Here is a 57,671-nt window from a genome sequence, read left to right as displayed (position 1 = left end):
TAGATATATTGAACATTGTTCGTATTACCAGTTTGACCAACTACCGCCTTATCATTCACAATACCGCTATATTTTACAACTGGATTTTGTGATGCTAGTTGATCATAGATAAACGCAATATTAAAGCCATTTCCAACTTCTACTGCTTTACCGATTATTTGTCCAGCTTTATTCGTGAATGTTTTTGTTGCATCAACAGCAATTTTTTCGCCATTCCACTCTACAACTAAACTATTAAAATCAAATGTCAAACCTTCAGACATAGTATCGGATACAAATACTGTCTTATTCAATGCATTGGCAGGATAACTTGGTAAAGCAACTGTCACACTGTAATCAACTTTAGATCCAAGACCAACAGTATCTTTATCTTCATCTTTAACCGTACCAGCTGTAATCTCTTTTGTAACACTTGGAGTTGATTTTTTAGCAACTGACGTTTCACCATAAAGATAATTGGTTGTTGCATCAACTAACCCACCTTTAAATACACCTTTATCATTATATGAAGCAGCTAATAAAATTGGATTATAGGTTGAACCATCTGTTGCACCAGTTAGAACTGCAACGTATACACCCGCACCTGAAACTTCTTTACTAGCAGTTGTACCTGCAATATTCATTGTTTCTTTTGAAAGTGGATTAAGTGTACCTGCAATCAACTTTGCTGCAATCGCATTGATTTCTTGAGAAGTTGGCCCCGTTTCAGTCAGAGTCAAGTCTCCTCCATTATTGATCCCATCTGCATACTTAAATTTTACAAATGATGAACCTGAGTATTCTCCCTCACCAATTTTATAAAGAGTAACGGTTGGATTCCCCGTTACATTTTCAATAGTCAACGTAGCAGTATCAGCCGATGAAACAGCCGAGACTGGCGTTGAATAAAATCCAAAAACAGTTGCAATAACTGTTAAAAGGGCAAAAATCTTTTTCATTTTTCCTCCAAAATAAATATTAAAAATAATGATTTTTTCTTCTAAAATACAGCAGTGCTACTGTAGAAAAAATCGTTGAGCCGATAAAAATAAACGGATATGAGCCAGTTCCACCTGTAGCAGGAAGTTGATAAGTATGGTGGTTTACTAACTCAAATGCCTCTGTATCCCCTAATTGAGAAAGGGTAACCTGCTGACCTACTTGGTCCGTAATCGTGATTGTCCAATCGTTAGCAACTGTAATCGTCCAAGGTCTCTCCGGCAAAGTATAACCTGGTAAAGCTTGGGTTTCATACAAATAATAGGTTTGATTCCGGAGTAGACCTTTAAATGTTAACAGTCCATCCTTTGTTGTTCCAGTAGCCATGACACTATTGTCTTGATGGCGCAGTTCAAACTGTACACCAGATAATCGAGCAAGACGATTGTTTGCATCTACTTTTACAAGTGGTAACTCTAATTTTTTCTCATTAGTCACTGTAAATGCTCCAGTAGCATCTGGTCGAAGAATTTCTGTTCCATTTTGATCATAAAGTCGAATGACTCCAGTTTCTTCAATAGTCACTCGCCATGGTGCTGCTGGTGCGATATAATCTTCGAGGCTACTTACCTCATGCAATTCGTATGACTGCCCTTTTACCAAATGTTCCAAAACCAGTTGACCATCTACATTGGTTTTTCCTGATGACACTACTGTCCCATCCTGCTTACGCAATTCAAAACCAACTTCAGCTAATGGTGTTTGATGCCGCAAATCAATTTTTCGAATCGGTACCGTTGTTTCATGAACCTGAACAACTGGGTGAGGGTAATAACTCGAATTAGTAACCCCTTTTCGTGTGTAAGAAAGCGAGGCTTCTTTATTCGAACGAAAACCTAGTTGATTCGAACTAGTTCTATTATCTGCGAAATCTGTATTGGCATCACCTGTTGCATCATACTGATTCCTAGCATTTGCATACTGTGTATAGGCTGTCTGGTTAACTTTTATATTGTACGACAAGGTATACGTATACTGATCATCAATGTAAACACCCGGTTTAAAGTTCAAATCGACCTTTCCAGTCGAATCTGCCCTGTTAATCGGTGTATGCGTAACAGACTCAATGACATTAGCACCTACTTGTGTTACGCCTCCATTTTCATAGAGAGTCTCGATTGCTTGCGTTTTGCGATTGGTTCTAGTCACCTTTACATCTGGCTTTTCTTGGTAATAATCCACATACTGACTCAATTCATCATTTATTGAAACCAAAGATAGCTTTGTCGCATTCACAATTTCTTGCAGCGTCTGCTCAAGATTCGCAGTATCCTTTGCAGGAAAATACTTTCCATCCGTAGCACTAGACAAGTATTTTAAATTTTGTATACCATATGTTTCACCAGCAGTTGCAAACTCTTCTGATAATCCAATGGTATACATCGGAATATCATTGGTGACGAAATAATTTTTAAAATAAGTATCAAATAAGGCATTTGTTCCTTCTCTAGAAACATCCCCATTTGAATGACTGTTATAAGTATTACTATTCGGATTATAAATATAACCGGTTTCTAAGGTCCCGTCCCCTAGCCGATAAAAATTTCCGTTGGATTTAAAATTACTAACAGGAACAGCATTCCAGGACTCAAAAAGAGTGGAAGAAGTTTTGACATATGCAATGTTACTTCTATCATAGTAATACGTTGGAGTGCCATCGGAAATAAAAATGATAATTTTCTTATGTCCGCTTCTATTTGCTTCAAGCATCTCCTTTGCCCTTACAAAGGCCGCAGAATAGTTAGTACCGTTGTCATTTTCATATCTAACCGAATTGTAAGAAATATAGGTATTTCTTCCCCAGTCTTGAATGATTGTAGAATCTGGAGCAGCATCTCTTGGATTGTTACGAATCGAATATCCCTTCAAATCAATTATGGCAAACTGATTATCCGGATGAATTTCTGCCAATTTAGATAATAACCCATTTGTACCAGAAAGAGTATTGAAAACTGCCTGCGAACGGTTTCTTGTGTCTGTTCTACTCATCACTTTATTCATACTGGTCGATCTATCCACCACTATCAATGTATCAAAAGGTTCCTGGGTTCCTGTCATATCTAAATACAATCGATACAAATCTTTTGTATCAGTTCCATTAGTATCGACATCCGTATCAGGATTATCTACACCATCTCCAAGATAATCAATTTGTTTATTCTGAGCAAAACTAGGAGGGCCTTCTGCAAACACAGTCCCTACATTTCCTAATATTAAACTGACAAGAAATAATAATAAAAGCACCAATGATGATAGATGTTTTATTTTAGACATATTTCCTCCTTTCATAAAAAATACATAAATATTCTAAGTATGCTTATTTAAGTAAAATTTTAAAACAAAACTAAGAATAATGCTAGTTAGGCCTTCAAGCGAGTATATACTACTGTATTTTCCTTGCTCTGTCAAGGAAAATCACAACCTAATTTTAAAAATCAAAGTTTTTTAAGGAGCACCTTTTATAGCATGCATAGTTCTATATACATTTTTAGAAATATTTAAAAAACTTTTATTTGTTTGCACTTTTATTTGTTTTCGTTCAAATTATATGTAAAAACAAGAAATTTTTCCTTATATCTGCCCATATTATTTTTAGGTATATAAAATGCAAAAATAAAAATATAAGCATTTTACACATTTTTAAGATTGCATTTTTAAATTGACAATCCTAATTATTTATGAATTTTTTCCCAAAAATATTTTTTCTTCAATCCCTCGAAATGAAAACGTTTCTCTTTATAATCCTAGATTTTTCTAGGATGAAATAAGTAAAGAAAGATAACCAGTTTATGTATTTAAATTCAAAAAACAACTCTATTTTTTGCATAAATAAAACAAAAGACCGCCTCGTAGGCGGTGTGTTTTGCAATCAAGCGTTCTTATTTTTTAAGCCCAACCAGACACTCCGTACAAACGAAGTTGTCCTTGGATCTGTTCATAATAAAAAGCGTCAAAGGCTCTCCAGGCCTTCTCAGCATCCCCCTGAAATCTAAAATGGGACAGGCCACAGAGAACACAGGTTCTCTTATGGAATTTTTCAAGGGAAATCAAAAAGGTATTGTCAACTTTTTCCTTTTTTACAATATCCGAAAGTGTATCTTCTAATCCTTGGTAAAAACGACGATTGTCAGCATTATCTTGATACTGCTTGACAAAGGCATCTTTTAGATTTCTTAACAAACCAATAGCTTCGTGACGAAATAAGGTATCTTCCATCTCTTTTCCTCCAAAACTGTAAAATGACATGCACACTTGATTGGTCATAGCCACGCGATAACAAAACATTATCCTGTTAGGGGTGAATCCACATATAGTATACTACTTCTATTTCCCCTGTCAAGTTAAATCTGTCTTTTCCTCTCTCTTAACCAGGGTAAAGGCTCTACAAGCCACCTCTTCAACTGCTTTGAATCCCATTGATTCATAAAAGGAAGCTGTTTTTTCGGACTGGTCGGTTAGTAGGTGCAACTGATAAACCTTTGGAAAGTGGACTAGGGCTCGTTTCATCAACTGAGTTCCAATCCCTCTTCTTTGGTAAGTGGGTTTGACCAAGATGTCTTGTACAAAGACAATGGAGTGGCCATCTCCCACTAGACGAATCAGGCCAACTAATTCTGATTGATCATAGACGGATAGTACAAAGAGGCTATTTTCCAAACTGTGTCTCAACATGGTCGCAGAATTGGTATAATTGGTCCATTCGACACTGGCATACAAGTCCAAGATTTCTTCAAAGGAAAAAGAACTGTTTTGGCTATACCTTATCATGGTTTTCTCCTTTTTTGTTTTTCTTAGGATAACAAAAACAAGCACCTCGGTCAAGAGGTGCTTGTTTGCATGTTTATCTTTCGCCCTTGTTACGGATGACAAAACCTGTTTTCTTCTCGCTGGAAGTATTTTTGTGTGGTTTTTTGTTTTCCTGACGGCGGTTGTCTTTTTTGAATTTATCGTCACGGCGTTTAAAGTCACGCTTGCGGTCTTCGCGGTCATCTCTACGGCGATCGCCTCTGCGGTCTCCACGACGATCTCCACGGTAACCACCACGGCGGTCACGATCTCCATCACGGCGATTGCGGTCATTGCGGCCACGTCCACCTTTTCCTTTGCCTCCAAAACCATTTCCAGTTGGCTTGAACGGCAATGGTTTCTCACGAGCAATTTCAACTTCTGGCAAGTTTTCTGGATCTTGAACGGTTAAACTCAAAATATAGAGTGCCAATTCTTCTGGGGTAAATTCTGCTGCCAATTTCACAGCGTCAGCCTTGAACTTATCAAAACGAGCTCGCAGTTCTTCATCTGCAAAGTCACGTTCAATGCGTTTCAAAGCGATTTTTTTCTTGGCTTCAAAAGCTTCTTGGGCAGTTGCTGGCTTCATACCTGTCATGCGTTTCTTGGTCAAGTTTTCAATAATTGAAAGGTAGCCCATCTCGTTTGGTGAGACAAAGGTAATGGATTGACCTGATTTACCAGCACGACCGGTCCGACCGATACGGTGAACATAGCTTTCTGGATCTTGTGGGATATCGTAGTTGTAGACGTGGGTGACACCTGAAATATCCAATCCACGCGCTGCTACATCTGTTGCGACCAAGATATCGATATGGTCATTTTTAAAATCACGAATGACACGAAGACGTTTGTTTTGGTCCAAGTCACCATGGATTCCTTCGGCACGGAAACCACGCAGTTTCAAACCACGCGTCAACTCATCCACACGGCGTTTGGTCCGACCAAAAACGATTGACAATTCTGGTTGGTCCACGTCCATGAGACGGGTCATGGTATCAAATTTTTCATTTTCTTTCACACGGATATAAAACTGTTCGACATTGACGTTTGTCAATTCCGTTGCTTTGATTTTCACGTGTTCTGGCTCTTTCATAAACTTGACACCAATTTGTTTGATTGGATCAGGCATGGTTGCTGAAAAGAGCAAGGTTTGGCGTTCTTCTGGAACGCGGCTAATGATGGCTTCGATGTCTTCAAGGAAGCCCATGTTGAGCATTTCATCTGCTTCATCGAGGATAAGGGTTTCGACTTGTTCTAAGCGAAGCGCCTTGCGTTTGATTAAGTCCAACAAACGACCCGGTGTTCCAACTACAATGTGGGCACCAGAACGAAGGGCTTTGATTTGTTTTTCAATGCTTGATCCGCCATAAACTGAGCGAACTTTTACGCCTTTGTCCCGTCCAAAACGGAACAATTCTTCTTGGCTTTGTACCGCCAATTCACGGGTTGGTGCAACGACCAAAGCTTGGACAACATTGTTATCCGTATTAATTTTTTCAAGTGTTGGCAATCCAAAGGCAGCCGTTTTTCCAGTCCCTGTCTGGGCTTGTCCAATCACATCCTTGCCTTCCAAGGCCAAGGGAATTGTCATTTCCTGAATCGGCGATGGCGTTTCAAATCCAGCAGTTACAACTGCTGCAAGGATATCTTCTGATAAATTAAATTCTGTAAATTTCAAATGGTTCTCTTTTCTAAGAAGACAGTGCGAAGCTGTCTTATCACGCTTATTTTTTTGTTGTTTCTACAACTTAACCATTATAACACAATGAGATGAAATAGATAGGATAAGCCCTTATTCTTTGAAATAATACGTTTTCACTGCTTTTTCTTTGTGAAAAAAAGCTGCGCAAAGAGACCTGTACCTAGCAGAGACAAGAATATTGTCACCAAAATACCCATTAACTGGGCCAAAAGATGGTCTGGGTAAAGGAGTAAGATAGTCACACTACCCAAGAAACCACCAATCCCATTGATGGCAAAAGAATCAACCACATCATCAATATACCAGTGTTTTTGACACCAACGATAAGCCAGATAGGTCAGACTACTGGTCAAGGCTACGGTAATCAGCATTTGAAGAGGTGTGACAAAACCGACCCCTGCAGTACTGGTCACCAGACCGACAACCATGCCATTCAACAAGGCAGACAGGTCTTGTTTTTTCTCCATCAGATAGGCCAGCGTGCCCCAGGAAATACCCCCAATTAACAGCGCCAGCAGCGTATTGATCAGAATGACCATACTATCCTGATTCCACTCTCCAACTGGCCCAGCATTAAAGCCGAACCAACCAACTGTTACCAGTAGCATGCCCAGATAAAGCCATTCTGTCCGAATCGGGTCGTGAGAAAAAGCTGTTTTCCCTATTTTTTTAGCAAGGACCAAGGCCGATAGGCCTGCTGAAAGATGGACCACCAGTCCGCCCGAAAAATCGAGCACTCCAAATTGAGCCAAGAAACCAGATTCATTCCAAATCAGATAGGCCAAGGGGATGTAGACTCCCATCACCCATGCCGCTACGATGGCAACTAAGGGCCAGATAGGAATACGGTCAATGACGGAGCCAATCAGCATGACTACCGCATAAAGCAAGAAACAGAGTTGAAAAAAACAATCCAACAAAGTCTCACCTGCTACTTTTTCCAGTTCCCAAAAGAAAGGAGGCATTTCACCAAAGGCTAAAAAGTGGCCTCCCCCCAGCCAAACAAGACTGGCTACCATGAGAGCTAGGGTGAATCGAAAGAGAACAGCCGATTGGCAGGACGGATGCAGAAATCCGATGTAGAAAAAGCCAACCCCAAAAATCATCAGCCACATGACCAATATACAAATCAATTGAAACATTCAGTTTTTCCTTTACAAATTCAGTTTGTCGTGTTACACTCTATTTTATTAACTGGTTAATCATTTTAACCTACTATATTTGATTTGTCAAGGAGAAAAAAATGGAACAGCACAAGATTATCATCATTGGAGCGGGAGCCGCTGGCATTGGCTTTGGATCTGCCCTTCGCCGATTTGGGATTGAAGATTTCCTCATCATCGAAAAAGGGGAAATCGGCGATAGCTTTTTGAAGTGGCCGAAAACCACCCGCTTTATCACCCCTTCTTTTACCACCAATGGTTTTGGATTTCCAGACATCAATGCGGTGATTCCCGACACATCGCCTGCCTTTACCTTTTCAAAAGAACACCTATCTGGTCAAGAATACGCTGAATACCTGCACCTTGTCGCTAAAACCTATGATTTACCGATTCGGAAAAACACGACTGTTTTGAGCATTGAAAAAGAGAACCAATCCTACATTCTGAACACTGACAAGGGTGAGTTTCAAGCGACCTATCTCATTATGGCCACTGGCGAATTCCAAAATCCTTGGCATGCAGACATCGAAGGGGCAGAACTGGCCATGCATTATGGAGAGATTGACAGTTTCCATGTCTCTGCTAAGTCAGACGATCCATTTCTCATTATCGGTGGCAATGAAAGTGCCTGCGATGCCCTGACCAATTTAGCTTATATGGGAAATCCTGTTCAGCTCTATACATCACGTTTTGGTAAAAGTGAAACAGCACCCGATCCAAGTATTTCCCTATCTCCTATTACCCAAGAGCGGGTTGAGCACATCACTAAAAAACCCAACTTTAAAGTGAGTATTGAAGAGGGCAAAAAAGCCCTGCGTATCCAACAAGTTGACGGCAACTATATCGTGACCTTTTCTGATGGAACAACTGCAACCTCTTCCCATAAACCCATTCTCACAACTGGTTTCCGATCATGTGCTGCCCTGATTGGCGGAAAAGAGCTCTTTGAGTGGCAAGATGGGATTCCACAAGTCACCGAAGACGATGAATCTACTACTGCTGACAATGTCTTTCTAATTGGGCCAAGCGTCCGCCAAAAAGAGGTCATCTTCTGCTATATCTACAAATTCCGGCAACGTTTTGCCCCCATCATTGCCCACATTGCTGAGCGGGAAAACTGGGAATTAGACCCAGAAGAACTGGACTTTTTCAAGCAAAATCAGATGTACCTTGACGACCTCTCTTGCTGTGCTGTCTCCTGCGATTGTTAACATGACAAAAAAAGCTAGTTGTTACTAGCTTTTTTATAAACCTTTCTTGAAGGCGATAAATTCTTCTGGTGTTGAAAAAACTTGGTCATATCCCAGAGCTTGACAGAGCTGGGTCGTGGTTGGTTGTGCCAGGTAAGCTGTTTCAAGAGCCGCTTTTTGGGCAAAGACTTCTTTAACAGGTCCGTCTAAGAGAACCTCTCCTTTTGCAAAAACAATGGCTCTCTCAAAGGTTTCTGCCACAAAGTCCATATCATGCAGGATTGAGATGACAATTTTTCCCTGACGTCGCAATTCCTGAATGACCTGGCGAATTTTTTCCTTACCTGCGTCATCTTGGGCAATGGTCGGTTCATCAAAAATGACGACTTGTGTATCCATGGCAACGATTGCCGCAATTGAGACCATCTTGCGGTCTGATAGACCTAAGTCGTAAGGATTGGTTGCTTCTAAATCCTTCAAATCCAACATAGCCAGAGCTTTGCGAGCAGCTGCCTGAGCTGCTTCCTTATTCAATCCCATTTGCAAGGGACCAAACATGACCTCATCCAAAACAGTATGTTTGAAAATCTGGTCATCAGGATTCTGGAAAATCAAACCAATGGATTTTGCGATTTGGGCAACCGTTTGTTGGCTTAAGGACTGCTCATTCAAGAGAATCTCTCCTTGGTCTGGACGAAGCAAGCCTTTTAACAATTTGACAAAGGTCGTTTTTCCAGCACCATTTTGTCCGATAATGGCTGTTGATTGTTCATCAAGGACAAGATCGATGCCTTTTAAAATCGGATTGTCCTTCTGGTAGGCAAAATGAAGGTTTTTAATCTCAATTTGATTCATTCTTTTCTCCTTCTTGGTTGGCCAAAAGCTGACGCGCTTCTTCAAGCGTAACAGGATAGGTATCACTGCCTGGTAATTTCAGATCCAAGGCCTTGCAGATTTGGGTAAAGGTCGGAGCCACTACACCGTAGTCTGCCAAATCTGAACGAGAGAAAATCTTCTGTGGTGTATCCATAGCAATCAATTTTCCTTCATCCAATAGCATAACCCGATCGCTATAAGCTGCGATTTTTTCAATCTTGTGCTCGACCATGATAACCGTAATCCCTTGCTCACTCAAGGTTTGGATGGCTTGGAAGACCGCTTCACTTCCCTGAGGATCTAGTTGGGATGTCGGCTCATCTAAGACGATGACTTCCGGTTTCATGGCAATGATGCTGGCAATGGCCATCCTCTGCATCTGCCCACCTGACAAATCAAAAGGAGCTCTGTCCTTGTATTCTAAGATGCCAAGAAGAGACAAGCTCTCTTCAATTCGTTCCTTCATTTCGTCATAAGGAACTCCAAAGTTTTCCAATCCGAAGGCAATTTCTTCATAGACTGTCGATTTGGAACCGGTAACCTGATTAAAGGGATTTTGGAAGACACTTCCGACTTTTTGGCACAAGTCATCTACCTCAACCGTTTTGACTTCCGTCTCATCGATTAAGACTTTTCCACCATAGGCTCCACGATAGAAATTGGGAACAAGACCGGTCAAGGCCTGGCAAAAGGTACTTTTCCCAGCACCATTTTTTCCAATAACACCGATAAATTCACCAGGTACAATCTCACAAGAAATACCATCCAGAGCCAATGTTTCAGCAAAGGGGTATTTGTATTTTAAATTGTCAATTTTGATACGTGCCATTAAATAAACCTCCATACGAGTGCCGCAACCATTCCGACTAGACAAAGGACTTTGATCCAACCATCCTGTTTTGAGCGGACTGGTGGATTGATAAAGGTCTTTTTATTTTTCGCATTAAAACCACGCACTTCTAGTGCAATGGCCCGTTCTTTGGTATCGATAAAGGCCCCCATGATAACCGGGGAAATCAAGGGAAGAAAGGCTTTTATACGTGTCATCAAGGAACCTTCTGTTTCCATACCACGACTGCGTTGGGCATCCGTAATGGTGGCCATCCGACTGGTCATTTGTGGAATCAATTGAAAGAGTGAAATAAAGACATAGCCCATGCGAGGTGAGAAACCTTTGCGGACCAAATCTTCAATCATATCAGAAGACTTAGTAGTTAAAATCAAGACGCAGAAGGCCAAGATGATGTTAACAATATTAAGCGCAATCCCAAGGGCAAATAGGAGGCCTTCCTTGTAAAACACCACAGGGCCTAAGGCCAAAATAGGAGTGGCATTCCCTTGTCGAAAGAGCCCCTGGATGATAGCTACTGTCAAAATAACAAAGGAGGAAACACTTAGAATTGGAAGGGTCTTTTGCAAGACTTTTGAGTGAGCTAAAAGAACTGCACTCAATCCAATCGTTGCTGCATAGAGCCACAATTCATTGGCTAGAATAGGCATCAGGATAACAGCCACTACATAGACCATCTTGGTAATCGGCGAGAGGCTGTTTAAGAAGGACTGCTTGTCCTCGTATAAACTCATACTTTTCATACTGTTCTCCTTTTAATCCAAACTTTCAATGGCCGTATTGCTTTGATAGAGTGACAAGAGGCTCTTTGGAAGGCTCTTGTACAAGCTGAGCACCAACAGAATAACGACTAACTTATCAGGAATATCAACTACAACCTCATCCATAAAAGAGGCAAACCAGACTGGAAAATCATGGGATACCAACCAAGCATAAAGCAAATCGCCCCATAAGTTTCCGGTTGTACCACCCCAGAAAATCATATTGAGAGGAGTTGAGACGATGACCGCCGCAAATCCTGCCGCAATTCCTGTCACAATCGCCCCAGTGACTTTTCGCATCATACCGTAATAAGCCATGAGGCCAACCGTAATGCCCAAAGCGGCATTGGTTAGAGCATAGACTGTTGAAACAGGATCAACGGTTAGGCCATAAATAATATTGTTCATGATCCCAACAATGGCACCAACAATAGGACCTGCCAAACAGGCAGCCAAACACGTTCCGATGGAATCGAGCCACAAGGGCAACTTTAATACGCCCGCAAACAATTTTCCGATGTAGTTAATCCCAACACCAGCTGGAATCAAGACCAGAGCTGCCGTATTTAGCTTCAGACTCCAGGGATTATTATTTTTCCATTTCATTTTTCTTCTCCTTTGTTTCCATTCGATAAATCGCTTCTAAAGCCGTGAGGATTTCATGCTTTTCACCAAGAGCAACTCGGCTTTCTAAATCAACGTATCCATTGATATCCTCCGCCAATTGCCCCTCATATAAGGCAACCGTATTTAAGATGGAGGCTGTTTTAATGCCCCGTAATTGTCCGATGGTAAAAAGCGCTGCAGTTTCCATATCCGAACCTAGGACGCCTTTTTGAGACCAATAGCGGTCAATATCTTCTTCTTGGTCCGTGTAAAAACTATCGTGACTCCGCCCAATGCCAATATGGTAGGAAACGTCCAAATCCTTAGCAGCAGCAAGAGTCGCCATTAACAATTCCGTATCCGGAACAGCAGGGAAAATGGCATCAATATAAGCCTTTGAAGTCCCCTCATCTCGAACAGCTCCATTTAAGAGAATCAAATCCCCTAACTCAATTCCCGGTTGAAGGGCACCACAAGAGCCGATGCGAATCATATTTTTTACTCCGATTCGGTGCAATTCTTCAATGGCAATACCTGCTGAAGCGCCACCCATTCCAGTTGAAACCACCAATATAGGAATGCCCTTATAAAGTCCACGAACGCTTTTGTGTTCCCGATTAAAAGCCAAGTTCTCTACTTGGTCTAGATAAGCTGCCACTCTCTCCACCCGCATGGGATCCCCAGGTAAAATGGCATAGCGGGCACTCTCTGTTTCGCTAATACGAATATGGGGTTGTAAGCTCATGTTTTCTCCTTTTCATTTGCCAAACGACGCAATCCCTCCTCATTCAAAACTTGGACTCTCCCCCTAGACAAAGCTAGTAAACCAGCTTCTTTGAATTCTTTAAAAATACGATTGACACTCCGTCTGGTAACAGCCATTTTTTGAGCCAAGTCATCTGAGTGAAGTTCCAATTCACCACCTTGGTGCAAAAGATGTTGTTCCAGCAAGTACTGCCCAATCCGTTGTTTCAAACTGTATAAATTATTGTTTCCCATGCGGGTAAACATTTGGTAAGAGGTCTCACACAACTTTTGAATAAAGATTCGATTGAATTCTTGATCTAATGCAATCCATTCTAAAAACACATCTCGTGCTATTTCCAAAACCGTAATGTCTTTCGGAGCTTGAACGTAACTAATGTAGGGAATCTGTTGGAACATCTCCATCTCTCCAATCACATCACCACTGCGGTAGGTCGTTTGAAAATACTTTTTCCCATGTTCAGAAACGGTAAAGATATCTGCCTCTCCTGACGCAATGATATAAAAATCAGGATAGATCTCGCCTTGTTTTAACTCAAATTCCCAAGGTCGATACGTTTTGACACGGATTTTTCTCAAGATAGCATAAGGACAATAACGCAGTAGACGGTATATCTCAGGCTCTTTTTCAATTTTGTCAATCAAACATAGCAAGGAATCTGCCATAGAATCTCTCTCCTTTTATGATAACGCTTTCCGAAAGAATGGTACAGGATTTCTGTCTTTTTTCTTTCGGTTTTTTTATCTAAATGTCATTTATATTGTCTTTTTTTGAGACATTTGTCCTATTCCATTGTAATCTATCTTTTTCTAGAAAGCTAGAGGAAATTGAAAAAAAGTTGAAAATAAGGTGGAATCCCCACTGGTAAACAAAGAAAAAACGAACAACCAATCATGGTTATTCGTTCCTAGATAAAGGTTTACATCTTTTCTTCTAATACGACATCTGGGTACTTGTCTGCAAACCAACGCAGGGCAAAATCATTTTCAAAAAGAAAGACAGGTTGGTCAAAACGGTCCTTGGCCAAGATATTTCGGCTGGAACTCATGCGCTCATCCAAATCTTCTGGCTTGATCCAACGAACGGTTTTCTTACCCATCGGGGTCATGACCACCTCAGCATTGTACTCGCCTTCCATGCGGTGTTTGAAGACCTCAAACTGGAGTTGTCCGACGGCTCCCAGCATATACTCACCGGTCTGGTAATTCTTATAGAGCTGGATAGCTCCTTCTTGGACCAGTTGCTCAATTCCTTTGTGGAAGGATTTTTGCTTCATCACATTTTTGGCAGCAACCTTCATAAAAATCTCAGGCGTAAAGGTTGGTAGAGGCTCAAATTCAAACTTGTTCTTGCCAACGGTTAGGGTATCCCCAACTTGATAGGTTCCTGTATCGTAGACACCAATAATATCTCCTGCCACCGCATTTTCAACATTTTCACGACTTTCAGCCATAAATTGGGTCACATTAGATAACTTCGCTCCCTTACCGGTACGTGGCAAATTGACACTCATTCCACGTTCAAATTCACCAGAAACCACGCGCACAAAGGCAATGCGGTCACGGTGACGTGGGTCCATATTGGCTTGGATTTTAAAGACAAAACCTGAGAAATCTTTGTTTAAAGGATCAATCAGATCACCTTCTGTCGTCTTGTGCCCATGTGGTTCTGGCGCAAATTCCAAGAAGGTATCAAGGAAAGTCTGTACCCCAAAATTGGTCAAGGCGGAGCCAAAGAAGACGGGTGTCAACTCCCCATTAAAAATAGCCTCTTGTGAAAATTCATTTCCTGCTTCTTGCAAGAGTTCGATGTCTTCCAATACTTGAGCATAAAAAGGATTGTTACCAAAGAGGGTGTTGCCTTCTTCAATGCTGGCAAAACGCTCATCACCACGGTAGAGTTCCAAGCGGTTATTATGGAGGTCATATAATCCTTCAAAGGATTTCCCCATACCGATCGGCCAGTTCATAGGGTAGCTGGCAATGCCCAATACTTCTTCTAACTCTTCCAATAGGTCCAGAGGCTGACGTCCATCACGGTCCAACTTGTTGATAAAGGTAAAGACTGGGATATTGCGGTGTTTAACAACTTCAAAGAGTTTCTTGGTTTGGGCCTCAATACCCTTGGCTGAATCGACCACCATAACGGCCGCATCCACCGCCATCAAGGTACGGTAGGTATCTTCAGAGAAGTCCTCGTGCCCTGGCGTATCAAGGATATTGACGCGTTTTCCAGCATAATCAAACTGCATGACAGAAGAGGTAACAGAGATACCACGCTGTTTCTCAATATCCATCCAGTCAGACTTGGCAAAGTTCCCTGTCTTTTTCCCTTTGACAGTTCCTGCCTCACGGATTTCTCCCCCAAAATAGAGCAATTGTTCTGTAATCGTGGTTTTACCAGCATCCGGGTGGGAGATAATGGCAAAGGTTCGGCGTTTTTTTATTTCTTCTTGTAAAATCATGTTCATCTCATTTCTATTCATGTCATTGTCGTTTTCAAAGTGATCTTTACTATTGTTACATCGGATTTCCCTTCTAGCAACAATGGCGGTCTTCATCCTTTCTATTATAACCAAATCACTCCCTTTTTTCAACGCATGTCGTTTATTCCCATACAAAAAGCGATGAGAAACCTCATCGCTAATCTATTTGTCACTTGTTTCTAACGCTTCAACAATCTTGGAAAGGTTCATAGAATTGGATCCTTTTAAGAGGATTTGGTCCTCTGGAGCCAGTAAATCCTTGATTTTTTTCAACATCTCTTCAAACTGGTCTTCTGTTTCATTTTTTTGATAGAAATAAACTTGGTTTGGTGGAAATTGCTGAGAAGCTAATTGAGACAAGCTTTCAATGTCCTGTCCATAAAAGAACAAGGTATCAATGGTTTCTGGTTGTAAGCTCTCTAGTACACTATTGTGCAAGGAAACAGAGGTCTCTCCCAGCTCTTTCATATCAGCTAAAACAGCTATTTTTTTACCTCCCTGATTGGCAGGGATGGCTGAGAATGTCTCTAAAATCAATTTCATGGCCGTTGGATTGGCATTGTAGACATCTGATAGAATGTCCGCACCATTGGCAGCTTTTTTCCACTCTGTCCGATTGCGGGTTAACTCAATCGTTGCCAAGGCCTCTAGAATATCTTCATCTTCAACTGCTAAGACTTTTCCCACACACGCTGCCAAAACAGCATTCATGGCATTGTATTTTCCTGGAACTGGCAGGTGTACCCGTTTGGACAAGATATCTGTTTGGAAGCTGAGCGAATCCTTTTCTTCTTGCAGGTCCTTAACCGAGACTTCTTCTCCATCACCAAAGCGAATAACCATCATATTATCCGGTAAATAGTCTTCTACAATCGGATCAGTTGGTGCCAAGAGAATCCCTTCTGCATCCATACCATCTGTGATTTGCATCTTTCCTTCTGCAATCTTTTCCCGGCTTCCAAAGAATTCCAAGTGGGCCTCACCAATCATGGTAACAACCGAAATGCGTGGTTTGGCAATCTGGGATAAGAGGTGAATGTCCCCAAGGTGGTCCTGCCCCATCTCCAAGACAATCTTCTCCGTATCATCCGGCATGTGAAGAGCCGTATAAGGCAGCCCAATTTCATTGTTGTAATTGCCTTGGGTCTTATAGGTAGCAAAAGTAGTTGATAAAACAGCCGCAATCATATCCTTGGTAGTGGTTTTCCCATTTGAACCTGTCACTGCAATGACATCAACACCTGTCTTGGTCAAATAGTATTGAGCCAACAACTGCAAGGCCGTTAGACAGTCGTCCACTAACAAGTAGGGATAGTCCTCTAACTCTTTTTCTGATAAGGTTAGGATTGCACCATTTTCAAAAGCTGTCGCGATAAACTCATGGCCATCTCGTGCCCCTTTTAAGGGAACAAAGAGGTCGCCAGCTTGGATCTTACGACTATCAAACTCAACCGAACGCAGGGGAACGTCATCTAAATCCGCCAGCGTATTTTTGGCCCCAACTGCTTTGGCCACTTCCTGTACTGTTAATTTCATCATTTCTTCCTTAAATTCGATTGCTTTTTCTAATCTTTTTCAATCAGAATCCCCTCTATTATAGCATATTTCCTATTATTTAGACTATTTTTCTGAGATTTTTTATGATACAATGGAAAAGTAGATTTTCTTCTACAACAGAGTAAGTGATTCGCGTTAAGTGTGTGTGAATGGGATGTCGTCACACAACGAAGCCTTGTGCGCGGTGAATCATTGCATCCGCTGTTTTTCAAGGAAACTTGAACCAACAGCTCCAAATTCTTTTTAAGGAGCCTTTTATGAAAAAATTTTTTTCTACCCCTAAAATGACCACCCAGCGTTTGGTCACGGTTGCCATGTTAATTGGTTTAGCATTTATCATTGATAAATTCAAGCTGACCATTATTCCAAATCAGTTGGTCGTTAGTTTTGGATTTATCGTAAACGCGATTATGGGATCGATTACTGGTCCTTTATACGCCTTTTTGATTGGCGCTGTTGAAGATGTGGTAACCATGTTATTATCTTCAAACGCTGCGAATTTCATCCCACTTTGGACCGTGATGGATGCCTTCATCTCTGGTCTCTATGGCTTGTTTTTCTACGGAAAAGAAATTTCCTATAACAAGAAAAAAGACTGGGTTTACGTTTCCATTACAGTCAGCATCATCACGATTCTAGGGTCACTGATTTTGACACCGCTCTTGATTCAAATCTACTTTAAAACACCATTTGTTGCCCAGTACATTGCTGGACGTTGGATTAAAATATTTGAAATCCCAGTCCGTATCTTTGTCTTGATGGCCATTCTTCCGCAATTGCAACGCATTCCTGAATTGCGTAAACTGATGGGACTAAAAAAATAAAAAAGAAAACTAGAGTAACATCCCACTCTAGTTTTTTTATATTACATTAGATGACTTTCTCGTTGCTCAAACATCTCTTTGGCCAGCTTCACCAATTCTTCAATTAAATCAGGATAAGCCAAGCCCATGTTTTCCCACAAGAGTGGATACATAGACCACTGGGTAAAACCTGGCATCGTATTCAGCTCATTTAAATAAAGATTGCCATCTTCTGTCAAGAAGAAATCACAGCGTGACAAACCACAGCCTCCCAATGCTCGAAAAGCTTTTGCTGCATAGTCGCGCATGGAAATCATCGTCTCTGGATCAATCTTGGCAGGAATGTCCATGGTGATTTTGTTGTCAATGTATTTGGCCTTGTAATCATAGAAATCTACATCTTTGACAACTTCACCTGCTTCTGTGGTTCGCACATCGTGATTGCCCAAGAGACCGACTTCTATCTCACGAGCCACAACCCCTTGCTCAATTAAGATACGACTGTCGTATTGCAAGGCTAAGATGATGGCTGTACGCAGACTAGCTTCATCTGTCGCTTTTGAAATTCCCACAGATGATCCCATATTGGCCGGTTTGACAAAGACTGGGAAACGCAATTTTTCCATGGTCTCTGCAATCGCCACTTCCAAATCAGATCCCTCGATATAGACAGTAAAATCCACTTGAGGCACACCAGCAGAAGCTAGCACATGCTTGGTTGTAATCTTATCCATGGCCACGCTCGAAGACAAAATATTGGTTCCAACATAGGGCATTTTTAAAACTTCAAGAAAACCTTGGATCGAACCATCTTCTCCCATTGGGCCGTGAAGAACTGGGAAAACGACTGCTCCTTCTTCATAAATCGCACTCGGCTGGATTTTTTGAGCAGCCATCACTGTCTCATTGGTCATCAATTTTTCATCTGTTGCAGGCGTAGTTGTAAATTCCTGAGTTTTAATAAAGTCACCTGCCTGTGTAATAAAATAGGTCTTTACGGCAAATCGTTCATAATTGATGGCCCGCATGATACTTTCTGCAGACAAGACAGATACTTCACGCTCTGCGGAACGCCCACCATATAGAAGAATTAAGATTTGTTTTGACATATTTTCTCTTTCCTAGTTTTTCTTTCTACTTACTTGCTTAATCATATCATAATTTATGGGAAGATTCAAAGCTCAATTATGAAAAATGATAACCAGACAGGGATTTCCTATCTGGTTATTGGTCTATAATTCTGTTCGGTTTTGAATGGCCCGAAGTAGCGTTACTTCATCAGCGTATTCAATGTCTGCACCAACGGCCAAGCCCCTAGCGAGACGAGTAACTTTGATCCCTGCTGGTTTTAGGACGCGAGAGATATACATGGAAGTTGCCTCCCCATCTGCGGTTGCATTGGTCGCTACAATCACTTCTTCCACCTCGCTGTCCATTAAACGGGTGATGAGGGTCTTCAAATTGATGTCATCTGGTCCCACTCCATTCATCGGAGAAATAAGGCCATGTAAGACATGATAGAGACCGTGGTATTCTTGAATGTTTTCCATCGCTGATACATCGCGGCTATCTTCGACCACCAAAACAGTCTGTTTATCCCGGGTCTCATCTTGACAAATGCCACACGGATCTTGGTCTGTCAAATTGCCACAAATGCTACAATAAGACAGTTCCCGTTTGGCTGACAACAAATTTTTGGCAAATTCATTGACCACTTCATCTTCCATACCAATGGTATAAAAAGCTAGTCGAGTAGCTGTTTTTACCCCAATTCCGGGTAATTTGGAGTAGGATTCAATAAGTTTTGCAATGGGTGTTGGGTAAAGCAATAGGTATCTCCTTAATTCATAGGATAGAGGGAATGGTAAAGGTTGATAATTTCGGTCGTAATGGTTTTACTAGTCGAAGACTGCAAATCCGTCAAATTCGGCAAAACGACTGCTACTGCCACTTGAGGATTCTGACTTGGTGCATAAGCAACAATATTGGTATTAACAGCATTTAAGACTTGACCAGAATTCGTAGTTACGAAGGTTTCCGCCGTACCTGTCTTTGCACTAATTGGGACACTGGCTCCGTAGGAAATCGCTGTCCCTGTTGTAAGGCCAGTCCCGCCATTAACCACTCGATAAAAACCTTCTTGGAGCAGTGACGCTTGTTCAGCAGAAATGCCAACTTGATTCATGGTTTTTCCAGTTACGGCTTGGATCTGATTGCCAAGTGTACCGTCTTCTTTGTTATCATAGATCCCCTCTACCAAATGAGGAGAGACACGGGTACCACCATTGGCAACAGTCGCAGCATACTGAGCCATTTGCATTGGGGTATAGTTATCAAATTGCCCAAATGAATTGGTCAGGTAATTCGAGATTGAAAATTCTTTGGGAATGAATCCAGTTGATTCGCTCGGAAGGTCAATACCTGTTGCAACACCCAGACCAAATTCTCCAAAGGTAGCACGCAGTTTTTCCATAGAGGTGCTCAGCTGCTCTGTTTCACTTAGAAGCATATTAGGGGTGTAAGGTTGACCCAACATGCTGAGTGCCGTTTGTACCATATAAGTATTGGAAGAATACTGAAGAGCCTCTACGGCACTGATTTGACGATTGCCAAATGCAGTAAACCAAGATGTGATAGGAACTGATCCTGCAAACTGAATCGGCTGATCGACCAAGACTTGGTTTCCAGTTAAGACACCTGTTTCCCAGCCAGCAGCAATGGTGGCGCCTTTGACAATCGATCCTGGAACAAAAACGTCGGTAATCGTTCCAAGGGCATTTTCAGTGACGTCATATGTTCCTTTTTCATGCTTATAGCCCGCCATTGCCAGAACAGCCCCTGTTTTCGGGTTTAAAACTACTGCATACAGACCGTCTGAATACAGGGCACTCCCCGTAGCTAGTTCACGTTCAAAATGGCGTTTTAAAATCGCATTGACCTGATTTTGAAAGGCTAAATCAATGGTTAACTTGATGTTGTTTCCTTTTTTACCTTCTTGAATCGTTTCAATTTGCTCGACACGACCATTTCGGTCTAAGTGAATGTCCTTAATTTCATGCTGACCTTGAAGGAATTCTTCGTATTGTTTTTCTAAGTAGGCTGTCCCTACCCGATCATTTAAAGAATAACCTTTTTTCAAATAATCAGCAGCATCTTCTCTTGGCAATCCAGCCTGCTCTGTCGTAACTGTTCCAATAATGGAAGCAAGTGATGTTGGCAAAACAGTTCGTTTCCAGTTACTGGTGGTGGAAATGCCTGGCAACTCTTTCTCACTGGCTGCAATAATCGCAATCTGTTCAGCAGATAAGGGTTCTGTTACCAACCGTACCGTCTCAAAATAGCCTGCACCGTTCATCTGGGTGAACAAATTGATGATTTTCAGCTCCTCTTCTGAGTAGCGTAATTGTTCCTCTGTTAGACTGGCTGTCGCATTTCCATAAAGGACAGATTCCGTAAAGAGATTCCCATCCTTATCATAGCGTTTTTCCCGAGGCAAATTCTTTACAACTTCTGCATAAACACTTGGATCAGCTAGGTAGTAATCTGCTTTTGATCGTTGGGTCAATTTACTGCTATCACCGACTTGAACATAAGGACTTAATTTTTGAGCGACTTGCCTCATCTCCAAAGCCGTTGCAGTATTGGAACGTGTAAATGCTACGACTTGTTCCACTTTGTTTTCAACCAAAGGAACTCCCTTTGCATCGTAAATTTGCCCACGGACAGAGCCGTTTTTGATGGTTTTTTGACTAGCTTTGGCTAGCTTGTTGGTATAAAATTCACGGTCAATAATTTGCATAAAAGCGAGTCTTGCAATCAAGATTGAAAACAAGAAGAGTACAATGGAAAACAAAATATTGAGCCGTCTTGGAATCATATTGTCTTCTCTTCCAACACGGGAATGGACTTTCTTTGCCACTTCTGAACCTCATTCTAGAAAATTTCTTATCCATTATACCATACAATGACCAATTTCTAAGTAAGCAAAATCAAAATAGTCTGGTGAATCCCATCTGCTCCCCTATAAAATGAATGCTTAACTTTGACTTTACTGATGGAAAACAAACAATAAGATGTCGTTCAATGAACGACATCTTATTGTTCTTAAATTCTCGTCAAGCTGGTCGCTGTATCAGGCGAGGTATCATATACTTGAAAATCAACGCCAACTCCTAGTCCTGCTTTAGCCAGTTCGTTGACCATGGTCATATGTGCCAATTCCTTAATATTGTTTTCTTTGGACAGATGACCAACATAAATTTTCTTTGTCCGATTGCCCATGGAACGAATCATGGCATTCGCCCCATCTTCATTGCAAAGATGGCCCTTGTCTGATAAAATCCGTTGCTTCAAATTCCAAGAATAGGAACCGGAACGCAAAATCTCAATATCATGATTGGATTCAATCAAGTAAGCGTCAGCATTTTCGACAATCCCTGCCAAGCGATCACTGACATAGCCTGTGTCCGTTAAGAGCACAAAGCTTTTATCGTCTTTCATAAAACGGTAGAATTGTGGATCCGCTGCGTCATGACTGACACCAAAAGACTCAATATCCAAGTCCCCAAAGGTCAGCATTTTCCCACGCTCAAAAATATGTTTTTGCTCGACAGCAAGAGCCCCCAACTTATGTTCCATGGCCTGCCAAGTTGCTTGGTTGGCATAGACATCCAAATTGTACTTGCGAGCCAATACTCCGACGCCGTGGATATGATCACTGTGCTCATGAGTCACAAAAATTGCATCCAAGTCTTCTGGTTTGCGGCCAATTTCTGCTAAGAGACTGGTGATTTTTTTTCCAGATAAACCGGCATCCACCAATAATTTTTTCTTCCCTGATTCCAAGTAAAAAGAATTTCCACTAGAACCAGAGGCCAATATGCTGTATTGAAATCCTATGTCTGTCATACTCTCCTATTCTTCCTCTAATCCTTCATCCCAGTCTTCTACGGCCACATCTTTCACGTATGGCAACACAATGGTAAAGGTAGAGCCATGTCCGTACTCACTCTTAGCCCAGATAAAGCCCTTGTGCTGCTTCACGATTTCTTTTGCAATGGCTAAGCCAAGACCTGTCCCCCCCTGTGCTCTGGACCTGGCCTTATCCACTCGGTAAAAACGGTCAAAAATTTTCGGTAGGTCTTGTTTTGGAATACCTAGTCCTTCATCTGAGATTGAAACAATTAACTGGGTTTCTGTTGTTTTCATGCTAAAGGTAATTTTTCCACCATCTGGTGAATATTTGATCGCATTGTTTAAGATATTGTCCAAAACCTGGGTCATTTTATCTGTATCGATTTCAACCCACACTGGGATAATTTTGTAGTCACGAATGATACTGTATTCTTTGTTGCTTTCTTGACTCTTCATCTGGTCAAAACGGTTTAAGATAAAGGTGACAAAAGCTGTAAAATTCATCAATTCCACATTCATGGTTTTAACCTGATTGTCAATCCGAGATAAGCTCAACAAATCGGTAATCATCCGCATCATACGGTTGGTCTCATCCAGAGAAACCTTTACAAAGCTTGGGGCAACAGACTCTGTCAAGGCTCCTTCATCCAAAGCTTCCAAGTAAGATTTGACAGAAGTCAAAGGTGTCCGCAATTCATGACTGACATTGGAAACAAAGAGGCGGCGTTCCCGTTCTTCCTTAGCCTGTTCTGTCATATCATGTAAAACGGCTACTAAACCAGATATGAGACCACTCTCACTGCGAATGGTCGCAAATTTTAGCCGGAGGTGAAGGTATTCTCCATTCTCATTCATATGGTCAATCATAACTTCTGGGGTTTGCGCCAACAATTCTCTAAAGGTGTAGTCAGCTGTCATATCTAGCAATTCCAACATGTTGGCATGGTGTGCAGCTTTTTCGGTAACCCCTAGCTGGGCCTGAGCCATGTCATTGATCATGATGATACGCCCCATCCGATCCGTCGCAATTACCCCATCACTCATGTAAGATAGGATAGAAGAGAGACGGACCTTTTCTTGTTCCAGGTGGTCGTGCGTCAAGCGGATAACCTCAGATAAATCATTCAAAGAATTGGTCATATCTGTGATTTCAGGACTCCCTCGCATATCCAAAACATCAGAATAATCCCCTGCAATCAATTCCTTCACTTTCTGATTTAAAATCTTAATTTGCTTGCTATCCCGATGGTTTTCGATCAGCATAAAACTAAGAGCAACCACAAAACCAATTAAAATAAGGATAAACCAAAATTCTGTTGTTGTCAGTAAATAACGTAGATGGTTAATCATTTCCTTTTATAAAATACCCTACACCCCGTCTGGTCAAAATATACTCTGGCCGACTAGGTGTATCTTCTATCTTTTCACGTAAGCGACGAACGGTGACATCGACTGTTCGCACATCCCCAAAGTAATCATATCCCCACACCGTCTCCAAGAGATGGTCCCGGGTCATGACTTGTCCCAAATGATTGGCCAAGTGGTGCAAGAGTTCAAACTCCCGATGGGTCAAATCCAGCTCTTTGCCATGTTTTTTGGCGACAAAAGCATCTGGTAAAATCACCAAATCACGGATCACAATTTCTGTTCCACTAGGAACTTCCATGTCGACCTGGCTTTCTGATAGCTCACTACGACGTAACAAGGCCTTAACACGCGCCTGCAATTCCCGATTTGAAAAGGGTTTGGTCACGTAGTCATCCGCTCCAATTTCAAGACCAATAACCTTATCAAACTCACTGTCTTTAGCAGATAGCATCAGAATTGGAACGTTGCTGGTTTTACGAATATTACGAGCTACTTCTAAGCCATCAATTTCTGGTAACATCCAATCCAATATCACAATATCTGGCATCTCAGCCTCAAAAACAGCCAAGGCTTCACGGCCATCAAAAGCTGTTACAACCTCATAACCTTCTCGCGTCATATTAAATTTGATAATATCCGAGATCGGTTTTTCATCATCCACAATTAAAATTTTCTTCATCTGGTTTCACCTTTAGTTTATTTAGGGATATTATACCAAAGTTCCGTTTTTTTTTCAGTTTTCAAACATAGCTTGAACCTTCTTAGTCGCTTTTTTACTCCAAACAAAAGAACGAACCAACATTTCCAAAATTCCCTTATTTTTTCCTATCAGTAAAAACTTGTTTAAAGAGCTTTTTCAGTGTATAATTTTGGTAAACAAACTTACCAGAAAGGGGCTCTTACATGCCAGATTTCTTTGCTCTCTTGTTGGGGTTTGCTGTATTGTCTATCCCTGTCTCGGGGATTCTATTTCTAGTCAAACATACCCAGCAAAAAAAACTAAAACGCATCCAACTTCTATCGGTTAATCTCCAGTTAGGACTCGATTACGTTAGAAATTTAAAACAGAGCAATCAAGAGGGAGACTACCCGAAACTTTATCGGTCTTTGAATCAAGATGCCCAAGAACTCGATAGCCTAATTGAACGATATGGTAACAAACTAGCCCCAAAACAATACCAAGAAGCCATGCAAATGATTCACATCGTCTCTGCTCTTCAGCCAAAAAGCAATTTCTTAAGCGATGTCACAGACGGCGTCCTCAATCTAGTAGAAGAAATTTTTCCTGAGGCTGGACGGGTCACCACCAAACTTCGCCCCAAGGAAAACGCTGTTCAGACAGAACACATCTATGATGCAGCAGACAGCAAAAAGAGTCAAACGCTGGCTAAAATGCGCTACATACAAGAAGTAGCTCCCGAGGTGTTAGAACTCTATTCTTCCCTTTCTAAAAGCAACCAACAGATCGTAGAGAAACTAGAAGCTTCTACCCTATCCAATAAGGGAGAGCTACTCGCCATTCATCAAGGAAACATGCGAAACCTCAACGATGTGTTAGATGGTTACATCAAAATAAAAATCGAACCCCATCACTATTTCCAAGCACAAGAGCGACTTGAAAAAGCCAAGGCTTCTCTGGAGAATGGCCACCAAGTGCTACAAGAAACCCTTCGACAAATCAACGAAAATGACATGATGAACTTTGAAATCAGTCTTCGCCTCTTACAAAATGAACACTAATCATAGGAACTAAGGAGTAAAAAATGACACAAGGCTTCAACTTTGACATCGATAAAATTGCAGCATCTGCTACAACAACTACTGATAAAACAACTGAATTGATTCAGCAAACCACTAGTGGCGAATCAACCAGTCTGTCTTTCTTTGAAAAATTAACGCCAGAACAAAAAGACGGAATCTCCTCCAAGGTCCCAGCCCTAGTTGATACCTTTATAGAAAACCAGAATGCCCTTCTGGATTTTGGTAAAGAAGCGGTTGATTCGGTCAACAAAACAGTCAACCACATTCTCCAAGAACAAAAGAACATCCAAATTCCCCAAGTGGACGAGATGCTCTTGAACACCAACCGCGAACTCCATGGTTTCGTGGCCAAATACAAGAACGTCAGTGGAACTGCAGAATTGGAGAAAAAGCCCAACTTCCTGCAAAAACTATTCGGCCAAAGCAAAGCATCACTTCAAGATTTCTATTTTGAAGCCCAAGGCATTGAAAAAAAGATGGATTTATTTGCTGGAAATGTGGCAAAAAACGAAGACACCTTGGCCCGCAATATTGTCTCAGCAGAATTGCTCATTGAAGAAAACACTAAATCCATTGAAAATCTAGTTGGGGTCATTGCCTTTGTCGAAGCCAGTGGCCAAGAAGCCAGCAAACGGGCAAGCCAGATTCAAACAGAATTGCTGCAACTGGATTCTACATCGGTTGATTACCAAGTAAAAAACGAAGAAATGATGCGTATCACAGAGGTCGTCAATACCTTAGAACAACAGCGAACTGAATACATCAGCCGCCTCTATGTCGCTTGGGCCACAACACCTCAAATGCGAAATTTGGTCAAGGTTTCCTCTGATATGAAACAAAAATTGGGCATGATTCGCCGCAATACCATTCCAACTATGAAATTGTCCATCGCCCAGCTCGGCATGCTCCAGCAATCTGTCCGAGCAGAATTGACGGCAGATGCCATTATCAACGCCAACAATGCAGCTCTCCAAATGCTAGCTGAAACCAGCAAGGAAGCCATCCCTCGTATGGAAGCAACCGCCCAGCGACCAACATTGGCTGTCGAAACAGTTACAAAATTAGCAGAAAGCTTAGTGGCACAAAACGAAGGAATTATAAAAGCCATCCACCACGGCCGCAGCCAACGTCAACAGTTGGAAACAGCCATTATCAAATCTGCCCAAACAATCAATGATTCGGTTATGTTGCGTGACAAACAAATTGTTGAAGCCCTGCTAGAAGAAGGCAAATCAGCCCAAGAGGAGTTAGAACAAACCACTCCAAATCCATAACTGTTTTTAGAAGCTAGAACAATTGTTCTAGCTTCCTTTCTTATTCAAGAAAAAAAGGAATCGTTCATGAAAAAGATCCTCGTTCTCCATACCGGTGGAACCATCTCTATGTCTGAAAATGACCAGGGACAAGTTTTACCAGAAAGCAGCCACCCCTTGATGAAACAGGTTTTTAAACCGGATAATATTACCATCACTGCCATCGAAATCTTCCATCTTCCAAGCCCTCACATGACACCAAAACACATGCTCCAACTCTATCAATTTATCCGTCAAGAAGCGGCTCATTTTGATGGAATCGTCATCACCCACGGAACCGATACCTTGGAAGAAACGGCCTACTTCTTAGACACCTTAACACTGCCAATTATTCCGATTGTGATTACAGGTGCCATGCGGTCTTCCAATGAACTCGGTAGTGATGGCATCTACAATTTCCTAACCGCTTTACGGGTTGCCGCAGAGTCAAAAAGTGCTGACAAGGGAGTCTTGGTCGTCATGAATGATGAAATCCATGCAGCCAAATACGTGACCAAGACCCATACCACCAATGTCTCCACCTTTCAAACCCCAACACATGGCCCAATCGGCTTGATTACAAAAAAGGATATTCTCTTTTTCCAACAGGCCGAAGCCCGTGTTCGATTTGACCTGCAAGACATCCAAGGTACGGTTCCCATTATCATGGCCTATGCTGGGATGGAAGATACCTTCCTCTCCATGATTGATCCCCATCAAATCTCAGGGCTGGTCATCGAAGCTATGGGGGCTGGTAATTTACCACCTCATACCTGTCCAGCCATCGAGCAGATTATCAAGGCTGGGATTCCTGTTGTCTTGGTCTCCCGTTGTTTCAATGGGATTGCAGAGCCCGTCTATGCTTATAAAGGCGGCGGTGTCCAACTCAAAGAGATGGGCGTGCTCTTTGTCAAAGAACTCAACGCCCAAAAAGCCCGGCTCAAACTTTTAATTGCCTTAAACGCAGGACTCACAGGCGATGCTTTAAAGGAATACATCGAAGGTTAAAAATAAGAGACTCAAAAAACCGAAGTTCTAGGGCTTCGGTTTTTTGTTTATTCAGCGTCTTCTGCTGGACGGGATTTACGATCGATATCGGCAAGGATAGTATCGATAAAGTTTTCCAGTGATTCTGTATGGGTCGCCTTGCTACCGTAGCGGCGGACGTTGACCGCACGGTCAGCCATTTCCTTGTCACCCACAATGAGCTGATAAGGAATCTTGCTGGTTTGCGAAGCACGAATCTTGTATTGCATTTTCTCATTCCGCTCATCGACCTCTGCACGAATACCACGGTCTTTGAGGGCTTTGGCCACTTCCCAAGCATAGTCCACATGGGCTTCATTAGAGATTGGGATAACCGTTACTTGTTGTGGTGCCAACCAGGTTGGGAAGGCGCCTTTATACGTTTCAATCAAAATAGCGGTGAAGCGTTCCATGGTCGAGATCACCCCACGGTGGATCATAACCGGACGGTGTTCTTCCCCATCTGCTCCGATATAGGTCAAGTCAAAGCGTTCTGGCAAGAGGAAGTCGAGCTGAATGGTTGAGAGGGTCTCTTCGTTCCCAAGAGCGGTCTTGACTTGGATATCCAGTTTAGGACCGTAGAAGGCTGCTTCGCCTTCTGCCTCGTAGTAGTCCACACCCATTTCATCAAGGGCAGCTTTCAGCATGCCTTGGGCATTTTCCCACATCTCATCGTTGTCGTAGTATTTTTCCTTGTCTTCTGGATCACGGTATGACAGACGGAAACGATAGTCGGTCAAGTTAAAGTCCGCATAGACATCGATGATCAGCTGGAGAGCGCGTTGGAATTCTTCCTGAATTTGCTCTGGAGCCACAAAGATGTGACCGTCGTTAAGAGTCATCTCACGCACGCGCTGCAATCCTGTCAAGGCACCTGACTTTTCATAGCGGTGCATCATGCCGAGCTCAGCGATACGGATTGGCAACTCACGATAAGAATGCACATGGTTCTTGTAGACTTGGATGTGGTGTGGGCAGTTCATTGGACGAAGCACAAACTCTTCCCCGTCTCCCATATCCATAGTCGGGAACATGTCTTCTTGGTAATGCTCCCAGTGACCAGAAGTCTTGTAAAGCTCAACTGAAGCAAGAGGTGGTGTGTAGACGTGTTGGTAACCTGACGCCAATTCTTTGTCCGTAATGTAGCGCTCCAAGGTACGACGGATGGTCGCACCATTTGGCAACCAGAACGGCAAGCCTTGACCTACTTCTTGAGAAATCATGAAGAGGTCCAACTCTTTACCCAGTTTGCGGTGGTCACGTTCTTTAGCCTCTTCACGCATTTGGATATAGGCCTTGAGGTCTTTTTTGTCAAACCAAGCTGTTCCGTAGACCCGTTGCATCATGGCATTGTCACTGTTCCCACGCCAGTAAGCACCTGCTACATTAAGCAGTTGGAAGACTTGGATACGACCAGTTGATGGCACGTGTGGGCCACGGCAAAGGTCCACAAACTCACCCTGGCGGTAAACGGTCAAGCCAGCACCAGCGTGCTCTTGGATCAACTCTAGTTTGTAAGGATCATCTGCAAAGAGCTCAAGGGCTTCTTCTTTGGTGATTTCTTCACGGATAGATGGATGGTTTTCCTTAACGATTTGACGCATCTCATCTTCGATTTTAGCCAAGTCTTCATTGGAAATTTGACCCGCTTCATTATCGGTATCGTAGTAGAAACCATTCTCAATAGCTGGACCAACCCCAAGGCGAAGATTTGGGAAATGGCGGCGGGCCGCTTGGGCAAACAAGTGAGCTGCCGAGTGACGCAAGATGTCCAAGGCATCTTCGTGGTCTGGGGTCACGATTTCAAGAGTACCATCTTCTTCAATAGCACGCGTCGTGTCAATCAAGTTACCGTTAAACTTACCAGCCAAGGCTTTTTTAGCTAGACCAGGGCTGATAGAGTGGGCAATGTCATAGGTTGTGCTGCCAGCTTCGTAGTCACGAATGGCACCATCTGGAAAAGTAATATGGATCATTTTCATGTTCTCCTTTTGTTGTCTATTGCTGTCAATATGAATATATTCTCTTGATAATCTTCGTTGTCCTCAAAGGTTGATTTTATTTCTGATAGTAGCTACTTCAAACTTAGAAACAACATACTAATTTAAAAACAAAAAACGACGCCCTCAAAAAGGACGTCGCAACGTGGTTCCACCTTCATTTACACAGGCTAAAAAATAGGCTGTGCCTCGAAATGGTTCTAAGGTGACCACCCTTTTATGTTTGCATAAAATCCTACCGAGGAGTACCAAATCAATCACTGGGTGCGACTTGCAGCAACCGCGCACTCTCTAAGACCAGCTTGTTCTTCATTTGACATGTCTCTGAGGATTAGTATAGCACACCCCCAACTATTTTTGCAAGTAGGTAAGACCTTTTTTTATTAAACTCCCTATCCCTACAAAAACTAGGGAAATCAGGATATAGGGTATCAGATAAGCTTCCGTACCAGATGCATTGTAAAAGAACGGGACATAGATAACATACGGTAACCAGGATAGGCCTATAAAAACAGGTAACTTCCATGAAAAACCATGCTTGATTCCAAAAACAAGAGACGATAGGGCAATGACAAGCGGGTTATATAGTAAAAGTGTATTGACCATCAAGCCCTTTGAAAAAAGCTGGTCAAATTCAAACAAACCAATACCGGCCAATAGATTGTAACCATCTGGAATCCAGTAAGTTAAGAAGGGAAAGAAAATATACCAAAAATACTTTTTCATCTTGTTCTCCTTTGTTTAAAAGAATAGTTCCAATTTTATATAAGTAACAAGGGATTGTTCTAGTCTAATCTGTCCTGAATAGAACGGATTTTACTCAAAGAAAATTTAAAAATCCGTTTGGTCTGTACCGTCGTTGTCACCCATATTTTCTTGGGTAAATGCTGCGCACTTTTAGCCACAACAATTGGGGCCTGGCTGGCTTTTTGAACAAGATAGGTTGGTAAACTTTCATCATAGAGGTAATCTTTGCTAAAATCGTGGGCAATTTTCAAGTCTAAATAGTACTCAAATACTCTTTTACCAAAGTTCTCTGCGGATATTTCATACAACTTCTTTTGCAGAGCTGCCTGCCCCATGTCTGGAGTGGTCAGGACTGCGTCGATAATCGCATCTGCCAAATCATACTCATGTTTGTAAAGTGTTCCAAACATCTTGTCGTTGATGACATTGTCCAAATAAGGATTGCTCTGGGCGATAAGTGGTGTTCCAGAAGCCAAGCTCTCCAAATAGGTCAACCCCTGCGTTTCACTGGTTGATGCAGAAATAAAGAAGTCCGCAGCCTTGTAATAAAAGGCTGTCTCCGAAGGTGGAATCATTCCTGTTAATATAACCGAATCCTTTAAACCGAGCTGGCTGACCAATTTCTCGATGGTTGGCAAATAAGGCCCACCACCAGCTACCACCAATTTAATCTTGGGATACTCCGCCAACACTTCTGGCATGGCTTTGACAATCGCCTGAATATTTTTTTCGTAGGAAATCCGAGACAGACTCAACAGCATGATTTCATCAGTCGCAATCCCTAATTTCTCCCTTAATTCTGCTATATCTTCCTCTTGAATTTCAGGCCGTTGAAATTTAGCCAATTCGATACCTGTCGGAATGACCCGCATATTTTTGGCGATACTGTAAGTTTGCAAGAGATTTTCTACAATTTCACTAGGACAAATAATCCCATCCACATCCTTACAAAAGACCCGCATAAAATATTTTACCATACTTGGCCGAATCAGCATGCCACGCGCAATGTAGCGAACATAATCCTCATAATGGGTATGATAGGTATGAACAACTGGAATGTTTAAGGCGTGGGCAATCTCGATCCCCAAAATCCCCAAGGAAAACTCTGTCTGTGTATGAATAATGTCCAATTTATAACGCTTGGAAATTTCTAGGGCATCTGAAAAACCAGCAAAGGCGACCCTCCGATCCTTAAAAGCGAAAAACGGAACTGAAGGCAAGCGAATAATGTCCCAATCATCATACCGATTAACATCCTTATCTGTTGTTGTAAAGATAAAAACGGTATGCCCCAATTTCTCTAACTCAGTTTTTAAGGTCCGAATAGAGGTTGCCACTCCTGATACCTGCGGAAAGTAGGTATCGGTAAATAAACCAATTCTCATCTCAATTTCCTTCTACTTCTCTTTTTGTGCAATCCGTTCATAAAATTCCTGCCACATTTCCAAGACATGTTCCCTTGAATAAAATGCATTTCCTCTCTGAGCCGCTTCGACTGCCTGGGCATAAACTTCAGGTTTCGTAGCTAAGGTTTCAATTTCGTTCACAAAACCAGCTACATCTTCTGCTCGATGATAAAAATCAAAGAGAATCGCTTCATAAATCTCCAAGTTTCTCAAAAGAATCGGTTTGTGAGCGCACATGGCTTCTAGAATAGACATGGGGAATAATTCTTCAAAAGAGGGAAGAATCATCACATCTGCTAAATTGTAAATAGCATTCATCTTTTCACGTTCTACAATTCCCAGAAAGGTAACATTAGCAGGAGGATTATCTACGACAGCTTTTAAGGCTTCATAGCCATCTGTTATCTTTCCAAAGGAAAAACCACCCGCCCAAACAAAACGATACTGGGGAAGTTGCTCTGCCATTTTCAAAAAATCAAAGACGCCTTTTCGGGTCTGAATTTGACCGACACCGACAATCAAAAAATCATCTTTTGAGAAGCCATATTGCTCTCGATTGGCTGCTTTTTCTTCTTCACTCATGGGATAAAAGGTTTCGCTAGAGACAAAATTGGGGATGTAGGTTACCTTTTCTTTTGGAACACCATAACGGGCCAACTCCCCAATAAAATAAGGATTTACGGTCACAAGATGGTCCATCTTTTTATAAAAAGCAATCATATAACGATAAAAAATTGCTTTGGCAAACCGTGGTAACTGCAAGCTCTGCTCCACCGTCTCTGGCAACATGTGGACATAACCAACCGATGTTCCCTTTCGCGTCAACCATGAATGGGTCAAAAAAAACTGCGGATCAATCGTATGGTAGTGGGTGATTTCAGCTGGTTGGTATTGGTTGATGACCACTTCAAAATCAGCTGACAGTCCTGTTTTTACCAAGTTGACCTGTTCTAGATAGGCCGATCCCACTCCTTGTCCAGCCACCTTTGTCGCACTGGACATCATATTGATTCGTTTCTTGCTCATGTTCTCTCTCATTTCAATCGTCTTTTTCTTATTTTATCATAAAGCAGACCGTTTCGGATTTCTGAACAAAAAAAGCTGCGGTCGCAGCTTTCGTTTTATTTGGTAGTTCCACGCTCTTTGATACCATGATTCAAAATCACTTCGCGGTTATCCAATTCTTCCTTGTGCATAATCTTGGTCAACATCCGCATGGCAATGGCACCAATATCATAAAGCGGTTGGCTGATGGAGGTCATATTTGGACGAGTGAATTTCGTTACCAAGGAGTCATCACTGGTGATCAACTGGAATTCTTCTGGAACCTTGATACCTTTATCTGCGATGCCATTTAAGAGACCTGCTGCAATTTCATCTTCTGCTACGTATGCTGCAGTTGCACCAGCATTCAACAAGCGTTCCGCAAGGGAATAGCCTTCTTCATACTTGTATTTGGCTTCAAAGACAAGGCCTTCACTAAAGTCTAATCCGTTGGCTTTCAAACCATCTTTGTAACCAGATAGACGGATTTTCCCATTGATGTCGTCAACAAGTGGTCCAGAAACAAAGGCTATTTTTTTGCTGTGTTTAGCTAACAACTGTACCGCATCGGCTGCCGCTTGAGCATAATCGATATTCACACTTGGCAATTGATGTTCCAAATCAACCGTACCCGCTAACACAATTGGAGTCCGTGAACGCGAAAATTCAGCCCGAATCTTATCCGTCAAGTGGTAACCCATAAAGACAATGCCGTCGACCTGTTTGGAGAAGAGGGTGTTAACCACATTGATTTCCTTGTCATCATTTTCATCGCTATTGGCTAAGACAATATTGTATTTGTACATATCTGCAATATCGTCGATTCCTTTTGCCAAGGTCGCAAAGTAAGCATTGGCAATATTTGGAATCACAACCCCAACTGTTGTTGTCTTTTTACTTGCCAAGCCACGCGCCACCGCATTTGGCCGGTAGTCCAAGCGTTCAATCACTTCCAAAACCTTTTTACGGGTATTTTCCTTCACATTCTTATTGCCGTTTACGACACGACTGACTGTCGCCATCGAAACCCCTGCTTCACGGGCCACATCATAAATGGTAACAGTATCGTCTGTATTCATCATAATTATTTTAATCCTTTCATTGTTTTTATGAAAATTACGTTTTCAATCTCTTTTTAGTGTATCACTTTTTGAAAACACTTTCAAGTAAAAAAGCGCTATTTTTCAACTTTTTTTATATTTTTTTGGATAAAAAATGAAAATCTTATTAAATATATTGATATAGTTCATTTTTTTGACAAAATTTGAACGATTATTATTTCCCACTTGCAATTTCTCTATTTTCGCATAGAATAGAATTAAACGTATTCGGAGGAAAACAAATGACCAAAATTTCACATATCCAACACTATTTACAAGACGAGAAGATAGATCTTGCTATTTTTTCAGATCCAATGACCATTGCTTATTTAACAGGATTTAACAGCGATCCCCATGAGCGCCACATGTTTTTGTTTGTCTTAGCAGACAATGAGCCTCTTCTCTTTTTGCCAGGACTGGATGTAGAGCGAGCTCGACTAGCTGTTGATTTCCCTGTTGTTGGCTACATGGATTCAGAAAATCCATGGAAATTGATTCAGGATCACCTGCCTCAGAAAACCTACCGCAAAATTGGGGCGGAATTTGACAATCTCAATCTGACACGTTACCACGGTTTGCAATCCATTTTCACCCAGTCCTTTGACGATTTGACCCCTCTAATCAATCGCATGAAATTGATTAAGTCCCGCGATGAAATCGACAAGATGATGATTGCTGGAGAATTTGCAGACAGGGCCATGAAAATTGGTTTTGACCATATTTCTCTAAAAACCACAGAGACCGACATCATCGCCCAAATTGAATTTGGTATGAAGCAACAGGGAATCTCAAAAATGAGTTTTGATACCATGGTCCTAACAGGAAACAATGCCGCCAATCCACACGGCATTCCGTCTACCAATCAAATCGAAAATAATGCCCTCCTTCTCTTTGACTTAGGTGTTGAAACCTTGGGCTATACCTCCGATATGACACGGACGGTAGCTGTTGGGCAACCTGACCAATTTAAACAAGATATTTACCACCTCTGTTTGGAAGCCCAGCTCACAGCACTGGATTTTATTAAGCCAGGTGTGACAGCTAGCGAAGTCGATGCTGCAGCTCGCAATGTCATTGAAAAAGCAGGATACGGTGAATACTTCAATCACCGCTTAGGCCACGGTCTAGGAATGAGCGTGCATGAATTCCCATCTATCATGGCAGGAAATGATTTGGTCATTGAAGAAGGAATGTGCTTCTCGGTTGAACCAGGCATTTACATTCCTGGCAAAGTCGGTGTCCGCATTGAAGACTGTGGCCATGTCACCAAAGATGGTTTTGAAATTTTCACCAAAACGCCAAAAGAATTGCTCTATTTCGAAGGATAAGAAAAAGCTGGTTACACCAGCTTTTTAATGTTTTTCAAAGAAATAAGAAACGACTGCAATAACAATAACCGCTCCTAAGATAGACGGTACAAGGGCCATATCTGCCAGACGAGGTCCCCGTTCTCCAAAGAGGGCATGTCCCACAGACGAGCCAATCAATCCCGCAAACATACGGGTAAAACACCCCATTTTATCGCTCTTTTTGGTAAGGCTTCCTGCTATCAAACCGATAAAGGAGCCAACTATTGCTGACCAAATCATATTTTTCTCCTTATTCTATTAATGGCAAATAACTTCCCTCACAACGATTTTCTCATCATTTTAGAAATTACGGTTAGAAGAATTGTAGCCGTAACGCTCTACAAAATCTTCTCTAAATTCCAAGAGGTTGTCGTCCATGATTGCTTGACGAACCTGTTTCATCAAATTGATGAGGAAATAAAGATTGTGGTAACTTGTCAAACGGATACCAAAGGTTTCATCGGCCTTGAGCAAATGACGGATGTAGGCTCTGGTGTAATTGGTACACGTATAGCAATCACAGTTGTGGTCTAGTGGCGTAAAGTCTTCTTCGTACTTGGCGTTTTTGACCACCAAACGTCCTTCTGAAGTCATACAGGTTCCGTTTCGTGCGATACGGGTTGGAAGGACACAGTCAAACATGTCCACCCCACGAATGACCCCATCAATCAAGCTATCTGGTGCTCCTACCCCCATCAGGTAACGGGGCTTGTTTTCAGGCAACAGCTGGGTCGTAAAATCCAGCACCGCATTCATCTCTTCGTGGGTTTCCCCAACGGCTAAACCTCCGATGGAGTAACCAGGAAAATCCATACTAACCAAATCTTGGGCAGATTGTCGGCGCAAGTCTTCAAAACCAGCCCCTTGGACAATTCCAAAGAGTCCTTGGTCATGTGGGCGACGGTGAGCTTTGAGCCCTCGCTCTGCCCAGCGACTAGTCCGCTCAATTGATTTTTTTACATAGTCGTAGGGCTGGTAAAACTGGGGACATTCATCAAAACTCATCATGATGTCTGAACCCAAATTGTTCTGGATAGAGATGGCTTTTTCAGGCGAGAGGAACATTTTTGAACCATTGAGGTGGTTTTTAAAGGTTACCCCTTCTTCTGTAATGTTGCGGCTATCTGCTAAGGAATAGACTTGAAAACCACCGCTATCTGTTAAGATGGGTTGGTCCCAGTTCATAAACTTGTGTAAGCCGCCTGCGCGTGCAATCAGCTCATCTCCAGGTCGCAACCACAGATGGTAGGTATTGGATAGGATAATCCCTGACCCCATTTGCTTGAGTTCTTCTGGGGACTGGGTTTTGACGGTTGCTTGTGTACCAACTGGCATAAACATTGGAGTTGGAAAGGTCCCGTGTGGGGTGATAATTTCTCCCAAACGGGCTCCAGTGTGTTTTTCTTTTTTGATCAAACGATATTGAATCGGTGATGTCATCATTTTTTCCTCGCTTTCAAGAGTACAGTCTTGGGCGTTTTTCAACCTTACTATTTTACCAAAAAAAGGGGAATTTGTCATCTGATGGTCTTTCTTAGACTGCTCCGCATTTTTCAAAAGAGATATTTTGTGCTACACTATCTGAAGGAGGATTCTATGTTTTCACTTAGTCAGATTCGTGCCAAGGCACGTCAAACCATTCTTACCAATCCTGGCATGCTTTTTGTAGCCATTATTCCAGTTGCCTTAACTATTTTTGTAACGCTCTTTCAATCTGCTATGCAAAATCCAACAGCTATCACGGCCATGTTGAACGATGAGGAAGCCTTGCTTCGCTACGGGGGATCTTATCTTAGTTTTCAATTCTTTTTCCAGGTGCTGATTGGCTTTATGTCCCTGTCTCTCTTGATGAGTCTCTTTCAATTTATCCAAGGAAAACAAGACAGAGTTGGCGCTAAAAGTAGTTTAGAACTCTTCTCCTCACAGCATTTTGGAAAAATCTTTCGGACAGTTTTACTGAAACAAGTTTATCTTCTGCTTTGGGCAAGTCTGATGATTTTTGGTTTGGTATTATTTTACAGCGGATTGTTTATGGCTATCGCTTTTGTCTCTGAGACGGGAGGCGTAGCGGCAACAATACCTGAGGATATCGCGCTCACTATTGTCCTGCTTTTCTTTTTCGGTCTGATTCTTATCATTGGTGGTCTAGCTCTCTATTTCCCAAATTATTATGCCTATTCACAAGTTGAATTGTTATTGTTTGATCAGTTAGAAAATGGACAGTACGCTGGCGCCAATGCCATCATCAAAGAAAGCCGTTATATGATGAGAGGCTATAAGGGACAACGATTTGCGCTTGATTTAACCTTCCTCGGTTGGTTTCTCCTCTCTAATTTCACCTTTGGTATGGCAGGGATTTATGTCATTCCTTATTACACCGCAGCCCAAATCCATTTCTATAAAGATATAAAGGTCTTTGTAGAAGCTGAAAAGGAAGCTTACTTGCAATTTTTGAAAAACCAAGATCCCCCACAAACATAAGAAAAACTAGTTGAGAATCTCAACTAGTTTTTTTCAATCATTTCTGCGTGTTCAATCTTGATGCATTTGTTCATGACAATGTCATTGCGACCTGCTGCACGTAAAATCTCTTCTGCTTCTTGACTTTCCAGACCTAGTTGGGCCCAAAAAATACCGGCATCGGTTTCAATCATGTCGCGCGCTACATCTGCTAGAAATTCACTGCGTCTGAAGACATCCACAATGTCTACATGAACAGGTACTTCTTGCAGAGAGGCATATACCTTCTCCCCTAAAATCTTCTGCCCAGCTAATTTTGGATTGACTGGAATAATGGCATATCCAGCCTCCTGCATGTAGCGAGATACACGAAAGGCAGCTGTTTCTTCTCGATTGGACAAACCGACTACCGCAATGGTTTTTGCCGTCTGCAACATTTCATAAATGCGCTCTTGACTTGGATTTTGAAATGAATAGGTCATGGAATTCCTCCTCTTTTTCTTTACTATACCATATTTCCCTTTCTTTTCCAATCCTTTTTCCGAATAACAGAGTAGGAGGTTATTATGAAACGTATCATCTTGTTGTTGACACTTTGTCTGGCTCTTGTTGCACCACTTTCTTTCATACAGGCTGATAGCAGCTGGAGCTTAGAAGACATCACACTAGAGGAGGTCAAAGCTAAAATTAAGGCCAAAGAAGAACTCTATCTCTTCATTGGTCGCCCCGAACATGTTCACACACAGCTTGGAATCGAAAGATTAGCTGACGCTCCAAAACCGGTTTACTATCTAAATACTAAGGGAATTGATGCAGTCGCCTACAAAAAGTTTGCCCGCAAGTACAACATCAGAACGGCTGCCTATCTCGGGCACTTCAAAAATAGAAGGCAAGTCCAACACATTCCAAATGTCGGCATGGTAGACCAAGCAGATCTGGAAGGCTTTTTCGCTGCCTACCCCTGAGATTGCTTATTCCAACTAACTTCTTCCTTTTCAAAAACAGCTGGACCTTGTCCAGCTGTTTTCTTGTCCAATAGAAAACACCGACTCAAACGAATCGGTGTTTTCAAGGAGGTTATGAAAAAGAATAAGATTAGTATACAGGCCTTACCTTAAAAAATCCTAAACTCTTTCACAACAAATTTATTTGGCTTCATACCAGGTTTGGCCACTGCTTTCTTCAGCCAGAAGAGGGACTGATAAGTCTATGGCAGCTTCCATAATGTCCTTGACCAAGACTTGGACAGTTTCCAATTCTTCATTTGGCACTTCCAAGACAATCTCATCGTGCACTTGCAACAACATGCGCGCTTGCAAATTCTTTTCTGTTAAGGCACGGTCCAGATTGATCATCGCGACTTTTAGAATATCAGCAGCAGAACCCTGGATCGGTGAGTTAATGGCTGTTCGCTCGGCAAAGTTCCGAACATTGAAATTGCGAGAATTGATATCTGGCAACTCTCTGCGGCGGCGGTAAATAGTCTCCACATACCCCTTGTCCTTGGCTTCACGCACCACTTCTTCCATATAGTTCTTGATACCAGGAAAGCGTTCAAAATAGGTATCGATATACTGTTTGGCTGCCTTTCGGGTAATGCCCAAATTATTAGACAGGCCAAAATCCGAAATCCCATAAACAACTCCAAAGTTCACGGCCTTGGCATTGCGGCGATCATTCGGGGTCACATCCTCTGCCTTTTCAATCCCAAAGACCCGCATGGCTGTTGCCGTGTGAATGTCTTCCCCTTTTTCAAAGGCCGCAATCAAATGCTCATCCTGTGAAATATGGGCCAACACCCGGAGCTCGATTTGGGAGTAATCCGATGCCACAAAGGAGGCATTTCCCAAAGACGGAACAAAAGCCTTGCGAATCAGGCGTCCCTGCTCCAAACGTACTGGAATATTTTGCAGGTTGGGATCCGTACTGGAGAGGCGGCCAGTTTGTGTCAAGTCTTGCACATAGCGGGTATGGATTTTTCCATCTGCCATAATCGCATCCTGTAGACCGATGACATAGGTTGACTGCAGTTTACTGATTTGGCGGTATTCCAAAATTTTTGACACAATCGGGGCAATCGGAGCCAACCGTTCCAAGACGTCAACTGCCGTTGAATACCCCGTCTTGGTTTTTTTCGTGTATTCCAGTGGCAAGCCCATGTCTTCAAAGAGAATGGTTCCTAATTGTTTGGGAGAATTGATATTGAATTCCTGACCGGCCAAGGCATAGATTTCCTTCGTCAAATCTGCCAATAAGGCTTCGTTTTCAACTTCCATTTCCTTAAGGGTGCTGGCTTCTACTTGGATTCCTGCAATTTCCATCTTGGCCAACACATGAGCCAGCGGCAATTCCATCTCAAACAAGAGATCCAGTTGCTGGTGCTCAGCTAATTGTTCCAACATAGGAGACTTGGTCTCCAGTAGGACTTGAATCTTCCGTGCCAAATGCTCAAACAAAATCTTTTCTTCAGGCAGAGCTAATTTTGCGCCCTTACCGTATACCAATTCATCGGCCGGCAAATTGGTTTTCCCAAAGAGGTGGGCAATGGTAGCCAATTCATTGTCTTCAACGGTCGATAGGAGGTACTTAGCCAAACGGGCATCAAAGCTGGCTGGTAACAAGTCAATCCCTAAGCGAGAAAGGAGCACTTTGCTGCGTTTGATGTCATAAGTCTGAATCGGGTTGTTCTCTAGAAAATCTTTCAAAAGTGGATCTTCCAATAGTCTTGGGTTCGCAACATAGATGGTTCCTGGACGGCCCCAAGCAAAACCAACCATCTCTTCCTTATGGTAATTGTCTCCCAGAATTTCAAAATAAAAGAAATCATCTGCTTGAAGCATGTTATCACTAATCTGGGTCACCACTTGAAATTCAATGTTTGATGGGGCTTCTTCTGCCACCTGTCCCAATTGGGCCCGCAACTGCTTGAAGCCCATTTCATCATAAAATTGACCCAGCTTGACTACATCAGGTCCAGCATATGTTACATCGTCTAAGCCAATTTCGATGGGAGAATTGGTATTGATGGTTGCTAGTGTACGGGATAAGAAGGCTTGTTCCTGGTCATTGATCAGATTTTCCTTCATCTTGGAAGCCTTCATATTATCCAAGTTGTCATAAATCCCTTCTAAACTGCCGTATTCTGCCAGCAATTTGAGACCTGTTTTTTCCCCAATTTTGGTCACTCCTGGAATATTGTCTGACTTGTCTCCCATAAGGGCTTTGAGGTCAATAAATTGGGTTGGGGTGATGCCCATTTTTTCCATCAAATAATCTGGGGTGAAGGCTTCGAATTCAGCCACACCTTTTTTGGAGATTTCAACAACCGTATTTTCATCGGTCAACTGAATCAAATCCTTGTCACCGCTGACAATCACAACATCATAGGGCACTTCCGTTGTTTCGGCCATCTTGTCTAAGGTACCGATAATATCATCCGCCTCATACTGGGCCAACTGGTAGTGCTTAATCCCCATGGCATCCAACATTTCCCGAATAAAGGGCAATTGCTCCCGAAATTCATCGGGTGTTTTGGCACGACCGGCCTTGTAATCCGCAAACAAGTCTGTCCGAAAGGTTGTTTTCCCTGCATCAAAGGCAATTAACACATGAGTCGGTTGTACCCGTTCCAACAAGTGGCTCAGCATGAGCTGAAAACCATAAATGGCATTGGTATGTAGACCACTCGGGCTCTTGAAACGATCAATCTGGTTATAAAGTGCAAAGAAAGCACGAAAGGCAACGGAAGACCCGTCAATCAGTAATAATTTGTTTTTCATAGTTCTATTATAGCACATCCCTTTCTAGGAGCTGACCGTAAGAGGTTACAAAAAAAAGAGCAGGCCCGCAACCACCGCAATGGAAAAACCAGCTGCCACATCGCTGGGATAATGGACACCACCTAAGACACGACAAACGGCCAGGAGAGCGGATAGGGCGAGAAAGAAAAGGCCAACTGATGTATGGAGGCTGAGAAAGCACATGGCAATCATGGTTGCAGAAAAGACATGACGACTAGGCATCGATTGGCCTTTTTTTTCTTTTTTCAAAAAAGGCTCAATCTGCCAAGTTTCATAAGGACGGGGCTTGTTTCGAATTTTTCGCATGGCGGTTACCAGTCCAAAAAAGAGAGCTGGTATCACCATGTATTTCCACAGTATTCCTGATTGACTCCAAGCTAGGTATACCAATAAGGCAGGATAGAGAGCATACATGGCTTTTGTAATCAAGGAGTTGGCTAGTTGCACAGCTTTCTCCCCTTTTTTGGTCAACTGTTTTCTACGACCATCAAATACCAGCTTGTAATCCTTCATTCCTCTCCCTCTTCTTCTTTCTTTTTCTTTTCATTATACCACAAAAAAAGGCTACTCTTAGTAGCCAAAAATGTAATAGCGGATTGCAAACAAAACCAGAAGGTGCAAGGGATAAAAGAGGTAAAAACCCCATTTGACCCAGCTTGGCGAATAGCCTCTCTCCCCCTTGTAGTGGGAAAATAAAGGAATAAGCAAAAGCAGGCCCAAGCGACTAAAAAACCGAATGGTATCTGGTGATGTTAGAACAAATTGACTGGGGTAGGAAAGCAACATCATAAAGAGCATGAGCAGAAAAATGGTGCGGTTGATCCCCTTTGAATAGCCCCTATTTTTATAAAAGGAGAAAATTAGAGGGATGCCAAAAACATTCCAATCTGAGACAAGGGTCAAGAGGATAAAAAGCAAACAAAGTAAAATGTGCCCCGTTGGGTCTGGTAACTTTTCACACAGCATCAGTAGCAGTAAGCCCATCATCAAGGTAAAAAAGATATTGTTGACGGGATTGATAGCCACCTTTTCACTATTTAAAGCATAATGAAAGGGCAAAATGGATACCACCCAAAACAAGGCCAGTCTCCCAAGATAATGGAGACGGTTTTTGGTGTAATAAAAACCCTCCACCAGTAAGTAAGCCATGATCGGAAACGTTAAGAGCCCAATAAAAAGATAGAAAAACTGCCAAAGAGGATGCAGGTATTGGTGCTCAAAGGCATGGCCGATATGGTTGATCAGCATAGCTACAATGGCAATGCATTTTAATTGGAAGGCGTTGATGGTTTTCATTCCTTCTCCTCTAAGGCGAAATCACTCTGCAATTTGGCAATGACCTCCCTCAGTAATGCCTTGTTGACATTGTACTTGATGTCCTTGTCCTTGCGGTTAATGACCAAAAGCTGGGCATTGATCAATTTTTGGGTATGAAAAGACACAGCCGCTCCTGTAATATTCAAAGCCTCTGCAATATCCTTGCTCTTTGCATGGGGTTTAGTCAATTCCACCAAGACATTGTAACGGGTCGCATCACTCATGACCTTGATGGTCGTGGTAAAGGTGTCCACATCTAATTCTTGATGAGATTCTAAAAGCAGGTCTACGCGACAGGAAACGATGAAGTAACCGGTCCCATCAGTATTGTTGTAAGACGCAAAGCGGATTAACCAGGGACTGACCAAGTAGAGATGGTAATCATTTTCTGGAAAAACACCTGTACTATATTGTGAAAAATAGTTGGAAGTCGTCAAAAATTCTTCTAATGAAAAATGCTCTGCATAGGCTTGGCGTTCTGCCCGTCCTTTTTCTAAATAGGGTTGATATAGCTCTACTAACTCGCGAGATAAGTCTACTAGTTCTTTCATGGAAGCCAGAGGGTTGCGATAGAACTGGCTCATGTACCACTTGGTTTCAGCTTTCATAGAGGATTGATCTAATCGTTCCCAAAAGTCGGCATCCTTACTCATGTGTTCAATTTCAGTATTGACCAAATCCCGTAACAATTCCTGGATGGTTTCCGCAGAAAACCTTAAGCATCCCTCATGAACTTCCTCCATCGTTTGAGGAGCTTTCCCCTCGTCCATAAGAGTCAAATAGGCACACTGCAAAAGGGTCAAGCCGTACCCCATCAAATGATAGGACTTGATTTTTTCTTCATAGGGCATGAACAAGTCCCGCAACTCTTCCATAATCGGTAGAACATCCCCTAGGATTTCCCGTTCCTTATTGGAAAAATCCCACTCTCCTTCTGCTTTAGAGGCAAGGAAACTCGGGATGAAACACTGCTCCATGATTTCGCTGGCAACAGCTGAATAGTGTACCGCCATCTGCTACTCCTTTTCTAGACATTCTTATTCCCATCTTATCAAAATGCCTGCCGTCTGTAAACCATTGACAGATTAAACCTGATCCAAAGGGATCTCAGCAACTTGAACGGGCTCTGCTTTTTTCAGGCTATTTTTAATGGTAACCCCAAAAAGAAGCAGGGACAGGGCCAAGAAAAGAAGCGAAATCATATTAGAAGAAAGGACTAACACCAAGCCGGACAAGATAAACTGAGCTCCGACCATTCCAAATGTACAGAAGGTATCAATGCCTGCTCCTACCGTTGCTAAGCGCTCCTCAGGAATAGAGCGAACAACGTAGGCTTGCAATTTTGGATTAAAGATTCCAACGGTTACGGTTGTTGCAAAAATGACCAGAAAAACTATATAGGTATTGTGTAAGAAGAATCCTGTAAACATCAAGACAGGCATCAGTGTCGACCATTTCAAAAGTGTCTCAAAGCTTACGGTCTTAAAGAGGGTGGTCCCTAGAACACTTCCAACTACATTTCCCAACAACTGCATGATACTAAAGGTAGCCAAGGTGGTGGCTGGATTGACAAGGACAAAAGACGGATGGTCCTTCATCGTTAAGACCAAGAGACTTCCTACAGCCACAAAGACCGCATTCAGACAAGCAATGGTCACAATAGATGTTTGCAACAAGTGCAAGTTTTTCATCACCTGATAAGACTCTTTCAGCGATTGCCAAGAATTGGCAAAGAAATGGCGGGCTGCTTCTTGACTCTCTGAGTGTTGAGTCACTTCAATTGGCCTTTCCTTCAAGAGCTTTTGAAAGGCTGGACGCAGTACCAACATGATCAAACCTGCTCCTAAGAAGGTTCCCGCATTCACAAACGCTAACTGCTGGTAAGTCATGATTGTGATCAAAAGGGCGCCGCTGGATTGAAAGATAATTTGCAGTACGGACCGGGTTGCCTGACGAAAGGCGTACATGGTCTCCCTATCTTCATCTGGCACAACCCGCAAGCTAAGGGGTGTATAAAGTGCATTTTCGTACTGACCCGCCAAGTCAGAAAGTAGATTTGCAATGACAGCAACAACCACAATCCAAAGGGCTGGCGGAAAGCCCATGGCCAAACCAACCAGAACATACAGACCGACACGAAAGAATTGGGTGGCCAAGATGGTATCCACCTTGTTCTTGGTTTTATCCCCCCACATGCCCATGAAAATCATGGTCAAATATGGCAAGGTTTCGGATAAGATCACCAAAGAAATAGCCAGTTTGGCATCCGGTAAGAGCAAGACGTAATTCATCAATGCAAAGTAATACAAGACATCTCCAAAATTTGACAACATATCTGAGACAAAGCTCGCCATAAACAATTTATTTCCAAGTATGCGTTTCATATTTCATCTCCTATTTTATTTAAATTAAATATTTGTTTAATATTATTTTATCAAATATTTTTGTTTTGTCAACTGTTTGTTTTATGTTTGTTAAATATTTGTTTAATTTTTTTAAAAAGAGACAAAAAAAGTTAGCCAGGCTTTCTGACTAACTTTTTCTTATTCAACTGATTTTAAGGCTTCTAACATATCTACATGCCGCAAACGGTGATTGACTAACCAACCCAATACCGCCAAGATACCTGTTATGGCCAAAATCGGAATCAAGTAAACGTAAAGTGGTACAACTGGGTCAAATTGCAGAGAATCCGTTCCAATCATGGTCAAAATCAAACGGTGCAAGTAGAGCCCCCCAATCAAGCCGGTTAGAATACCAACCAAGGATAGGACAATGGTTTCACGGTAAATATAGAGGGTCACTTCCTTGTTGTGGAAGCCTAGAACCTTAATTGTGGACAATTCCCGAATTCGCTCTGCTACATTGATATTGGTTAAATTGTAGAGAATGACTACGCCTAAGAGTACCGAGAGCACAATTAGAATGATCATGACCGACTGGAGTGAATCTGCTATCGTCGTAATCGCTGCTTTGTTGGCCGTGTTCTGAACTACATTGGCAACACCCTTCATTTTCAAAAAGTCTGCTGCCACAGAGCGTATAGAGTCATCGGTGGATTTCTTCAACACCAACAAATGGGCATTGTTTTCTGCCCCTTCCCCCATCACTTTTTTGTAATAAGCAGCAGTCATGTAGACAAAATGTCCTGCATACATCTCACTAACTCCTGAGACAGTCAGTGACACAGTTTTCTCATGGATAGTCATCTCCAGCTTATCACCAACAGCTACACCATAAAGGGAGGCTAGTTTTTCCGAAAGAATCACTCCTTTATCTGTTAAGGACAAGGACTCTCCTTTTCGGGTTTGCAACTGAATAAATTCTCTGATATCTGCATCTTCCAAAACAAGAAGACTGATATCCTGCTTATCAGGTACTCCCTTAATCCTCTCCGTCACATTGACCCATTCGATGGTCTTGCTCGACTGGATCTTTGGATTTTTTAAAGAGACCATCAAAGCTGTCCGATCCTCTTTCTTAGCTGCCGTATCCTCAAGAACCATCATATCATAGCGAGTGATGTCCCCAAATTGACGATCCACAATTCCAGAGATTGATGATTGAATACCCAAACCTGCAAAGAGAAGAGCCACAGAACCAGCGACACCGAAAATAGTCATCAACATCCGCTGTTTGTAGCGGAAAATGTTGCGGGCAGTTACCTTGTGGGTAAAACTCATGCGGTTCCATAAAAAAGATATTTTTTCCAAAAGAATGGACGATCCAGAAACTGGCGGTTTTGCCTGTAAGAGATAGGCAGCTTCTTCTGTTAACTCTTTTCTAGCTACAAGATAAGCTGGTAAGACAGCTGATAAAAAGGCTAGGACAAATGCTAAAGCAGTCCATGAAGGATAAAAGTAGCGTCTGGCATCTCCAATAACAGTATTGCTTGTAATAATGTCACTGATAACTGGTGACAAGATAAAATTCCCAGCTAAAATCCCAACAAGTGTTCCAAGGAAACTTGCTACCAAGCCATACAAAACAAATTTTTGGATAATCGCCTTGTTCTCATAGCCTAAAGCCTTTAAAATTCCCGCATTATTACGTTCCTCATCGACAAAGCGGGTCATGGTTGTAAAGGTGACTAGCGCCGCTACTAGGTACAAGACTACTGGGAAAATATCACCAACCGACGAAATACTCTTTGTCGCATTTACATAGGTATCATAGCCACCACCCCCAGGTAAGGTCGACCTAGTATAAACTCTATAAGAAGGCTTAGCTAGGCGATTTAACTCATCTTGGGCTTCTATGAGTTTTTTTTGAGCTGCTGCAATATCCTTTTGAGCTGCTTCTGCCTCTTTGTTATACCGTTTTTTAGAAGAGCCTAGTTCAGAATCTGCTGATGCTAAGGACGCTTCCTTTGATCTGATTTCTTTTTTCGATGATTTGAGATGGTGACGGCCTTTTTTGTATTGAGTCATCCCCTCCTCATAACTAGCAAGACCTGCTTGATACTGTTCTAACCCATTATCGTATTGAGTTTTGGCAGTTTTAAATTGACTCAAACCAGCCTGGTATTGACTTTCTCCTTGCTGGTACTGGGCTGATGAGGCTTCATATTGAGCAAGAGAGTCTTGATACTGGACTCGACTCACTTCTAAGGCTTGTTCAGCTAAATATAATTGAGCTTCCTTATCTTGAATAACAGCTTTCAGCTCAATGATTTCATCAATGGTGTCTGGATCCTTGCCTGCTGCCACTGCCTCATCAATTTTAGCCTGTAAATTTGCTTGGTCAAATTGTAGCTGTGAACGACTAGTTGCAATACGTTGCTCACTTTCTGCTAATTCTCTCTTTTTAGCATCTAAAGCAGTCTTTGTACTGATTAACTGGTTTTTTAAAGCACTTAATTCAGATTTTTGTTGATTTAAAACAGCCTGACTATTTTTTAACTGTTGACGCGTTCCTTCTAATCGACTGGCTGTTTCATCCAAGCCTTTTTTGGCCTGCTTTAAGCTTTCCAAGGTATTTGCTAATGAATCTTCACCACTTGTTACCTTATTTTTAGCGTTTGCCAACGCGGTTCTACCTGCTTCAACTTCCGTTTCAGCATCCGCTAATCTTTGTTTGGCATCTTTTAGCTCACTTTCTGCCTGAGCTATTTTCAACTGACCTTTATCAATTTCAGCTTGTGCAGTTTGTTTGAGATGTGAAAATCGATTTTCGTCATTGTCTGCAACAAGGGCTTCTAATTCCTTCTGATACTGTTCAATCTTTTTCTGATAAGTCTTATCTTGGTAGCTAAAGGCCGCCAAATCTTGATACAGAATTCGGGCAATCATATAGACATCTGAATCAAATGCCTTTTCAGAAGTAATCGCATAGGCTGTTAATTCCCCACTGCCAGCTGTTGATAGGCCCATCGTTCCTGTGTTCCAAATTTCAGATGAAGAGACAAATCCAGTAATTGTAAAAGTATCTCCTGTCAATGGGCTATCTGCATCTTTTGTGAAGGAAATCTTATCGCCAATTTGATAAGATTGCTGCAACTCTTGGTCCAAGGCAATTTCATTTGCCGCCTGAGGATAGGCTCCTTTTAACAATTGAAATTTCGAAATCCGATTTGTATTTGAAAAGATTCGAATCGCTTTTTTAGAATCTACTAACGTCCGGTCTGCCAAGTACCCATATTCTACCTGGGCACCGTTAATTCCATCCAACTCAGCGACATCGTCTTGATCAATTCCATAATTGCCCATTACAGCTAAGTCAAACAGGCGCTGCTTTTCAATAAAGGATTGGGCAGTTCTTTCCATATTAGGAGTGGTCACTTTTAAACCAACTAAGGCTATCGCCCCAATCATCATCAAACTAAAAATAGAGAAAAAGCGGCCCTTTGATGTTTGAAAGGAATTCAGTATGTCTTTCCAATAGATTTTCTTTTTCATACACCACCTCTAGTATTCTAAGGTCGCAATCTCTTGTGGCTGAGGATTTAGATCAACCGATTGAACTTTGGCGTCCCTCATTCGGATCACTCGATCTGCAATCGGCGCCAAGGCAGTATTATGGGTCACAATAATAACGGTTGTCCCTTTTTCTCGTGTCCGATTTTGTAAAATCTGAAGCACCTGCTTCCCAGTCTGGTAATCTAGGGCCCCCGTTGGTTCATCACACAATAAAATTTTGGGATTTTTGGCAACAGCACGCGCAATGGCTACCCGCTGTTGTTCGCCACCAGATAGCTGAGCTGGAAAATTATTTAATCTGTCTTCTAAGCCAACTTCTTTTAATACTTCAACCGGATCCAGCGCATCTTTTACGATTTCAGAAGCTAATTCAACATTTTCCTTAGCCGTTAAATTGGCTACCAAGTTATAAAATTGGAACACAAAACCAACATCCTCTCGGCGGTAATTGGTTCGTTGATGAGAATTGAATTGGGCAATATCCACTCCATCAATCACAACCTGCCCCTCGTCATTGGTATCCATTCCTCCTAAAATATTTAAGAGCGTTGACTTTCCAGCTCCTGAAGAGCCAAGAATAATCACCAACTCTCCTTTTTCAATCTCAAATGTCACATCTTGGTTGGCAACGATTCGATTGCTGCCTGTCCCATAAAACTTTGATGACTGCTTCACTTCAATATATGCCATTTTTTCTCGCTTTCTACTAACAAACTCTCACTTGATCTCATGACACGAATAAAAATATCTTATCACTATTGTAACGAAATTTCGCCATAAATTCAAAGAAAGCACCGTATTCGAACCATTCTTTCAGAGTGTTGTAACAAAATACAGACTGAATTCTGCTTCTGTTCCTTTTTTATTAAAAAACGAACTTTTTAATTAAATATGCAAAAAACTCTTGACAGATTGTATATTTATACACTATAATTCATTTTAAATCATTTTTATACACTTTGGAGGTGCTTATGAATACAAAAAAATGGATACCAGCTATTCTCATTGCTTGCGTTCTCTTTCTTCTCACTGCTTGTCAACCACAAACCAAAGACCAAGACCAGAGTCTCGCTCAAGTCAAGGAATCTGGGAAATTAGTTATTGCCACTGAAACCGGCTTTCCCCCCTTTGTCTTTAAGACACTGGTCAATGGAAAAGATACTATCGTGGGTTCAGACGTTGAAATGGCCAAGACCATCGCTGATAAGCTTGGTGTAGAAGCAACATTTTCGGAAATGAGCTTTGACAACGTTCTAACCACTGTTCAATCTGGCAAAGCCCAAATGGGCATTTCCGGTATCTCGGTAACCAAAGAGAGAGAAAAAGTGTTTGACTTCTCTATTCCCTACTACACTGCTAAAAATACCATTGTGATTCAAAAATCAGACACTTCTTCTTATACTGGTTTAGAGAACTTTAATTCCCTTTCTGTTGGTGCTCAAAAAGGTTCCATTCAAGAAGGTATTGTGAAGGATCAGTTGCCTGATGCCAACCTGGTTTCTCTTGCCCAAACAGGTGAAATGATCAACCAGCTCAAATCTGGAAAATTGGCTGCAATTATCCTAGAAGAGCCGATTGCAAAGGGCTATATTGCCAAAAATACAGACTTAGCAATTGCGGAGATTGAACTAGATTCTAGCGGTAGTGATGCTTATGCCATCGCTCTTCCAAAAGGCAGTACCGCCCTAAAAAAAGAAATTGATACTATTTTACAAGAACTACTTGATACAGGTGAAATCGAAAAAATGATCCAAGAAGCCTATGAATTATCTATTCAAGAATAGGAGAAATAGATGAAAATTAACTCATTTTTAAAAGAAATTGATTTTTCAAAAGCAGAATTAACGGCTCTTATTGACCTAGCGCTGCACTTTAAACAGCTAAAACAAAACCGCATACCACACGATGTTTTAAATGGATACAACATTGCTTTGCTATTTGAAAAAGCTTCTACAAGAACCAGAGCTGCCTTCACAGTTGCTGCTCAAGATTTAGGCATAAAGGCAACCTATCTGGGGGCTTCCGAAATGCAATTAGGACTGAAAGAATCTGTTTCAGATACTGCCAAGGTCCTTGGCAGTATGTTTGATGGAATTGAATACCGGGGATTTTCACAAGATGCCTTAGAAGAACTCGCACAAGATGCCGGTGTCCCAGTCTGGAATGGCTTAACAGACCAATGGCACCCTACCCAGATGCTGGCTGACTTTATGACACTAAAAGAACACTTTGGAACTCTGGAGGGATTGCATCTCGCCTATGTCGGTGATGGCCGCAATAACGTTGCCAATTCGCTCTTGGTCACGGCTGCTATTTTGGGTGTCCATATCACCATCATTGCACCAGCTTCTCTTCAGCCAAGCAAAGAAGTGATAAAGCTCGCCCATGCCCACAACAGCGGAGCAACTATTACCATCACATCTGATCCGGTTGCAGTAAAAGGAGCAGATGCTCTTTATACAGATGTTTGGGTTTCCATGGGAGAAAATATTGATTTTCAGCAACGGATTGAGTTGCTCTTACCCTACCAAGTCAATCAGGATCTCTTGCAAAAAACTGAAAATCCCGACATCATTGTCTTGCATTGTCTACCAGCTTTTCATGATACAAAAACTAAAATCGGCCAAGAAATTTATGAGAAATTTGGTTTACCCGCTCTGGAAATCACAGATGAGGTCTTTCAACAACAGTCTTCTCTTATTTTCCAAGAAGCTGAAAACCGCCTGCATACAATTAAAGCCGTTCTGTATGCAAGTCTCCACGATGAAGCTACTGAACTACCAACTATCTAAAAGAAAAAATCCTCTTTTCATCATGAAAAGAGGATCTGTTTTATGCCTTGGCTAAAAAATCCAAAACAGCATCGTAGTCTGGGTGTTCGTTGACATTGTCAAGGTATTCCGTATACAAAATACGGTTGTCTTCATCTAAAATCAATACCGCACGCGCCAGCAAATGCCATTCTTCCATCAATAAACCATAGGCTTTCCCAAAAGAATGATCGTAATAATCAGATAAGATATGAGCCTTTTCAAGCCCCTCTACACCGCAAAAACGACCTTGGGCAAATGGTAAATCAACCGAAACTGTAATAACCGTAACAGCTTCATTTTCAGTCAATTCTTGGTGAAAACGACGCGTCTGGGTCGAGCAGATTCCCGTATCAATCGATGGGACGACACTAATGACTTTTTTCCCTGAAAAATCAGATAGCGATTGCTTCTCTAAGTCTGGATTGATCAAGGTAAAATCAGGAGCCATATCTCCTACTTGCCATCGTTGTCCAACCAAGGTCACTTCTTTTCCAATAAATGTGGTCATCTTCTTTCTCCATTTCCTTTTTCTTTTATTGTAAGCGTTTTATATCAAAAAAGCCAATCATTTGATTGGCTTTTAAACTTCCTTAAATTGTTTCAAGCGAAGAGCATTTAGCAAAACAGAAACGGAGCTCAAACTCATCGCTGCTGCTGCAAACATCGGATTTAGTAACGGCCCACCAAAGAGATAAAGGAGTCCCATTGCAATTGGAATACCAATTACATTATAGGCAAAGGCCCAAAAAAGGTTCTGCCGAATGGTCCGCATGGTTGCACGAGACAATTGAATTGCAGTGACGACATCGGTTAATTGGCTTCCCATCAAGACAATAGTTGCTGATTCGATGGCTACATCTGTTCCATTGCCAATAGCCATCCCAACACTGGCCTGTGCTAAAGCAGGTGCATCATTGATGCCATCTCCCACCATGGCCACTTTTTCTCCCTTTTCCTGCAATTGTTTGATAACTGCTACTTTCTCTTCGGGCAATACATCACTAATCACTTGGTCTATTCCAACTTCTTTAGCGATAGCTTCTGCCGTCAACCGATTATCTCCTGTCAGCATAATCGTTTTAAGCCCCATGGCTTGCAAGGAAGCAATAGCTTTTTTACTACTATCCTTGAGGGTATCGGCTACTGCAAGCAATCCCAACAACTGAGTATCTCGGGCCACAAAAATAGGAGTCTTGCCTTCTTGCGCAAATGCCTGTGCTGTTTCGTTTGTGTCTGCTAGATCTACTCCATTTTTCTCCATCCATTTGGCATTTCCAAGATAAAGAGTGTGCTCACCCACTTGTGTGGATAGTCCAAAACCAGAAACAGCTTGAAATCCTGTTTGTTTTAGCAAACCGATCCCTTCCTCTTTTGCTCTTGCCACAATTGCCTCCGCCAAGGGGTGCTCACTCCCTTGTTCAGCAGAAGCTGCTAGACGCAAGAACTCTGTCCACTCCATCCCATCAAGCGGCAACAAATCCGTTACTTGTGGTTTTCCTTGTGTGATGGTACCTGTTTTATCAAAGACCAGCGTCTGAATGGATTGAGCTTCTTCCAAAGCATCACCAGACTTAATTAAAATTCCTTTTTCAGCTCCTTTTCCAGTTCCCACCATGATAGCGGTTGGAGTCGCTAGTCCTAGTGCACAAGGACAAGCAATGACCAAAACTGCAATGGCAATGGATAGCGAAAAATAGGCGGATTGATTTCCAACAATATACCAAGCCAAGCCAGCTAAAACAGCCAATCCCATGACAACTGGTACAAAAACTGCAGAAATGGTATCCGCTAATCGGGCAATCGCTGCTTTGGAGCTTTGCGCTTCTTCTACAAGACGAATGATTTGTGACAGAGTCGTATCTTCTCCAACACGACTAGCCCGTAAGATAATAGCCCCTTGTTTGTTAATAGAGGCACCAACAACTGTATCTCCAACTGCTTTTGAAACAGGAAGACTCTCACCCGTCAACATGGATTCATCAACACTGGTTTGACCCTCGATAATCTCTCCATCAGTTGGAATCTTCTCGCCTGGTTTGACCAAGATATTGTCTCCAACCATGATTTCTTCAACAGGAATTTCGACTTCTTGATCATTTCGAAGCAAGCGGGCTGTTTTGGGCCGCAAATCAAAGAGTCTGCGAATGGCTTCGTTGGTCTTCCCCTTAGAAACTTGTTCAAGGTACTTACCAAGGGTAATCAAGGTCAAAATCACTGCTGCCGATTCAAAATAAAGCTCAGGGTGGTGATGAACGATTTCTGCACTACCAGAAAACAGTTGGGCAATCATTAAAATCCCCTGTAAAAGGGCTGCGCTGGTACCAACTGCAATCAAAGAATCCATGCTGGGGTGTCCCTTGACCAACGTCCTAAATCCTTTTACATAAAAACTCTTTCCAAGCACCACAACAGGAAGCACCAGTAGCAACTGGCCAAACGCATAATAGAGCGGTTGCTGGCTAGGTGATAGCCATACCGGCAAAGGAAGACCACCAAACGGCAACATGGGGCCCATCGCAATGTAAAGAAGCGGAAGTGTGAAAAAAGCAGACCACTTAAAGCGCACCCATAGCTCATCTACTGCTTCCTTTTTTTTCTGGACGGCTACCTCTTCTTGCTCACGGCTAAAAAAACTGACCGTGTACCCCGTATTCTTAACGGTATCCATAATATCTGTTGCTTGTACCGCTGATGGATCAAAACGAACGGTTAATTTCTCACTGGCCAAATTCACATTGGCGTTTTCGACGCCATCTAATTGAGCTACCGCTGTCTCCACTCGACGGGCACAAGAGGCACAACTCATGCCTTCCACCAAAAATAGTTCTTGTTCCATAGTACCACCTCGCCTCTATTTCTGAATCTATTATACAAAATTTGATTACAAATGTAAACATTTTTATTTAAAAAGAAAACTTGCTTCCAAGTTTTCTTTTTTACTTATTTTCCTTTGAGCATACCCGTAATTCCACGTACCAACATTCTACCAGCCTCACGGCCAACAGCTCCCATGATATTCTTAGTCAAGCGGTCCATTGGCGAGTCAGTTCTCCGAGTGCTAGTAGAACGTGATCTAGAGGAACTTTGAGATTTCTTTTCAGCCTTTCTTTCAGCCGCTTCTACTTTTTCCACTGCTTCTTGCTCTGCTTTTTCTTGTAACTGAGCTTCTTTTTCTTCGGCCCATGCTGCAATAATTTCATGAGCTGACTCACGATCAATGGCCTCGGCATACTTGTCTGCCAAGCTCGACCCGTTTACCAATTGCAATACAAGACTAGGGTCTGCCGTTCCCAGTAAACTCTTTGGTGGATAAATCATGACCCTATCTGCAACGGTTGGAGTCCCGTCAACTCCTAAGACAGAAACAACTGCTTCACCGACTTTTAATTCTTGAATAACCTTGGCCAAATCTTGTCCAGACTCTTGGCGGAAGGTATCTGCAACAACAGAAACCGTTTTTAATTCTTTTGGCGTAAAAGCACGCAAACCATGCTGGACTCGATTGCCCAATTGTGCTGCTACTGCATCAGGAATATCCGTTGGATTCTGAGTGACAAAGAAGACACCAACACCTTTTGAACGAATGAGACGGACAATGAGTTCAATTTTTTCTAATAAAACAGCAGGTGCATCCTTAAATAATAGATGGGCTTCATCAAAAAAGAAAACCATCTTCGGTCGATCCAAATCCCCCACCTCTGGCAATGTTTCATATAATTCTGCCAATAAAGACAAGAGAACGGTTGCATAAAGCGTTGGCTGAGTGAAGAGCTGAGTAGCATTTAAAATATTGATCATACCGCGACCATCTCCAGTAGTCCGCATCAAGTCTGCAATTTCTAGACTAGGCTCTCCAAAGAAAATCTTCGCGCCTTGTTGTTCCAAAACAACCAGACTACGTAGGATGGCACCGACTGATCTAGCTGGAATATTGCCATAATACTTGCTTAGCTCTGCAGCATGCTCAGCGACATAGTTTAACATCGCCCGCAAATCCATCAGATCAAGGAGCAAGAGTCCTTTCTCATCGGCTACACTAAACACAATATTCAAAATGCTTTCTTGGGTATCATTCAACCCCAAAAGCCGCGTTAACAAAACAGGTCCCATCTCAGAAATTGTCATTCGGACAGGTGTTCCATTTTCGCCAAAAACATCCCACAATTCAACTGGGTAAGCTGCCGGCTGGTAATGGTCATAATGAGTCGCTTGCAAGCGTTCTTGAGAAATTTCTCCCCGATTTTCTTGGGCAAGACTGGTCAAATCTCCCTTTATATCGGATAAGAAGACAGGAATTCCTGCATCGCTTAGTTGCTCCGCTAAGACTTTTAAAGTGACTGTTTTTCCTGTTCCTGTTGCCCCTGCGATAATTCCATGACGATTTAAGCGTTTTAGAGGAATCTCTGCAATCGTTTGGCCGTAACCAAATTGAATTGTATCTGACATGCTACTTCTCCTTGTAATGTACTCACCTTATTTTACCATAAAATAAATCCTTTCAGACTTTCAAAGAATCTCCGAGTTGACGATAGGAAACTTCTTTTGTAAGATAGTAGGAAAGCATGGAGAAAACTGATGAATATAAAAAAAAGAATACAAAAATATAGTCCTCGCTCCCTTGGAGAAAAGAAACAATACAGCATCCTAATCCCACTCCTTCAAATAAAAGGAGAATGGCACCTGCTTTATCAAGTAAGAAGCCACAATATTTCACAGCCTGGTGAGGTCTCTTTTCCTGGTGGACAAGTTGAAGAAGGAGAATCTTATCAAGAAGCAGCGATTCGGGAAACTTGTGAAGAGCTGGGGGTGTCTCCACACCACCTAGATATCTGGGGGGAAATTGACTACCTGCACCATGGGGAGCAAACCATTCATTGTTTTGTCGCCGAATTAAAGAAGACAGATCTTACACAACTAAAACCCAATACGACAGAAGTAGAGCGCATTTTCACAGTTCCCCTTAATGTGCTTCTGAAACAAGATCCAACCTATTATCCATTGGAGGTTGAACTCAAACCCAATTCATCTTTTCCTTTTGAAAAAATCCCAAATGGAAAGCAGTATCGCTTTAAGGGATTTCATCGAGTACTTCCATTCTATGAATTGGAAGAAACCATCTGGGGCATGACTGCCATGTTTACCCGTCGATTCATTCAAATACTAAGAAAATAAAAAACGCCTAAAGCGTTTTTTTATTGCAAAGAACTCAAATCTTTGTTCATCAAATAAAAGAAAATATCACCATAAGTTCCAGTGTAACCTAAATCATGTCCATTATAAACCAAGGACACCACCTTGTAATGATCCGCAATCCCAATCATACAAGCCTGCTGGGAACGTTGGTATTCCTCATAGGAATCAAAAGAAATTGTTTTTTTCAATTTACTAGCATCCAAATACGTAATTTCTAACATCTGTTTACCTCATTTCATTTATCACTAATGGATAGTATACCACTCTGACATCAAAAAACAAGCAATCAATCCGAACGAAGAGTGTTTGTCGACCAGCATCTATTTTGCCCCTTTTTGGCCCCCAAAAACACAAAAAAAGACCCATCAACCAACGATAAACATTGATATGACGGGATTTTTCTTGTTAGCGTCGTAGGCTGCTGAATTCTTTTCATTCTATAGAATGAAAGAATCCTAGCATTCCTGACGGGGGTGCGTCTACGAAATCAAAGATTTCTGACTTACCGCCTTACTTAACTGCGTCTTTTTACTAACGTTGTTATGATTAAAATATAATAGAAGAAAGAAGCCTGTTATAAGGGGGGGTTAGTATAAAAAGTAAATAAAATCGCTATATAAAACTATGAAAGTTTTAA

50 protein-coding genes and 1 riboswitch (1 of these 51 running past the window's edge) are annotated in these 57,671 nt (G+C 42.0%); of the genes, 11 read left to right on the top strand and 39 right to left on the bottom strand.

Annotation, left to right across the window (positions count from 1 at the left end; translation table 11 throughout):
- The 6 genes from ACVR1I_RS05705 to ACVR1I_RS05680 form a co-directional block, all read right to left on the bottom strand.
- Positions 1 to 938, bottom strand: partial view of a SpaA isopeptide-forming pilin-related protein gene (locus ACVR1I_RS05705; RefSeq protein WP_447443067.1) — the 5' portion only. 718 nt of this gene lie to the left of the window's left edge; the window shows 938 of its 1,656 coding nt (coding positions 1-938); it begins with the start codon at positions 936 to 938; the stop codon falls past the left edge of the window.
- Between the two features lie 19 nt (positions 939 to 957).
- The gene (locus ACVR1I_RS05700; protein WP_447443066.1) at positions 958 to 3,252 is read right to left on the bottom strand and encodes a VWA domain-containing protein; all 2,295 of its coding nucleotides are present in this window, start codon (positions 3,250 to 3,252) and stop codon (positions 958 to 960) included.
- A gap of 612 nt (positions 3,253 to 3,864) precedes the next feature.
- On the bottom strand, positions 3,865 to 4,194 hold the full coding sequence (locus ACVR1I_RS05695; protein ID WP_447443065.1) for a hypothetical protein: 330 nt from the start codon (positions 4,192 to 4,194) through the stop codon (positions 3,865 to 3,867).
- Positions 4,195 to 4,314: 120 nt separating this feature from the next.
- Positions 4,315 to 4,746: a GNAT family N-acetyltransferase gene (locus ACVR1I_RS05690; protein ID WP_447443064.1), complete on the bottom strand. Its 432-nt coding sequence runs from the start codon at positions 4,744 to 4,746 to the stop codon at positions 4,315 to 4,317.
- 73 nt (positions 4,747 to 4,819) lie between these two features.
- Positions 4,820 to 6,445: a degradosome RNA helicase CshA gene (gene cshA, locus ACVR1I_RS05685; protein WP_447443063.1), complete on the bottom strand. Its 1,626-nt coding sequence runs from the start codon at positions 6,443 to 6,445 to the stop codon at positions 4,820 to 4,822.
- Between the two features lie 137 nt (positions 6,446 to 6,582).
- Complete coding sequence (locus ACVR1I_RS05680) at positions 6,583 to 7,611, bottom strand: ammonium transporter (RefSeq protein ID WP_447443062.1); 1,029 nt, start codon at positions 7,609 to 7,611, stop codon at positions 6,583 to 6,585.
- A gap of 101 nt (positions 7,612 to 7,712) precedes the next feature.
- Here ACVR1I_RS05680 and ACVR1I_RS05675 point away from each other — a divergent pair, with 101 nt between their 5' ends.
- Positions 7,713 to 8,843, top strand: a complete 1,131-nt coding sequence (locus ACVR1I_RS05675) for an NAD(P)/FAD-dependent oxidoreductase (RefSeq protein ID WP_447443061.1) — start codon at positions 7,713 to 7,715, stop codon at positions 8,841 to 8,843.
- A gap of 33 nt (positions 8,844 to 8,876) precedes the next feature.
- Here ACVR1I_RS05675 and ACVR1I_RS05670 read toward each other — a convergent pair whose 3' ends face one another.
- The 8 genes from ACVR1I_RS05670 to ACVR1I_RS05635 all read right to left on the bottom strand — a co-directional run bounded on the left by ACVR1I_RS05670 (position 8,877) and on the right by ACVR1I_RS05635 (position 16,702).
- The gene (locus ACVR1I_RS05670) at positions 8,877 to 9,677 is read right to left on the bottom strand and encodes an energy-coupling factor ABC transporter ATP-binding protein (protein ID WP_447443060.1); all 801 of its coding nucleotides are present in this window, start codon (positions 9,675 to 9,677) and stop codon (positions 8,877 to 8,879) included.
- On the bottom strand, positions 9,664 to 10,527 hold the full coding sequence (locus ACVR1I_RS05665; RefSeq protein ID WP_447443059.1) for an energy-coupling factor ABC transporter ATP-binding protein: 864 nt from the start codon (positions 10,525 to 10,527) through the stop codon (positions 9,664 to 9,666). Before ACVR1I_RS05665 ends, ACVR1I_RS05670 begins: the two co-directional genes overlap by 14 nt.
- A complete protein-coding gene (locus ACVR1I_RS05660) occupies positions 10,527 to 11,291 on the bottom strand; it encodes an energy-coupling factor transporter transmembrane component T family protein (protein WP_447443058.1) in 765 nt (254 codons plus the stop codon). Before ACVR1I_RS05660 ends, ACVR1I_RS05665 begins: the two co-directional genes overlap by 1 nt.
- Before the next feature lie 12 nt (positions 11,292 to 11,303).
- A complete protein-coding gene (locus tag ACVR1I_RS05655; protein WP_447443057.1) occupies positions 11,304 to 11,915 on the bottom strand; it encodes an ECF transporter S component in 612 nt (203 codons plus the stop codon).
- Entirely contained in the window at positions 11,899 to 12,660 is a 762-nt protein-coding gene (locus ACVR1I_RS05650; protein ID WP_447443056.1) for a nucleoside phosphorylase, read from the bottom strand. The genes ACVR1I_RS05655 and ACVR1I_RS05650 overlap by 17 nt, the downstream gene beginning before the upstream one ends.
- Positions 12,657 to 13,346 (bottom strand): Crp/Fnr family transcriptional regulator, encoded by a 690-nt coding sequence (locus ACVR1I_RS05645; protein ID WP_447443055.1) that lies wholly within the window; start codon positions 13,344 to 13,346, stop codon positions 12,657 to 12,659. The genes ACVR1I_RS05650 and ACVR1I_RS05645 overlap by 4 nt, the downstream gene beginning before the upstream one ends.
- 254 nt (positions 13,347 to 13,600) lie before the next feature.
- Complete coding sequence (locus ACVR1I_RS05640; RefSeq protein WP_447443258.1) at positions 13,601 to 15,145, bottom strand: peptide chain release factor 3; 1,545 nt, start codon at positions 15,143 to 15,145, stop codon at positions 13,601 to 13,603.
- A gap of 183 nt (positions 15,146 to 15,328) precedes the next feature.
- A complete protein-coding gene (locus ACVR1I_RS05635; RefSeq protein ID WP_447443054.1) occupies positions 15,329 to 16,702 on the bottom strand; it encodes a UDP-N-acetylmuramoyl-tripeptide--D-alanyl-D-alanine ligase in 1,374 nt (457 codons plus the stop codon).
- A 136-nt stretch (positions 16,703 to 16,838) separates the two neighbouring features.
- Positions 16,839 to 16,929: riboswitch (THF riboswitch) on the top strand.
- Between the two features lie 51 nt (positions 16,930 to 16,980).
- On the opposite strand from ACVR1I_RS05635, the gene ACVR1I_RS05630 reads away from it, so the two are divergent.
- The gene (locus ACVR1I_RS05630) at positions 16,981 to 17,547 is read left to right on the top strand and encodes a folate family ECF transporter S component (protein ID WP_447443053.1); all 567 of its coding nucleotides are present in this window, start codon (positions 16,981 to 16,983) and stop codon (positions 17,545 to 17,547) included.
- 41 nt (positions 17,548 to 17,588) lie between these two features.
- On the opposite strand, the gene ACVR1I_RS05625 is transcribed toward ACVR1I_RS05630, so the two are convergent.
- The 6 genes from ACVR1I_RS05625 to vicR all read right to left on the bottom strand — a co-directional run bounded on the left by ACVR1I_RS05625 (position 17,589) and on the right by vicR (position 24,487).
- The gene (locus ACVR1I_RS05625; RefSeq protein ID WP_447443052.1) at positions 17,589 to 18,635 is read right to left on the bottom strand and encodes a D-alanine--D-alanine ligase; all 1,047 of its coding nucleotides are present in this window, start codon (positions 18,633 to 18,635) and stop codon (positions 17,589 to 17,591) included.
- A 123-nt stretch (positions 18,636 to 18,758) separates the two neighbouring features.
- A complete protein-coding gene (recR, locus tag ACVR1I_RS05620) occupies positions 18,759 to 19,355 on the bottom strand; it encodes a recombination mediator RecR (protein ID WP_447443051.1) in 597 nt (198 codons plus the stop codon).
- An 11-nt stretch (positions 19,356 to 19,366) separates the two neighbouring features.
- Positions 19,367 to 21,445, bottom strand: a complete 2,079-nt coding sequence (gene pbp2b / locus ACVR1I_RS05615; RefSeq protein WP_447443050.1) for a penicillin-binding protein PBP2B — start codon at positions 21,443 to 21,445, stop codon at positions 19,367 to 19,369.
- 185 nt (positions 21,446 to 21,630) lie between these two features.
- Positions 21,631 to 22,434, bottom strand: coding sequence for an exodeoxyribonuclease WalJ (walJ, locus tag ACVR1I_RS05610; protein WP_447443049.1), 804 nt, complete (start codon positions 22,432 to 22,434; stop codon positions 21,631 to 21,633).
- Between the two features lie 6 nt (positions 22,435 to 22,440).
- Positions 22,441 to 23,790 carry a cell wall metabolism sensor histidine kinase VicK gene (gene vicK / locus ACVR1I_RS05605; protein WP_447443048.1) on the bottom strand — a complete coding sequence of 450 codons (1,350 nt, stop codon included), beginning with the start codon at positions 23,788 to 23,790 and terminating at the stop codon, positions 22,441 to 22,443.
- Positions 23,783 to 24,487, bottom strand: a complete 705-nt coding sequence (gene vicR, locus ACVR1I_RS05600; RefSeq protein ID WP_447443047.1) for a cell wall metabolism response regulator VicR — start codon at positions 24,485 to 24,487, stop codon at positions 23,783 to 23,785. The genes vicK and vicR overlap by 8 nt, the downstream gene beginning before the upstream one ends.
- A 224-nt stretch (positions 24,488 to 24,711) precedes the next feature.
- Here vicR and ACVR1I_RS05595 point away from each other — a divergent pair, with 224 nt between their 5' ends.
- The 3 genes from ACVR1I_RS05595 (at position 24,712) to ACVR1I_RS05585 (ending at position 27,869) form a co-directional block, all read left to right on the top strand.
- Entirely contained in the window at positions 24,712 to 25,548 is an 837-nt protein-coding gene (locus ACVR1I_RS05595; protein ID WP_447443046.1) for a hypothetical protein, read from the top strand.
- A gap of 23 nt (positions 25,549 to 25,571) precedes the next feature.
- Entirely contained in the window at positions 25,572 to 26,843 is a 1,272-nt protein-coding gene (locus tag ACVR1I_RS05590; RefSeq protein ID WP_447443045.1) for a toxic anion resistance protein, read from the top strand.
- A 66-nt stretch (positions 26,844 to 26,909) separates the two neighbouring features.
- Positions 26,910 to 27,869 (top strand): asparaginase, encoded by a 960-nt coding sequence (locus ACVR1I_RS05585; protein ID WP_447443044.1) that lies wholly within the window; start codon positions 26,910 to 26,912, stop codon positions 27,867 to 27,869.
- 47 nt (positions 27,870 to 27,916) lie between these two features.
- Here the strand turns inward: ACVR1I_RS05585 and thrS are convergent, their stop codons facing one another.
- The 5 genes from thrS to ccpA all read right to left on the bottom strand — a co-directional run bounded on the left by thrS (position 27,917) and on the right by ccpA (position 34,163).
- Positions 27,917 to 29,863 carry a threonine--tRNA ligase gene (gene thrS, locus ACVR1I_RS05580; RefSeq protein ID WP_447443043.1) on the bottom strand — a complete coding sequence of 649 codons (1,947 nt, stop codon included), beginning with the start codon at positions 29,861 to 29,863 and terminating at the stop codon, positions 27,917 to 27,919.
- A gap of 375 nt (positions 29,864 to 30,238) precedes the next feature.
- The gene (locus tag ACVR1I_RS05575) at positions 30,239 to 30,613 is read right to left on the bottom strand and encodes a hypothetical protein (RefSeq protein WP_447443042.1); all 375 of its coding nucleotides are present in this window, start codon (positions 30,611 to 30,613) and stop codon (positions 30,239 to 30,241) included.
- Between the two features lie 59 nt (positions 30,614 to 30,672).
- Positions 30,673 to 32,019, bottom strand: a complete 1,347-nt coding sequence (locus tag ACVR1I_RS05570) for a glycosyltransferase family 4 protein (RefSeq protein WP_447443041.1) — start codon at positions 32,017 to 32,019, stop codon at positions 30,673 to 30,675.
- Positions 32,020 to 32,031: 12 nt separating this feature from the next.
- Positions 32,032 to 33,066, bottom strand: a complete 1,035-nt coding sequence (locus ACVR1I_RS05565; protein WP_447443040.1) for a glycosyltransferase family 4 protein — start codon at positions 33,064 to 33,066, stop codon at positions 32,032 to 32,034.
- A 95-nt stretch (positions 33,067 to 33,161) separates the two neighbouring features.
- Positions 33,162 to 34,163 carry a catabolite control protein A gene (gene ccpA, locus ACVR1I_RS05560; RefSeq protein WP_447443257.1) on the bottom strand — a complete coding sequence of 334 codons (1,002 nt, stop codon included), beginning with the start codon at positions 34,161 to 34,163 and terminating at the stop codon, positions 33,162 to 33,164.
- 263 nt (positions 34,164 to 34,426) lie between these two features.
- On the opposite strand from ccpA, the gene ACVR1I_RS05555 reads away from it, so the two are divergent.
- A complete protein-coding gene (locus tag ACVR1I_RS05555; RefSeq protein ID WP_447443039.1) occupies positions 34,427 to 35,512 on the top strand; it encodes a M24 family metallopeptidase in 1,086 nt (361 codons plus the stop codon).
- A gap of 24 nt (positions 35,513 to 35,536) precedes the next feature.
- Here ACVR1I_RS05555 and ACVR1I_RS05550 read toward each other — a convergent pair whose 3' ends face one another.
- Both ACVR1I_RS05550 and tgt read right to left on the bottom strand, forming a co-directional pair.
- On the bottom strand, positions 35,537 to 35,773 hold the full coding sequence (locus ACVR1I_RS05550) for a GlsB/YeaQ/YmgE family stress response membrane protein (protein ID WP_447443038.1): 237 nt from the start codon (positions 35,771 to 35,773) through the stop codon (positions 35,537 to 35,539).
- A gap of 60 nt (positions 35,774 to 35,833) precedes the next feature.
- Positions 35,834 to 36,976 carry a tRNA guanosine(34) transglycosylase Tgt gene (tgt, locus tag ACVR1I_RS05545; protein ID WP_447443037.1) on the bottom strand — a complete coding sequence of 381 codons (1,143 nt, stop codon included), beginning with the start codon at positions 36,974 to 36,976 and terminating at the stop codon, positions 35,834 to 35,836.
- 153 nt (positions 36,977 to 37,129) lie between these two features.
- Between tgt and ACVR1I_RS05540 the strand changes: the two genes are divergently transcribed.
- On the top strand, positions 37,130 to 38,014 hold the full coding sequence (locus ACVR1I_RS05540) for a DUF975 family protein (protein ID WP_447443036.1): 885 nt from the start codon (positions 37,130 to 37,132) through the stop codon (positions 38,012 to 38,014).
- Between the two features lie 23 nt (positions 38,015 to 38,037).
- On the opposite strand, the gene ACVR1I_RS05535 is transcribed toward ACVR1I_RS05540, so the two are convergent.
- A complete protein-coding gene (locus ACVR1I_RS05535) occupies positions 38,038 to 38,475 on the bottom strand; it encodes a CoA-binding protein (protein WP_447443035.1) in 438 nt (145 codons plus the stop codon).
- Between the two features lie 84 nt (positions 38,476 to 38,559).
- Between ACVR1I_RS05535 and ACVR1I_RS05530 the strand changes: the two genes are divergently transcribed.
- Positions 38,560 to 38,958 carry a DUF6568 family protein gene (locus ACVR1I_RS05530; protein ID WP_447443034.1) on the top strand — a complete coding sequence of 133 codons (399 nt, stop codon included), beginning with the start codon at positions 38,560 to 38,562 and terminating at the stop codon, positions 38,956 to 38,958.
- Positions 38,959 to 39,138: 180 nt separating this feature from the next.
- Here ACVR1I_RS05530 and polA read toward each other — a convergent pair whose 3' ends face one another.
- The 7 genes from polA to ACVR1I_RS05495 all read right to left on the bottom strand — a co-directional run bounded on the left by polA (position 39,139) and on the right by ACVR1I_RS05495 (position 49,718).
- Positions 39,139 to 41,772: a DNA polymerase I gene (gene polA / locus ACVR1I_RS05525; RefSeq protein ID WP_447443033.1), complete on the bottom strand. Its 2,634-nt coding sequence runs from the start codon at positions 41,770 to 41,772 to the stop codon at positions 39,139 to 39,141.
- A gap of 45 nt (positions 41,773 to 41,817) precedes the next feature.
- Positions 41,818 to 42,306 carry a phosphatase PAP2 family protein gene (locus ACVR1I_RS05520; RefSeq protein WP_447443032.1) on the bottom strand — a complete coding sequence of 163 codons (489 nt, stop codon included), beginning with the start codon at positions 42,304 to 42,306 and terminating at the stop codon, positions 41,818 to 41,820.
- Positions 42,307 to 42,363: 57 nt separating this feature from the next.
- Positions 42,364 to 43,089 carry a TraX family protein gene (locus tag ACVR1I_RS05515; protein ID WP_447443031.1) on the bottom strand — a complete coding sequence of 242 codons (726 nt, stop codon included), beginning with the start codon at positions 43,087 to 43,089 and terminating at the stop codon, positions 42,364 to 42,366.
- Positions 43,086 to 44,123 carry an ArsR/SmtB family transcription factor gene (locus tag ACVR1I_RS05510; RefSeq protein WP_447443030.1) on the bottom strand — a complete coding sequence of 346 codons (1,038 nt, stop codon included), beginning with the start codon at positions 44,121 to 44,123 and terminating at the stop codon, positions 43,086 to 43,088. The genes ACVR1I_RS05515 and ACVR1I_RS05510 overlap by 4 nt, the downstream gene beginning before the upstream one ends.
- 72 nt (positions 44,124 to 44,195) lie before the next feature.
- Positions 44,196 to 45,494: an MFS transporter gene (locus ACVR1I_RS05505; protein WP_447443029.1), complete on the bottom strand. Its 1,299-nt coding sequence runs from the start codon at positions 45,492 to 45,494 to the stop codon at positions 44,196 to 44,198.
- A 159-nt stretch (positions 45,495 to 45,653) separates the two neighbouring features.
- Positions 45,654 to 49,007, bottom strand: a complete 3,354-nt coding sequence (locus ACVR1I_RS05500) for an ABC transporter permease (protein ID WP_447443028.1) — start codon at positions 49,005 to 49,007, stop codon at positions 45,654 to 45,656.
- 9 nt (positions 49,008 to 49,016) lie between these two features.
- Complete coding sequence (locus tag ACVR1I_RS05495; RefSeq protein WP_447443027.1) at positions 49,017 to 49,718, bottom strand: ABC transporter ATP-binding protein; 702 nt, start codon at positions 49,716 to 49,718, stop codon at positions 49,017 to 49,019.
- 281 nt (positions 49,719 to 49,999) lie between these two features.
- On the opposite strand from ACVR1I_RS05495, the gene ACVR1I_RS05490 reads away from it, so the two are divergent.
- Both ACVR1I_RS05490 and argF read left to right on the top strand, forming a co-directional pair.
- Positions 50,000 to 50,812 carry a transporter substrate-binding domain-containing protein gene (locus ACVR1I_RS05490; protein WP_447443026.1) on the top strand — a complete coding sequence of 271 codons (813 nt, stop codon included), beginning with the start codon at positions 50,000 to 50,002 and terminating at the stop codon, positions 50,810 to 50,812.
- Between the two features lie 9 nt (positions 50,813 to 50,821).
- Positions 50,822 to 51,820 carry an ornithine carbamoyltransferase gene (gene argF, locus ACVR1I_RS05485; protein ID WP_447443025.1) on the top strand — a complete coding sequence of 333 codons (999 nt, stop codon included), beginning with the start codon at positions 50,822 to 50,824 and terminating at the stop codon, positions 51,818 to 51,820.
- A gap of 40 nt (positions 51,821 to 51,860) precedes the next feature.
- Here argF and tpx read toward each other — a convergent pair whose 3' ends face one another.
- From tpx to ACVR1I_RS05470, 3 genes are all read right to left on the bottom strand, one after another.
- Positions 51,861 to 52,349 carry a thiol peroxidase gene (gene tpx / locus ACVR1I_RS05480; RefSeq protein WP_447443024.1) on the bottom strand — a complete coding sequence of 163 codons (489 nt, stop codon included), beginning with the start codon at positions 52,347 to 52,349 and terminating at the stop codon, positions 51,861 to 51,863.
- Positions 52,350 to 52,421: 72 nt separating this feature from the next.
- Positions 52,422 to 54,677 carry a heavy metal translocating P-type ATPase gene (locus tag ACVR1I_RS05475; protein WP_447443023.1) on the bottom strand — a complete coding sequence of 752 codons (2,256 nt, stop codon included), beginning with the start codon at positions 54,675 to 54,677 and terminating at the stop codon, positions 52,422 to 52,424.
- A 104-nt stretch (positions 54,678 to 54,781) separates the two neighbouring features.
- Positions 54,782 to 56,287, bottom strand: a complete 1,506-nt coding sequence (locus tag ACVR1I_RS05470) for a helicase HerA-like domain-containing protein (protein WP_447443022.1) — start codon at positions 56,285 to 56,287, stop codon at positions 54,782 to 54,784.
- A 135-nt stretch (positions 56,288 to 56,422) separates the two neighbouring features.
- Here ACVR1I_RS05470 and ACVR1I_RS05465 point away from each other — a divergent pair, with 135 nt between their 5' ends.
- A complete protein-coding gene (locus tag ACVR1I_RS05465) occupies positions 56,423 to 57,013 on the top strand; it encodes an NUDIX hydrolase (RefSeq protein ID WP_447443256.1) in 591 nt (196 codons plus the stop codon).
- A 20-nt stretch (positions 57,014 to 57,033) separates the two neighbouring features.
- Here the strand turns inward: ACVR1I_RS05465 and ACVR1I_RS05460 are convergent, their stop codons facing one another.
- Positions 57,034 to 57,255: a DUF4649 family protein gene (locus ACVR1I_RS05460; RefSeq protein WP_447443021.1), complete on the bottom strand. Its 222-nt coding sequence runs from the start codon at positions 57,253 to 57,255 to the stop codon at positions 57,034 to 57,036.
- Positions 57,256 to 57,671: the final 416 nt, after the last annotated feature.

This window comes from Streptococcus cameli, assembly GCF_053207365.1.
This window is presented reverse-complemented; position numbering and strand designations above follow the sequence as displayed.

Excerpts from the sequence above, each read along its gene's own strand:
- ACVR1I_RS05700 (WP_447443066.1), bottom strand. The coding sequence starts at position 3,252 with ATGTCTAAAATAAAACATCTATCATCATTGGTGCTTTTATTATTATTT.
- ACVR1I_RS05695 (WP_447443065.1), bottom strand. The coding sequence starts at position 4,194 with ATGGAAGATACCTTATTTCGTCACGAAGCTATTGGTTTGTTAAGAAAT.
- ACVR1I_RS05690 (WP_447443064.1), bottom strand. The coding sequence starts at position 4,746 with ATGATAAGGTATAGCCAAAACAGTTCTTTTTCCTTTGAAGAAATCTTG.
- ACVR1I_RS05680 (WP_447443062.1), bottom strand. The coding sequence starts at position 7,611 with ATGTTTCAATTGATTTGTATATTGGTCATGTGGCTGATGATTTTTGGG.
- ACVR1I_RS05675 (WP_447443061.1), top strand. The coding sequence starts at position 7,713 with ATGGAACAGCACAAGATTATCATCATTGGAGCGGGAGCCGCTGGCATT.
- ACVR1I_RS05670 (WP_447443060.1), bottom strand. The coding sequence starts at position 9,677 with ATGAATCAAATTGAGATTAAAAACCTTCATTTTGCCTACCAGAAGGAC.
- ACVR1I_RS05665 (WP_447443059.1), bottom strand. The coding sequence starts at position 10,527 with ATGGCACGTATCAAAATTGACAATTTAAAATACAAATACCCCTTTGCT.
- ACVR1I_RS05660 (WP_447443058.1), bottom strand. The coding sequence starts at position 11,291 with ATGAAAAGTATGAGTTTATACGAGGACAAGCAGTCCTTCTTAAACAGC.
- ACVR1I_RS05655 (WP_447443057.1), bottom strand. The coding sequence starts at position 11,915 with ATGAAATGGAAAAATAATAATCCCTGGAGTCTGAAGCTAAATACGGCA.
- ACVR1I_RS05650 (WP_447443056.1), bottom strand. The coding sequence starts at position 12,660 with ATGAGCTTACAACCCCATATTCGTATTAGCGAAACAGAGAGTGCCCGC.
- ACVR1I_RS05645 (WP_447443055.1), bottom strand. The coding sequence starts at position 13,346 with ATGGCAGATTCCTTGCTATGTTTGATTGACAAAATTGAAAAAGAGCCT.
- ACVR1I_RS05640 (WP_447443258.1), bottom strand. The coding sequence starts at position 15,145 with ATGATTTTACAAGAAGAAATAAAAAAACGCCGAACCTTTGCCATTATC.
- ACVR1I_RS05635 (WP_447443054.1), bottom strand. The coding sequence starts at position 16,702 with ATGAAATTAACAGTACAGGAAGTGGCCAAAGCAGTTGGGGCCAAAAAT.
- ACVR1I_RS05630 (WP_447443053.1), top strand. The coding sequence starts at position 16,981 with ATGAAAAAATTTTTTTCTACCCCTAAAATGACCACCCAGCGTTTGGTC.
- ACVR1I_RS05625 (WP_447443052.1), bottom strand. The coding sequence starts at position 18,635 with ATGTCAAAACAAATCTTAATTCTTCTATATGGTGGGCGTTCCGCAGAG.
- walJ (WP_447443049.1), bottom strand. The coding sequence starts at position 22,434 with ATGACAGACATAGGATTTCAATACAGCATATTGGCCTCTGGTTCTAGT.
- vicK (WP_447443048.1), bottom strand. The coding sequence starts at position 23,790 with ATGATTAACCATCTACGTTATTTACTGACAACAACAGAATTTTGGTTT.
- vicR (WP_447443047.1), bottom strand. The coding sequence starts at position 24,487 with ATGAAGAAAATTTTAATTGTGGATGATGAAAAACCGATCTCGGATATT.
- ACVR1I_RS05595 (WP_447443046.1), top strand. The coding sequence starts at position 24,712 with ATGCCAGATTTCTTTGCTCTCTTGTTGGGGTTTGCTGTATTGTCTATC.
- ACVR1I_RS05590 (WP_447443045.1), top strand. The coding sequence starts at position 25,572 with ATGACACAAGGCTTCAACTTTGACATCGATAAAATTGCAGCATCTGCT.
- ACVR1I_RS05585 (WP_447443044.1), top strand. The coding sequence starts at position 26,910 with ATGAAAAAGATCCTCGTTCTCCATACCGGTGGAACCATCTCTATGTCT.
- thrS (WP_447443043.1), bottom strand. The coding sequence starts at position 29,863 with ATGATCCATATTACTTTTCCAGATGGTGCCATTCGTGACTACGAAGCT.
- ACVR1I_RS05575 (WP_447443042.1), bottom strand. The coding sequence starts at position 30,613 with ATGAAAAAGTATTTTTGGTATATTTTCTTTCCCTTCTTAACTTACTGG.
- ACVR1I_RS05570 (WP_447443041.1), bottom strand. The coding sequence starts at position 32,019 with ATGAGAATTGGTTTATTTACCGATACCTACTTTCCGCAGGTATCAGGA.
- ACVR1I_RS05565 (WP_447443040.1), bottom strand. The coding sequence starts at position 33,066 with ATGAGCAAGAAACGAATCAATATGATGTCCAGTGCGACAAAGGTGGCT.
- ccpA (WP_447443257.1), bottom strand. The coding sequence starts at position 34,163 with ATGAATACAGACGATACTGTTACCATTTATGATGTGGCCCGTGAAGCA.
- ACVR1I_RS05555 (WP_447443039.1), top strand. The coding sequence starts at position 34,427 with ATGACCAAAATTTCACATATCCAACACTATTTACAAGACGAGAAGATA.
- ACVR1I_RS05550 (WP_447443038.1), bottom strand. The coding sequence starts at position 35,773 with ATGATTTGGTCAGCAATAGTTGGCTCCTTTATCGGTTTGATAGCAGGA.
- tgt (WP_447443037.1), bottom strand. The coding sequence starts at position 36,976 with ATGATGACATCACCGATTCAATATCGTTTGATCAAAAAAGAAAAACAC.
- ACVR1I_RS05540 (WP_447443036.1), top strand. The coding sequence starts at position 37,130 with ATGTTTTCACTTAGTCAGATTCGTGCCAAGGCACGTCAAACCATTCTT.
- ACVR1I_RS05535 (WP_447443035.1), bottom strand. The coding sequence starts at position 38,475 with ATGACCTATTCATTTCAAAATCCAAGTCAAGAGCGCATTTATGAAATG.
- ACVR1I_RS05530 (WP_447443034.1), top strand. The coding sequence starts at position 38,560 with ATGAAACGTATCATCTTGTTGTTGACACTTTGTCTGGCTCTTGTTGCA.
- polA (WP_447443033.1), bottom strand. The coding sequence starts at position 41,772 with ATGAAAAACAAATTATTACTGATTGACGGGTCTTCCGTTGCCTTTCGT.
- ACVR1I_RS05520 (WP_447443032.1), bottom strand. The coding sequence starts at position 42,306 with ATGAAGGATTACAAGCTGGTATTTGATGGTCGTAGAAAACAGTTGACC.
- ACVR1I_RS05515 (WP_447443031.1), bottom strand. The coding sequence starts at position 43,089 with ATGAAAACCATCAACGCCTTCCAATTAAAATGCATTGCCATTGTAGCT.
- ACVR1I_RS05510 (WP_447443030.1), bottom strand. The coding sequence starts at position 44,123 with ATGGCGGTACACTATTCAGCTGTTGCCAGCGAAATCATGGAGCAGTGT.
- ACVR1I_RS05505 (WP_447443029.1), bottom strand. The coding sequence starts at position 45,494 with ATGAAACGCATACTTGGAAATAAATTGTTTATGGCGAGCTTTGTCTCA.
- ACVR1I_RS05500 (WP_447443028.1), bottom strand. The coding sequence starts at position 49,007 with ATGAAAAAGAAAATCTATTGGAAAGACATACTGAATTCCTTTCAAACA.
- ACVR1I_RS05495 (WP_447443027.1), bottom strand. The coding sequence starts at position 49,718 with ATGGCATATATTGAAGTGAAGCAGTCATCAAAGTTTTATGGGACAGGC.
- ACVR1I_RS05490 (WP_447443026.1), top strand. The coding sequence starts at position 50,000 with ATGAATACAAAAAAATGGATACCAGCTATTCTCATTGCTTGCGTTCTC.
- argF (WP_447443025.1), top strand. The coding sequence starts at position 50,822 with ATGAAAATTAACTCATTTTTAAAAGAAATTGATTTTTCAAAAGCAGAA.
- tpx (WP_447443024.1), bottom strand. The coding sequence starts at position 52,349 with ATGACCACATTTATTGGAAAAGAAGTGACCTTGGTTGGACAACGATGG.
- ACVR1I_RS05475 (WP_447443023.1), bottom strand. The coding sequence starts at position 54,677 with ATGGAACAAGAACTATTTTTGGTGGAAGGCATGAGTTGTGCCTCTTGT.
- ACVR1I_RS05470 (WP_447443022.1), bottom strand. The coding sequence starts at position 56,287 with ATGTCAGATACAATTCAATTTGGTTACGGCCAAACGATTGCAGAGATT.
- ACVR1I_RS05460 (WP_447443021.1), bottom strand. The coding sequence starts at position 57,255 with ATGTTAGAAATTACGTATTTGGATGCTAGTAAATTGAAAAAAACAATT.